Source organism: Burkholderia sp. E168m22, assembly GCF_001319805.1.
Classification (GTDB): domain Bacteria; phylum Pseudomonadota; class Gammaproteobacteria; order Burkholderiales; family Burkholderiaceae; genus Burkholderia; species Burkholderia orbicola.
In genome coordinates this window covers 111,856-169,135 of the sequence record NZ_BBSK01000107.1, presented here as the reverse complement: position 1 = coordinate 169,135, position 57,280 = coordinate 111,856, and the positions used below count along the sequence as shown (strand labels likewise).

Sequence of the window (57,280 nt, the reverse complement as noted above, 5' to 3'; positions counted from 1 at the left end):
TCGGTCGCGATCGTCCCGGGCAGCGGGACGTTCGGCATGGAAGCCGTGGCGCGACAGTTCGCGACGAACGAGAAGTGCCTCGTGATCCGCAACGGCTGGTTCAGCTTTCGCTGGTCGCAGATCTTCGACATGGGCAGCATTCCGTCCGAGACGACGGTGCTGAAGGCGCGCCCGGTGGAAGCGGGCAGGCAAGCGGCCTATGCGCCGGCGCCGATCGATGAAGTGGTCGCCGCGATCAAGGAAAACAAACCCGATCTCGTGTTCGCGCCGCACGTCGAAACCGCGTCCGGGATCATGCTGCCCGATGCGTACCTGCGCGCGGTGGCCGATGCCGTGCATGCGGTCGGCGGCATGTTCGTGCTGGATTGCATCGCGTCCGGCACCGTGTGGGTCGACATGCAGGCGAGCGGCGTCGATATCCTGATCAGTGCGCCGCAAAAGGGCTGGAGCGCGTCGCCGTGTTGCGCGATGGTCATGTTGAGCCCGCTCGCACGCGAGCGTATCGATGCGACGACCAGCACCAGCTTCGCGTGCGATCTGCGCAAGTGGCTGCAGATCATGGAAGCGTACGAGGGCGGCGGGTTCGCGTATCACGCGACGATGCCCACGGACAGCCTCACGACGCTGCGCGACGTGATGAAGGAAACCGACGCATACGGCTTCGACAAGGTGAAGGCGGAACAGCTCGAACTCGGCGAGCGCATTCGTGCGCTGCTGACGGAGAAGGGGTTCAGGAGCGTGGCCGCGAAAGGGTTCGAGGCGCCGGGTGTCGTGGTGAGCTACACGGACGATGACGGGATTCGCACCGGGAAGAAATTCGCCGATGTCGGTTTGCAGATCGCGGCGGGCGTGCCGTTGCAATGCGACGAGCGGGAGGACTTCAAGACGTTCCGGCTCGGGTTGTTCGGTCTCGACAAGCTGCATGATGTCGATGGCGCGGTGAAGCGGTTTGCCGATGCGTTGAACCGGATTGTTTGACGCGGTTTTGCGGAGTGGAGTGTTTGGGTGGCCGCCGCTCAACCGTTGAGCGGCGGCTTTTTAGTCGTTGAAAACGCAACCATTCTGGATCGTGACATGACCGAAGGCGCTCTAACGTTTGCCAGTCAGGCTGAATGGGAAAGCTGGTTGGGGCAGAACGGCGGCACGTCGACCGGAGCATGGCTGCGGCTCGCGAAAAAAGGCGCGGGGCAGCGAACCGTCAGCTATGAAGCGGCGGTGGAAAGCGCCCTCTGCCACGGCTGGATCGATGGCCAGAAGAAGGCCGAGAGCGAGCAATACTGGTTACAACGCTTTACCCCGCGCTCGGCGAAGAGCATCTGGTCCAAAATCAACAAGGACAAGGCCGAAGCGCTGATCGTCGCCGGCAGGATGCGCCGGGCCGGCCTGCGTGAAATCGAGAAGGCCAAACAAGACGGCCGTTGGGAGGCTGCCTATACGTCGGCCAGCAATGCGATCGTGCCGGACGACTTGCAGGCGGCTCTGGACGCCAATCCCAAAGCCGCGAAGTTTTTTGCGACGCTGAACAGCCGTAATCGCTATGCGATCCTGTTCCGGATACAGAACGCCAGGAAGCCTGAAACACGGGCACGCAAAATCGCGGAGTTCATCGACATGCTGAAGCGGGGCGAGACGTTTCATCCGTAGGGCTGTGCTGCCGGCGGCATGCCAGAAGAACCGCGCGGGACCGGGAACAGCTGAACGCGGACAGCTACCGCACCCAGTGACGGAAGCGTTCAATTTTTCGGCGCGCCGAGATCAGTTGTGTCGTGTGTGTGGATTCGGCCATGGAATATGGGCCTTGCGCGCGCCGCTTGGGATTGCAGTGTACGAATAAGAAATTCAATCCGGAGACGGAAGGGCCGAAGACTTGTTTGAACGAGGTCTCCAGGAGGGGCGTCGATCCTTGCGTCAGATGCGCTATGCAGTTGGGATTCTGATGTGACGGAATTGGCTTCATTGGCACGGTGTGGTCAGTTCACGTTGTGCGATTTTATGAATGACTTTGTTTATAAAAATAAAGCGCTCAAGGTATGGTTGGTCGTCGACTTGCATCTACCTGACGAAATTGACAGTTACATTTCATTTAAATGTTAATTTAAATTGATTTGCAGCTAAATCTGTCATTTCGATTAATGGAATAATCAGGAGGGGATGTGATTCATCGAATGCTGTTTGCCGGCGCGATTGTGCTTACAACGGCGATGCCTGCCCATGCGGGAAGTGCCACGGACGTCTCTCCCATCTGCACGACAGTCCGGACCGAACCAACCAGGGACTCGCTATTGAGCCGAAGCAGTTATTGCCAGAAAACGGTTCCGCTCGAATATGTCGCGAAGGACGATCAAAACAATGAAATCGGGCGAGTGGCTATCGACGCCTACGCGTATTCCGACAATCCATCGAATCAGCTCGCATGGCCATTGAAGTTCCGATTTCGCACACGCATCATTTCCGGCAATCCGGGCGGCCTGATGATCAAGCCTATCGTCGAATGCGGTTCGGATTGCACGGTTGCACCCAATGCCGGCGTACCGCTTGCCCTCGGCGGGCTGTCCAACGAAATATCGGTGATGGTCACGCCGAACATGGGATCCAGTAACCCGCTCAGGTTCAGTCCGACTCTCGAGTATCGGGTCGCGAAGTCGGGAGACTCGTTCGATAACGGTGCAAGCGTGAGTCCGTACGCAGGCGTGGGTTATATTCCCGACATTCGATGCGACGTCGCGCTCGTCAAGAGCAACTCGCAAGGATGCGTCTACGAGGACGCACCGGCGGTTCTCCGTACCATCGTCGCCACGAATCCCGACGTCGACGAATCGGCAATCCATATTCGCGAGGCGCAGGCGGCCGGCCGCCCCGGCAAGTTCGTGCCGAAGGGTGACGGCACGATTTTTCCTGATACCTGGGAGTCCAGGCCGCTGACACGCACGCGCGACGCAACGCTTCGGCGGGACAATCGGGATGCATCCAAGAAGCAATGCGTCGCGAAATACGGCTCGGTTAACGGCCAGTGCACGTTCACCGGCGATCCGGACGAAACGCCGACCGATTGCGATTGCGACGAGTATCCGTTTGCGTCGACCGAGCAGGGTGCATCAAGTGACCCGGAAGTATCGGTCAAACGTATCGATGCCAGCGATAATCGACGCGCGGGCGCTTTTCTCGGCAATTTCTATTTGAACCAGCGCGTGCTCGACCAAGAGAAATTCTACGTCGATGTCGGCTCTCAGCAGCCTGCGGCAAAACGTTGAGCCGCAGGGAAGGAAACGCGTGCCGTTGCCGCGGTTCGCGGGTATCTTCGGACCGCGGCACGAAAACATTCACCATATGAGCGATCACGAGAACTTCCCTTTCTGGCTTAACCAGCCCTATGAACGCTGTCGCCGCGTCGTGCCGGGCGCGATGCAATCCGAGACAGTGCCGATCGAGGATGCGCTGACGCGCGTGACGGCGGCCGATGTTTTCGCACCGGAGAATGTCCCGCCCGTTCCGCTCGCTGCGGTCGAAGGCTATGCATTGCGCGCATCCGATACCGTACATGCGACGCATGGTGCACCGGTCGAGCTCGATTTCGAGTTCAGTCGGCGCGCACTGGCTTCGTCGGCGGGCAGTCCGGCGGCTCGCGCAATCCACGCGCAGTGTGCGGTCGATGTCCCTCCGTATTTCCCGCTGCCGGAAAACGCCGACACCGTCGTCCCGAAAGGCGGTCTTGAAGTGACGCATCGCGACGCTCGGTCTTTCCTGCTGCTGCACGCGCCGTTATCCGCCGGGCAACACGTCATCGCTTCCGGCAGCGAATATCGACAAGGCAGCCTGCTCCTGCCCAAGGGCAGCCGGATAACGGCCGAATTGCAGATCGCGCTGACAGCGGCAGGCGTCCGCGATATCGAGGTGACGAAACGGCCGCGCATTGGCGTAGTGATCGTCGGGTATGAGCAGCGCGCTCCCGGCATCGCTCGCGAGCAATGGCAGCGGCCCGATACGAGCGGACCGTATATCCGTGCGGTACTGCAGCGCTGGGGATACAGGGTGTCGTCGATCGAGTACATCGAGCCGCCGGACATGACACTGCCGCCGCTCGAAGTGCAACAGAACGAGTACGCATTCCAGAAGAAGCTCGCCGAGTTCGCGCAACGTTACGACCTGATCGTCGGAGCCGGATTGCCTGCCACGCCGCCCTTCCGGGACATCGGACTGAATGCGCAACGAGTGTATTCGCGCGACGAGGCGACCGTCGAGATCAGACAAACACCGGCTGATCGTTTCAACTTCGGACGCAGTGACGATCGCTCGCCACCGAAGAAGACCACACTCCCGTTCACGCGGCCCGATGGTACGCAAAGCGGGATGACGGTCCTGACGAGCTACGATCAGGCCACGCTGATCAACCTGCCGGGCCACACGAGCGCAGTGGCGATGCTGATGCACGCGATCATGCCGCGTGTGCTCGATTTGCTCGAGCACGCCGCAACGCCCGGGCCGCATTGGGAAACCGGCATCATCGACCACAGCGTCGAGCGCGATGCCCAACTGAACGCGATGCGATGGGGTAACCTGCATCGTGGGGCCGACGGACACGTGGTCGTCCGCCTGCTTCCGCCCGAAGGCGACGGGTTGATCAGCGGTGTCGTGCATGCCGATGTGCTCGCCGCGATCCCGGCTGCGGAATATCCAATGGCTGCAGGTTCCTCCGTGCTGTTCCTGCGTCTCGATCGCGACCTTTCCAGCGAGCCGCCGCGCCAGACGGCGGCGACATCCGCCGAGGGAGCCTCACAATCGCCGCCAGCGGTTGAAACCCGTACGACAACCGTCGATATCGATGACGCACGCCCCATCGACCTTCGCGACACGTGGCAATGGCTCGACGCAGCATTCGCCGCCGATGCGTCACGCCTGCCTGGCGGACTCAACGGACCCGCGTCCGACGACGACATCGCTGCCTTACAGGTCGCGCTGGGTGCGACGCTGCCTGACGCACTCGTCGACAGTCTGCGGATTCACGATGGACAGGCGGCGTTGGGCGAGGCGTTTTCTGGAAGCGATGCGCTGCTGAGTGCCCGCGAGATCCTCGCGCAATGGCGCATCTGGAAAGGTCTCGTGGACGCTGGCGATTTCGGTGACATGACATCGGAACCGGATGCGGGCATCGCCGATGACTGGTACAACCTGAAATGGATTCCGTTTACGCATGACGGCAGCGGTAATCACTTGTGTGTCGACCTCGATCCCGCTGAGGGCGGCGTCGCCGGACAAGTGATTCGGGTCTGGCATGATGATGCGCGGCGCGAGCGTATCGCGAGGAGTTTTCCGGAGTGGCTTGCCGGTATCGCGTCGGCGCGACAATCAAGTTGAGTACCCGTGGAGCGTGTGGTCGTGCCATCTCGTCGATAATCGACGCGTGACGCGATGCGGCGAGATGGCGGCTCAGACTCAACGGAGAAACGAGCGATGGTTTCAAAGAACGTCCGCAGAGCGACGGCAGACGATGTCCCGGTGCTGACACAGATCCGGAACGATGCACATGCCAGAAAAGTCGCGCACGGCGACTACGTGTGGGGCAGGGATGGCGACGGCTTTTCCGAGCGGTGGGTGCGAAACCATGTCGCCGAGAAAGCCGTGTACGTCGTCGAACAGGATGGCGCGCTGGTCGGCACGTTCTCGCTCGACTTCGACGAGGACAGGCACTGGGGGCCGCAAGCGCCGATCGCCGGTTACGTGCATGGGCTTTGCGTGCGGCAAGGTTTCAACGGGCTCGGACTCGGCGGCTTCATGCTCGACTGGTGCGCTCATGAGGTGAGCCGCTTGAACCGGCGTTTGCTTCGACTCGACTGCGGCGCTGAAAACACGAAGCTCTGCGCTTACTACGAGTCGCTGGGCTTTGTCCGCGTCGGATTGAAAACGGACGGTATTGTCTGGTCCCTGTACGAAAAACCTGTCAGTTCGGCCAGCCGGTGATCGCGGCGGTCCGTCTGCAAACGCTGCAAGTGGGCCGCACGATTGACCATCGCGCGTTCGCGAACGTTCGACGTCACTCGACGCCGCGTCACCGTTGCCCTGCTACGCAGGCAACAGCCCCGCTTTACGATAATTGTCGATCAGCGCGTCATAGAGCGAGAGATCGGCGCGACTCCGCGCGATGAGCTGCGCGCCGGCGATGGCCGCGAAGATGGCCCGCGCCCGCTGTTTGCTCTCCCGGGCGCCGACCACGGCCGCCGCGGACAGAGCCTTGCTCAGCCACGCGACATTCACGTCGGCGAAGGCCAGGACTTCTTTCATCACGACTTCCGGCAGATCGTCGGTTTCGGCGGCCATGAAGCTGCAAAGGCACAGGCGGTTGCCGGTCTCGAGCGCCTTGCGGAAGGTATCCGGATAGCGACGCAGGCAATCCAGCGGATCGCGCGAGTTGGCCAGCATGTCGTCCAGCGCCGCCGCTGAATCCTCCCAATAACGCCTCGCTACCGCTGCGCCAAGATCGGCCTTGCTTTCGAAGTGGTGGTAGATGCTCGCGGCCTTGATCCCCACCTCGCTGGCGAGATCCCGATAGTTCAACCCGCCGTAGCCGTGCGTCTGCGCGAGCCTCGTGGCGGCCGCCAAGATTCTTTCTCTCGAGTTCGAGCTCGCGTCGTTCGCCACTGCTTCAGTCTCCGCGCACGGGAAAAGGGTGTTGACACCCCGGATTGTACCTTATATGGTTAACCTAACAAACGTTAGGTAGATTCATGGGCGACGTGTCTTTCACGTCGTCCCACCCCGTGCAACCGACTACGGAGCGCTCCCGCAATGACTTCCAGCAACGTCGATTTCGATGCAGCCCGACTGCCCCCGATGAAGATCCACGATTTCCCGACTGGGCCCTATCCGACCCGCGTGCGTATCGCGCTGGCCGAAAAAGGGCTGCAATCGCGCGTCGAGTTCGTGATGGTCGATCTTTACCAGGGCGAGCACAAAAAGCCCGAGTTCATCGCCGGCAAGAATTATTCGGGTACGTTGCCGGTGCTGGAGCTCGATGATGGCACCTGTATCGCCGAGTGCACGGCCATTACCGAATACCTCGACGCGCTCGATGGCGCGCCCACGCTCACCGGCAGCACGCCCCGCGAGAAGGGCATCATCCACATGATGAGCAAGCGCGCCGAGCTGGAGCTGCTCGATGCCATCAGCGTCTATTTCCATCACGGCACGCCGGGGCTGGGCCCCGACGTCGAGACGTATCAAAACCCGGAGTGGGGGTTCCGCCAACGCGACAAGGCACTGAGGGGCATGCGCTACTTCGATGCCGTTCTGCAAAGCCGGCCGTATGTCGCGGGCGAGGCGTTCTCGATGGCCGACATCACCGTTATCGGCGGTCTGATCTTTGCGATGCTCGTGAAGCTGGCGGTGCCCGAGGAGTGCGAGGCGCTTCGAGCCTGGTACGCGAGAATGCGCCAGCGCGAGAGCGTCAGGAACCAGCCGGTGTTTGCCAACCTGACTTGATCTGGCGCGGCCGCCGGCCGATAACGGGCAGGGGGTTCACGCAGCCCCTGCACGGCGCACATTGAACGGCGCGGGCGTGGCAGGCGATGCTTCGTTGTATGAAGTAATCGCTGTCATACGGCATGAAATCCTATTCCGTTGAGTCGGCCAGAGTGGCGGGCACCGTGGTCTGCACTGAGCCTCGGCCGCCGCCTCGCCCTACACCGATTCCGTCGCGCCGCCCGCCACCGGGCGCAGATGGTGGCGCAACAGCGGCGCGGTGACCGCGGTGGTGAACAGCGCGAAGATCACCAGCATCGTGTAGACGTTCTGCGGCAGGATGCGCAGTTGCAGCCCGATCGACAGGAAGACCAGTTCCATCAGGCCGCGCGCGTTCATCAGCGTGGCGATCACCGTCGCGTCGCCGCTCGTGTGCCCCGTCAGTCGCGCGCCGGCGAACACGCCCAGGTATTTCCCCGCGAAGCCGACCACGATGAAGGCCAGCAGCCAGAGCCATTGCGCATGGGCGGTGACGTCGAAGAACTGCAGGTTCAGGCCCGCGCAGGCGAAGAAGATCGGCATCAGGATGGTATGCAGGAAGCCGCCCAGCAGGCGGTCGAACTGCTCGCGCACGCTCGGTACGTCGCGCAGCAGCATGCCGATCAGCAGCGCGCCGAACGCGCTATGGAAGCCGAGCTGCGAGGTGATCCATCCCGACACCAGCACCGAGGCGACCAGGATCGCCACCGTGTCGCGCGACCAGCCCTGCGCAAGCGAGCGCCCGACCACGCGCAGCAGCACACCCTTGGCCGCGATCACGAGCAGCGCCACGTAGGCGACGAGCAGCACGACGTTCACGCCGAGGGTGCGCCATCCGGCGGCGTTGTGCGACAGGCAGACGAGCAGCGAGAGCGCGCCCCAGCCGAGCAGGTCGCCGACCATCGCCGCCGACAGCGCCGACGCGGCGCCGGCATGCCGCGTGAGATTCAGGTCGGTCACGATGCGCGCCATCACCGGCACGGCCGATACCGACAGCGCCACGCCGCAGAACAACACGAACGGCCAGAACGGCTGCTGCGGCGCCAGGACGTCGTGGGCGAGCCAGCCCACCATCAGCCCCCCGCCGAACGGCAGCAGCATGCCCGGCACGGCGATCAGCACCGGGCCGAGCAGCGCGCGTTGCGCCGGCAGGCGCACGTCGAGACCGATCTCGAACATCAGCAACGCGAGGCCGATCTCGCCGATGCGACTGATCGCCGAGGTGTTGTCGGGCGTGAACAGCTCGTGATAGAGCGACGGCGTGACGACGCCGAGCGCGAGCGGGCCGAGCAGGATGCCGCCGGCGATCTCGCCGATCACCTTGCATTGCCCGAGCCGCTCCGCGATCGCACCGCAGCCGTTACAGACCAGAACGACGAGCGCCACTTGTATCAGCCACATCACGTGTTCCTTGAGCAAGAAGGGAAAAAATCGTTTCGCGACCGTGCGGCCCCGCGGGGCGCGCGGCAGTGGGTTCAGTCGAGCAGCGCTTCCGAATCGACGCTGTCGAAGATGATTTCGCGCACCAGTTCGCTGGCGCCGGCGGCGATCGTGCCGGCGGTCGCGTCGCGATAGAGCCGCGCGACATCGGATTCCGACAGGTAGCCGCGCGCGCCGTGAAATTGCGCGCACAGATGCGCCGCTCGCTTCGCCAGCTCGGTGCTGCGCAGCTTCAGGATCGACGCGTCGCCGCTGCCGAGCCTGCCGCCCACGTATTGCTGCACCAACTGATAAGCGAAATGACGCAGCAGCCGCAATTCGGCGATCAATTCGACCAGTTCGTGACGGATCGTCTGGTTCGCGCTCAGCGGGGCGCCGCGCACCACGCGCTGGCGCACGAAGCGATTCATCAGCCGGATGCTGCATCCCGCGCCGCCGAGCGCGAGCATGCCTGCCACCATGCGCTCGAAGTCGAGGCATCGCATCAGGCAGGTGAACGCCTTGTCGGGCTTGCCGAGCGTGTTCTCGCGCGGCACCGCGACGTCCTCGAAGCGGATGTCGCAGACGTCGGCGCTGCGCCAGCCCAGCAGGTTCAGCGGCGTGCGCGTGACGCCGGGCGCCTCGGCATCAACGACCAGCAGGCTGCAACCGCCCAGTGCGTGGCGCTGCGCGTTGCTGCGGACCAGCGCGACGATTAGCGTGGCCTGCGAGCCGTTCGAGACGAAACGTTTCGTGCCGTTCACGCGCCAGCCGTCGCCGCTCGCCGCGGCGCTGCATTGCAGGTCGCTCAGGTCGCTGCCGGCCTGATCCTCGGTGATGGCGAGCGCCGCCACGGCCGTGCCGTCGCGCATCCTCGCCAGATAGCGCTCGCGCTGTGCGTCGTTGCCGAACCAGGCGAGGTAGGACGCCGCCATGAACGCATGCACGCCGATCGCGGCGCGCACGCCCGCATATCCGAGGCGTCCCAGCTCCTCCAGGAACACCGCGCTGCGCACGAAGCCTTCGCCCGCCAGCGGCAGGTCCAGCCAGCCCTCGGCGGCCAGCGCCGGCCAGATGGCGCGCGGAAGATGGCCGCGCGCCTCGGCGCCCTCGGCTTCGGGCAGCAGGCAGGCCTGCAGGCGCTCGCGCAGCTCGGCCGCGAGGCCGCGATACGACTCGTCCGGATAGGGACTGGACATGGGTAGCCTCGTTACTTCACCGAGACCACGCGATGCGCGGGCAGCACGTCGGTGAAGCGGCCGGTGATCTTGAACACCGCGCTCGGCGTACCGGCCGCCGCCCACAGTTCGTCGAACTGGAGCAGGTCCTCGTCCACCAGCAGCGCAACTTCCTCCCGGTGGCCGAACGGCGGCACGCCGCCAATCGCGAAGCCGGTGGTTTCCTTGACGAAGTCGGCATCGCCCTTGACGATCTGCGCGCCGATCAATTCGGAAATCGCCGCCTCGTTCACGCGGTTCGGCCCGCTGGCGAGCACCACCACCGGCCGGTTGCCGGCCAGCGAGCGAAATACCAGCGACTTGACGATCTGCGCCTTCTGGCAGCCGAGCGTGCGCGCGGCGTCGTCGGCGGTGCGCGTGGAGGCGGGCAGTTCGAGGACTTCCATCTGCAGGCCGCGATCCGCCAGCAGATCCTGGAAATATTGGGCGCGTTTGCTCAGGCTCATGCTTGTCACTCCAGTGTCTGTTTCAGATGTCGATGATCGATCTTGCCGTTGGCCGAGATCGGCAGTTCGTCGCAAAGATGGATTTGTGCCGGCACCATGTACGCGGGCAGGACTTCGGCCAGCGCAGCCCGAATCTGCTCGACCCCGCTGGCTTCGCTCTTGGGCACGACGAACGCCACCAGCCGCTTCTCGATGCCGTTGTCATGCACGGTCACATAGCTGCGCCGCACTTCGGGCCGGTTCTGCAGATGGAACGCGATCTCGCCGAATTCGATCCGGAAGCCGTTGATCTTGACCTGGTCGTCCAGGCGCCCCTTGAACACCAGCACGCCGTCCTCGCGCAGGTAGCCGATATCGCCGGTGTGATAGAGCCGCTCGCGTCGCCCCGCGATCTCGTATTCGACGAAGCGCTCGCGGGTGATCTCCGGCATGCCGAGGTAGCCGGGTGTCAGGCCCGGCCCCGCGACGCAGATCTCGCCGGGCTCGCCGGCGCGGCACAGCGCACCCTGGTCGACGACATAGAGGCGCGTGTTCTGGATCGGCAGGCCGATCGGCAGCATGGTTTCGTCGGGGCCGATCTCGCGCACCGGATACCAGGTCGTGAAGGTCGTGCATTCGGTCGGACCGTAGACGCTGACGATCCGGTCCGCGCCGTAGCGGCGCAGTGCCTCGTTCATGTGGCGCAGCGAGTGGGCCTCGCCGCCGGTCAGCACCGTCTCGACGCTCGCGAGCGTCGCCGGCGCTTCGTCGACGAGCGCGTTGAACAGCGCGGTGGTCAGGAACAGCAGGTTGATCCGGTGGCGCTCGATCAGGTCGCGCAGGCGCGACGCGCGCACGAAGCCGTCTTCGTAGACGACGCACGCGCCGCCATTGAGCAGCGGTCCCCAGATCTCGAAGGTCGCGGCATCGAACGTGACCGGCGCCATCTGCAGCACGCGGCTTTCCGTGTCGAGCCGCGCATAACGCGCGCCGAAGACCAGCCGCGCGACGCTTCGATGCTCGATCGGCACACCCTTGGGCTGGCCGGTGGAGCCCGACGTGAAGTTGATGTAGGCGATCGAGGCCGCCGTCGCACGCCCGTGGGGCGCTTCGCGTCGGCCTTCCTCGCGGAGCGCGTCGACCGACACCGGCAGCGCGCGGCACGCGCCGAGCGCCGCGGGCGCCGGGCCGGCCGCGCCGTACAACGCATGGCGGCAGCCGGTCTGCTCGAGCAGGTGCGCGATGCGCTGGGCGGGCCAGGCCGCGTCGAGCGGCAGGTAGGCCGCGCCGGCCTTGACGATCGCCAGCAAGGCGGCCACCAGATCCACGCCGCGCGGCAGAACCAGCGCGACCACGTCGCCGGGGCGCACGCCCTCGTCGATCAGGCGCCAGGCCAGCGCATTGGCGCAGTCGTCCAGCTCACGATAGGTGCAGGTGCGGCTCGCCGTGATCACGGCTGCCGCGTCCGGCCGGCGCGCCACAACGCGGTCGAACAACTCGCCGATGCTCGCATCGTCAGGGTACGGCACGGACGTCTGGTTGATCCGCTCGTGAAGCGACCATGCGGCTTCATCGCAGCGAAGCGATTTCATCGAACTAGCTCCTCAAACGAGTGGCCATGTGCGCAAGCAGCGGTTCGCGATGGCTATCGAGAAAGAAATGCGCGCCGTCGAACCCGACCAGCTCGCATCCGGATGTAGTGAAGCCGCGCCAGCCGGCCACGCTGGCCTCGCTGTCGATCGGATCGGCGTGGCCGTAGTAGACATGCAGCGGTACGTCGAGCGGCGTGCGGTGCCAGTTGCCCCACAGCTCCGCGAGCCGCATGTCGGCGCGCATGATCGGCAGCATCAGGTTCATCAGCCGTTCATCTTCGAGCACCTCGGTCGGCGTGCCGCCCATGGTGCGCAACGCGGCGCGGAACGCCGGCTCCGGCAGTTCGTGCAGGTAAGGCCGCGCCTGCGGACTGTCGGGGCTGCGGCAACCGCCGATGAACAGCCCCCGGCAGGTGCCCGGCGGCAGCACCGGGCGCATCCGCTGCGCGATCTCGTAGGCGAGACGGCCGCCGAAGCTGTGCCCGAACAGCGCGTGCGGCTCGCCGAGATACGGCGCGAGCGCGCTCGCGCAATCCTCGACGAGCGCGGGCCATTCGCCGTACAGCGGCTCGCGCAGGCGCATGCCGCGGCCGGGCAGGCGCACCGCCACCAGCTCGACATCCGGGGCGAGGTACTCGACCCAGTTGCGGAACAGGTCGGCGCTGCCGCCCGCATAGGCGAAACAGATCAACCGCAGCCGGGGAGCGGCCACGGGGCGCGGAACCAGGCACCACCGTGCCTGGGCCGCGCCGGCTTGCACCTGCGTCACGAGGTGCGCGTTTCGCTGTGTTGCGCGATGTGGCTCGCGATGTCGGACAGGCGGCTCTGCTCGAACAGCGCCTCCGGGGTCAGCGCATCCTCGCCGAAGCGCTCCTCCACGCGCGAAAGCAGCTTGACCGCGGTGATGGAGGTGCCGCCCGCCGCGAAGAAGTCGCTGTCGGCGTTCTCGACCCGCAGGCCCAATGCACCGCAGGCCTCGACCAGCCACGCCTCGATGTCGGTGATATCGTTGCGATTGCTCATGGTGTTTAGTGCTCCTGCCGGGTTAGTTGGCCTGGAAACGGAAGCCGTTGACGTTCTCGGTGACGAAACGGTTGTGACCGAAGGCGTCCTGGCCCGCGACCTGCACGCAGCCGAACTTGTCGAGACTGGCGCTGCCGCCGAATTCTTCCAGCGTGTTGGAATACGGATAGACGCGCACCGAGTTGGGCAGATAGCGCGCGGCGAAGCCCAGCCGCATCTTGTCGGTCAGCCCGCTGTGCGGATGCGACGCGTGCATGAGCGTCGACCAGAAGATGATGAACTGGCCCTGGCGCATGACCATCGACTTGGCCTGGCTCTCGTCCGGGCTCCAGTTCGGGTCCTTCTGCAGCTGCCGGTAGTCGTAGCCGAAGAAGCCGCGGCGCACGCCCTGTTTTTCCCGGTTGTTGATGGCGTCCTCGCGATATTCCATGACCTTCGATTCGTCGTAGTTCATGGTGCGATGCGTGCCGGGAATGAACTGCAGGCAGCCGTTCTCGATGGTGGCGTCGGTAAACGCCGACCAGACCGTGATGGTTCCGCCGAACTGCGCATCCTCCGGCCACACGATCTGCGGGTGCTTGGAGCCGGCCACGTTGGAGAAGTTGTCGGCCTGATGCCAGTCCGTGCCCTCGTCGCCCGGATACTTCGGGAAGAACTCCGAGCGCCAGCACAGTACGTCCGGGCCGAGGATGCTCGCGACCCGGTCGGTGATTTCCGGGCGCGTGATGTGCGAGGCCAGGAAGTCGACATCGAGATGGCGATCGTAATTGGCCAGATTGGTGACGCCTGAAATCGATTTTTCCTGGCTGTAGATGGCCTTTTTGGTGTTCAGCAGCTTGGGGCGCAGCGCCTGAAGGTTGGCTTCCATCTGGTCGCTGGGATAAAGATCGAACGGCCCGATATAGCCGTTGCGATGAAAATCTGCCAATTCTTGCTGGCTCAAAGCAAACCTGGTACTACGTACCTCGATAGTATTGTTCATGGTTATTTTTACGGCCCTCGAAAGATAGAACTGCATTGCTCGACTGCGACATCAAAAAGCGAATATCTTTTATTGTTGTTACGTTTTTGTTTTTAATCCGGGAGTTTGATTCGCGCTGCGGCATGCATGTCGCAAGCCGCAGGCGATACAGCTGCTCAGCCCTGCAGGGCCGGCTTGGCGTGGCTCATGCCGAACTTGATCGGCGCGCCGCGCGGTTTCTTCTGCTCGATTTCCATTTGATCGATAATATCGCGAAATTCGATTTGATGGTCGGCCATTTCGCCCATCAAGAGCGCGATTACCGCGAGGTGGGACGGCACCACACCTTTTTGTGAATAATTGGTGATTGAATTTTCATTCATCTTCACCAGGCTCGCGAATTCCCGTACGGTCAGCCGCGCGCGTTTGAGCTGATCGCGGAATTCGAAATACGTCATTACGGACACAACGGCTCTCCTTCAAAAAGCTCCGGGGTTTTGCCTGAACAAATCCGCCCTGCACGATTTCTCGATTCCGCGATCCCGGGCAACGGCCCGCTTACATCTTCACCTGGTCGAGGAACGTCTTCTTGCCCGCCTTGTAGACGTACAGCGAGATCACGCCATGCGCGAGATCGCCATGCGAATCGAACTGGGTTTCACCGACCACGCCGTGATAGTCGGTCGGCGGCATCTGCGCGAGGATCTTGGCGGGGTCGGTGGATTTCGCCCGCTTCATCGCATCGACGATGATGTACACGGCGTCATAGGCGAACGGCGCGTCGTATTCGACTACCTGTCCGAAGCGCTTCTTGTATTTCGCCTGGAACGCCTCGCCGCCCGGCATCGTCTGGATCGCCGCGCCGGCCTGCGAGCACACCACGTTCTCGGTCGCATCGCCGGCGAGATTGGCCAACGATTCCGTGCAGACGCCATCGCCCGTGAAGACGCGTGCGCGCAGGCCGAGCTGCTTGGCTTGCTTGGCGAACGGGCCGCCGGTCGAATCCGAGCCGCCGTACATGATCGCGTCAGGCGTCTCGCCCTTGATCTTGGTGAGTACCGAGCGGAAGTCGATGGCCTTGTCGCTGGTGGCATCGTGCGACAGCACGGTGATGCCCAGCTCCTTCGCGCGCTTCTCGAATTCGTTTGCCAGGCCCTGGCCGTAGGCGGTCGAATCGTCGACGATCGCCACACGATGGATGTTGCCCAGCTTCTTCGCATAGTTCGCCAGCGCCGGGCCTTGCTGCGCGTCGGTGGCCACGACCCGGAAGGTGGTCTTGAAGCCCTGCTGCGTGTAGACCGGATTGGTCGAGGACGGGGAGATCTGCGTGATGCCGGCTTCGCTGTAGATCTTCGAGGCCGGGATCGACGTACCCGAGTTCAGGTGACCGACCACGGCCACCACCTTGTCGTCGACGAGCTTCTGGGCCACTTGCGTGGCCGTGCGCGGATCGGCTGCGTCATCCTGTGCGTCGAGCTGCAACGTGACGGAATGCCCGCCGATCGTCAGGCCTTTCGCGTTGATTTCCTCCACCGCGAGGCGCGCGCCGTTTTCGTTGTCTTTACCAAGATGCGCGATCCCGCCGGTCAACGGCTCGACGCTGCCGATCTTCACGACTATCGGGTCTGCACTCGCTGCCGTCGCGGCGGCAAGCGCCAACACCGAAAGCGTGGCGTTCAGCGAAAGCTTGAATGCGCTGGATAAATTTGCTCGTTTCAAGTGCGGCTCTCCTGCGAGTGTGGTTGAGAACTTCCCGTCATGGTGCAGGACGACGGCGTGCAACACCGCAAATCGTCTTATGTATCCATATTATGTATTTTGGATACATTGGTAGCATATCGGTGCCAAGATACAATTGGCAAGTCAAAAAAATCAAGCCGGAGGTATGCATTGCGACCCCCAAACACGCTGGTCGCGGAAGCGATTCGCGAGGACATCCTGCGGGGAGAATTGCCGCCTGGAACGCCGCTGATCCAGGAGAACCTCTCGGTCAGATATGGTGTGAGCCGGATCCCGATCCGGGAGGCGCTGGTGCGCCTGGAAGCCGACGGGCTCGCCCGGCAGGAAGGCAAGCGCGGCCTGACGGTGGCGCCGCTGCATGCCACCGAGGCCGAGGACTTGTGGATGATGCGTTCGCGCCTGGAGCCGCTCGCGCTCGAAATGGCGTTTCCGTTCCTGACCAAGAGCGTGCTGGGCGAAGCGGAGGACCTGATCGACAAGGTCGAACACCTCGGCAACGATCCCGCGAAACAGAGCCAGGCGAACTGGCTGTTCCACCGCACGCTTTACGAGAAGGGCAACCGCCGGCGCCTGCTGGTCACGCTCGACGGGCTGCATTTGCAGGCGGAAAGGTACTTGCGGTTCCAGTACGACGTGATGAGCCACAGCCGCGACAGCCGCACCGAGCACATGGCCATCCTCGACGCGCTGCGTGCCCGCGACCTGGAGACGGCCTGCCAGGGCCTCGTGCGGCACATCGAGGACGCCGGGCGCAAGCTGGTCACGGCGTTGCGCAACGTGCCCATCGCGGAGGCGTAGGCTTTCGCCGCATGGGCCTCGCCGACTGAACCGATGCCGGCGATGCCGGTTGGCGGCAGCCGGCGAGATCACTGACAATATGCCGCTGTAAAAAATGAGAGAGGGTGCGGTATGCGCTGGATCGGTAAGACGCTCGCGGTGATCTCGGGCATGGCGGTCGTCGGTATCGCGTGTGTTCAAGCCGCCCCCAGCGAAACCGCATTCCCGCGCTTCACCCAGGCCCAAGGCAAGCTCGATGCCGACGGGCTCCCGCTGTCCGGCGTGAAGCTCTGCGTGCTTCCCGACCATGCGCCGTGCTTCGAGATGCCGCCGACGCTTGTCCCCGGTTCCGCCAAGGAGCTGTATCAGTTCGGTCTGAATCCGCGGTCCGAACGATTGCCGATTGCATCCGGCGGCTCGTGGGTGTTTTTAGCCGGAACGTTTTCAGGCGGCGGCAGCGGCATGCTGGAGCGCGTGGCCGTCCTGCGTGTCGGCGCGAACGGCAAGATCGAGAACCTGATGCCGATCGTCACCGAAACGGAGATGGCCGATCGCGCGATGTGGAACTTGCCGGCGGTGTCGCCGTATCCGCTGTTCGTCCGGGCCGACTATGTGTGGGGCAAGGGCGAGGATCATTTCGGCAAGCACTTCTTCGACGTCGACGCATGGGCGTTCGATCCCGCCGCCAATCAATACGCGAAGCGCTTTTCCTACCGGACGAGCCAGCGCTACGACAGGGGCGAGGGCGCGGACCACGTGCTGAGCGCCGAGCGTGCGGAAATCCTGCGCCGCCTCGCCGCCGCCCGGTAGCGCGTTATCGCTGCGCGTCCCCGTAAGTCTCCTTGCACACCGCGCGTAGCGCGTCGACGAGCAAATCCCGCGCGGGCGACCGCGAATCGGCGGAGCGCGTGAACAGCGCAATGGGCGGCAGCGTCCACACCAGCGAATACGGCACGATCGCCACGCCGGCGATCCGCACCAGTTCCTCCGCGATATCGGCCGGCACGATCGAGACGGCTTCGTCGCTCGACGCGATCATTTCGCCGATCAGCTTCGACGAGTAGCTTTCGACGATCGGCACGGGCGGCGCGATGCCGGCCGACAGGAACAGGTCGGTCACCTGTTCGCGCATCGGCGTATGCGGCGCGCCGAGAATCCAGTCGAGCGCGTGCAGCTTGTGCCAGTCGAGCGGCGTGCGGGCGAGCTTCGCCGCCAGCCGCCGGCTCGCGATCATGCGCGGCTGCTGCTGATACAGCACTTCGAACGAAACCTGCCCGAGATCGATCGCCGACGACGCGCGCCCGATCACAATATCGACACTGTGATCCTTGAGTTGCAGCAGCAGCTGATCGCTGGTGCCTTCGTGAATCGTCACGGTCAGGCGCCGCTCCATGCGCGCCTGCAGCCGCTTCAGCGCGGCCGACAGCATCTGGCCGGAGATGAACGGAATCACGCCGATGTGCAGATGGGCCGCATGCCCGGCGGCAACGGCCTCCATCTCGCGGGCGAGGTGGTCGAGATCCTTGATCATCGCCTTCGCGCGCTCGAGCACGACCGCGCCGAGCGCCGTGGGCCGCATGCCGCGCGACGAGCGCTCGAACAGCGGCGTGCCGAACATGCTCTCCAGTTCGGACAGCGCGTTCGTCACGGCCGGCTGGCTGCTCGCCATGTGCTCGGCGACCCGCGTCAGCGAGCCGTGCTGCTGGATCTGCAGCAACAGCACCAGATGCCGGATCTTCAGACGCGCGCCGAGCCGCCTGACCACGTCGTTTGCATCAAAATTCATTGACTGGTCATGCATTCATCATGAAAAAGTGATGGGCCGATATTAAAACAGAATCATCACGTTATGGCAGATCCCTAGAATCCTCTTCATGGATCGCGCCGGGACTGGCCTGGCGCCCACGCCGAGACCCAGAACATGAAACAGACAGAGACACAGCAGCAGGCCGCGTTCGACTATCACGAGTTTCCGACGCCCGGGAAAATCTCGGTCGTGGCGAGCAAGCCGCTGGTGACCCAGCGCGACCTGGCGCTGGCCTATACGCCCGGCGTGGCGAGCGTGTGCGAGTCGATCGCCGCCGATCCGCTGCAGGCGCACCGCTTCACGAGCCGCGGCAACCTGGTCGGCGTGATCACGAACGGCACCGCCGTGCTCGGTCTCGGCAATATCGGCCCGCTCGCATCGAAGCCGGTCATGGAAGGCAAGGCCGTCCTGTTCAAGAAGTTCGCCGGGATCGACGTGTTCGACATCGAGATCAACGAGACCGACCCGGACAAGCTGGTCGACATCATCGCCGGCCTCGAACCCACGTTCGGCGGCATCAACCTCGAGGACATCAAGGCGCCGGAATGCTTCACCGTCGAGCAGAAGCTGCGCGAACGCATGAAGATTCCCGTCTTCCACGACGATCAGCACGGCACGGCCATTACCGTGTCGGCCGCGTTCATCAACGGGCTGAAGGTCGTCGGGAAGTCCATCAAGGAAGTGAAGGTCGTGACGTCGGGCGCCGGCGCGGCCGCGCTGGCGTGCCTGGACTTGCTGGTCGACCTCGGGCTGCCGGTGGAAAACGTCTGGGTGACCGACATCGAAGGCGTCGTCTATCGCGGCCGTACCACGCTGATGGACCCGGCCAAGTCGCGTTTCGCGCAGGAAACCGACGCGCGCAAGCTTGCCGAAGTGATCGGTGGCGCGGATGTGTTCCTCGGCCTGTCGGTCGGCGGCATCCTTACGGCGGAGATGCTGAAGGCAATGGCGGCGCGCCCGCTGATTCTCGCGCTGGCCAACCCGACGCCGGAAATCTTCCCGGAACTGGCGCATGAGACGCGCGACGACGTCGTGATCGCGACGGGCCGCTCGGACTACCCGAACCAGGTCAACAACGTGCTGTGTTTCCCGTACATTTTCCGCGGCGCGCTCGATGTGGGCGCGACGACGATCACGCGCGAGATGGAAATTGCCGCGGTGCACGCGATCGCGGGGCTGGCCGAGGAAGAGCAGAACGAAGTCGTTGCGGCGGCCTATGGTGCGTACGACGTGTCGTTCGGCGCGCAATACCTGATTCCGAAGCCGTTCGACCCGCGCCTGATCGTGCGGATCGCGCCGGCCGTGGCGAAGGCGGCGATGGAAGGCGGCGTGGCGACGCGTCCGCTCGCGAATCTCGATGCGTACGTCGAGCAGTTGCAGCAATTCGTCTATCACTCGGGCGCGTTCATGAAGCCGCTGTTCGCGACCGCGCGTCAGCTCGTGCGCGACGGCGGCAAGGCGCGGATCGTGTTCACCGAAGGCGAGGACGAACGCGTGCTGCGGGCGGTGCAGGTGATCGTCGACGAGAAGCTTGCGCGGCCGATTCTGGTCGGTCGCCCGGAGGTGCTGCTGGCGCGCATCGAGCGGTTCGGCCTGCGCCTGCGACTCGGTCAGGATGTCGAAGTGACCAATCCGGAATATGACGAGCGCTTCCCGCAGTACTGGACGAAGTATTGGGAACTGCGCTGCCGCGACGGCATTTCGAAGGAAATGGCGCGCGTGGAAATGCGTCGGCGCCTGACGTTGATCGGCGCGATGATGGTGCAGCTCGGCGACGCGGACGGGATGATCTGCGGGACGGTGGGCGAGTATCACAATCACCTGCGGTTCGTGGACGAAGTGATCGGCAAGAAGCCGGGGGCTTCGACTTACGCGGCGATGAACATCCTGTTGCTCGATCAGCGGACGGTCGCGCTGGTGGATACGCACGTGAACGACAACCCCGATGCGGAGCAGATCGCGGAATTCACGATCGCGGCGGCGCGGCAGATGGAATGGCTGAACCTGACGCCGAAGGTGGCGCTGCTGTCGCGGTCGAATTTCGGGTCGGGGAGTGCGGCTTCGGGCGTGAAGATGCGCCGGGCGCTGGAGATCGTGCGCGAGCAGGCGCCGGATATCGAGGCGGATGGCGAGATGCATGGCGACTGTGCGCTCGATGAAGGGCTGCGGGCGAAGCTGCTGCCGATGTCGCCGTTGAAGGGCGCGGCGAATTTGCTGGTTTGTCCGAATGTGGATGCGGGGAATATCGCTTACAACCTGCTCAAGACCGAGGCGGGGAGTAATGTGGCGGTGGGGCCGTTCTTGCTCGGCGTTAATGCTCCCGTGAACATCCTGACTTCGAGCGCGACCGTGCGGCGGATCGTGAATATGGCTGCTTTGACGGTGATCGAGGCGAATCGGGGTGTGACGGGCTGATTGACGTTTGCGAATCGGGCTGACGGTCGATCGTCAGCCCGATTCGGCCATTAGTGCATTGCCAAGGGGACATGTTTGACTGTGCGGTTGGATTGCTGCGCCGGTGCTTGATACATATCTCTGGATGTGGACATGCGTTGCTGTTCCATTCATCGATTGATGGATCGGAGCGAGCGGAATGCACAATGCGATGTTCTGAACTTGGCTCTCGCAGTGGCGGCTATTCGATTTGAGTTAGCGATTTTCGACCGGTAGCCTAGTGCGCAAATCCAGCAGATGAATACTTAGTGAAACGGCATTGGCCATCATCTCCTGAACACGTTCTATTTCAGCTTGGAGTAGTAACATCAGTTCGTCTAGATCGATACGCTGTCCATTGTCGGGATTTTCCCATTTCCTATTTTTCGACAGAGTAATCAATAGGCAACCTGTTCGACTGTTTTCCGGGGCCATGTACTTTTTCACGAGTTGATTGTAGATGGTGTCGCGCAAATCTTTAGCGGACCTTCCGTCTCCAAGTTTTAACTCTATTATTGCTTCATGATCTGATGTGGTTGAGCGTAAACGAATATCTGTCTCCTTCTCATCCGCTGTAACAGCCTCCTGATCGATTTTGTATATCCCGTTAGCAGCATAACTCAGCTCTCGCGCGATTTCCCGGCGCATCACTTTTTCATCTGAGATGCCCGCCCATGCCTCTCTTGGCGAAGTGTCACGCAGCAGAAGGTCGTCGAGATCCGACAAGCGATCTTTCAAAACGGCGAACATCGCTTCGTTCGTCGACGCAGGGGCTTCGCCTGTCTTATCAAGCGAAATTGCCTGCATATCATTAAACGCAATGGAGTCTATCTCTTGTGCCCAATGCTCCTCTGCGACGGAGATAATCCGATCCCTGAAATGCGCGCACAGGGGATCGTTGGACATTTCGAGTTTCGCTGCCCATCCGTCTTCTCCTTTGGCGTCCAATAGTGCTCCGACGACCTCGTTTCGCGCACGCTCGGCATGATCTCGAACGTCGGGCGAGTAGCTACCCTCGTGTGTAGCATCGTCATTTGGCCGAACATGGTGATACGAGAGACGAAGTAGCCGCAAGAGCAAGCTTGGAGTGAAAACCTCGTCTCGCAAGCTAATCGAATCAATGCGGTCTCCGAATAGTACGCTAAACCACGTAACAGCCTCTGAATGCGGTCCCGGCTCGATTGTGCGCAAGCGATTTTCCAGTTCCGCTACCCCAATTTCTGGATCTATCCGTATGACTGTCGCCAACCAGACGAAATTGAATTGAATTGGCAAATCATTCTGCAATCTCTGCCGTGCGATGGAAAAAAGCTGCATGCGCATCTTCTCGTCGCCTCGTTCCAGGATTACACCGATTACCTGGCGTAGTCTTTGGACGGCCGCTGTGCTTTCATGATTGTCAGTCAAACAATCGCCTCGCTCTTCCAACCAAGACATCAGTCGTGGAAGGTAAAGACGGGAAGACTGTGCGTAGCTGATGCTTTGTAGTAGCAGGGATTGAGCCCCCTTTGCTTTGGGGCTCAACTCCCAGGTGAGCTCTTGGCCGATTATGGTGTCTACTGCATGCGAATGGGCGTCGATAAGGCTATCTAGCCATGCGGGTAAGCCATTAATTTCGACGAGCGCAAATCGCGCAGCGAGCCTAGCTTCCTCTTCGGTAAGTTGTCGGGCCCAACCCGGATCCTCCGCTTCGGCATAAATTGCGGCGAGCCCGAGCTGCCACCGAACAAGATACGTGTTGCGTTGGTCTGCTGGTCGCTCGCTTGCACATGTCGGAGACTCTGCGCGCCAGATATTCATCAAGATACGGCGTAAGCGATCTGCTGTTTCCTTGCCGAAATGTTCTTCGATAAGACGTCGATTCCACCCGGACTCTTGACCGGCTGCTCCATCTTGGCTCATCGCTCGCCAAAGATTCCAGGCTGTGTTCCAACTACGTTCATCCGAGAAAGCGCTCTCCGGATTCTGAGAAACCTCGCGCCAGAAAAGGATCCAACTCGCACGGTTTTTTGCTGCCGTTCGGTCACGTTGCCTTTTCCGCTCAATACTCCGCGCCTCCATGCGCTCCAGTTCCTTGTTATTCTTTGGCAGTTTTCTGCGCTCGGCAATTACGTCGAGAAGTTCTGTTTGGTCTGCAACCAGTTGCTCCAGTTCTGAAAGATGGTGCTGCCATTGTCCTTCGTCTGGCGAAAGGCGCAGCGCAGCCTGCAAAACCAAAGCACGGTCAGCCGTCGAACGTTCGGTGTTGGCAAGAGTCATTTTTATCCACGGCAAGTCTCTGGCGACTGTCAATCTAACGCTGCTATCGTGATATATGATTTCTACCAGACGGTTCCACGGATCCGTGATAACGCGAAGCGACTGAATAAGTTTGTCTGTAGCCCAAAACAGCTTCTCATTGTCTTGAGCCTCAAAAAGATTAATATGATTCAGAAGGGCTTTATGGGATTCATCGCTGCTATGCGCTTGATCGTGGAGGCGCGTGGAAAGAACGCACGCATCTAGCCACTGCTCGTCTTTGTTTGTACCTATTCCACGCACACAAACCGATGCAAGTACGTCGCTGAGATTTTCTCGGTTGCTAATCAGGTGCGACCACTCCTTGTGCCAACTGAGTCCGTCAGACACAAGTTCAACCAATCCGTCACGGAGTGACACAAGTTGTGACTGATCGAGTTGGGCGTTCTCAACCAGTCGTGACAACTGCGGGCTCAAGTCGTTGATGTCGCGCTTACCCTGCTTCAACCTCGCCAATGTCTTGCACAGCTGTTCAATGGAGATATCGCGTGGGAACAGTCGAACGATGGCCGCGCGTGCGATCTTATCCGGCCAAGTTTCAACGTCGTTAGCGACGGCGTGAGCGATCTCCGGCAGCCGTGGTTCCTCGAGTGCCACCATCGCGTCGAGCGCGATTGTCCGCTCTGTCGAGTCAGCGTTCGGATCACACGCACATTGGTAAGCCACGTTGGCACATTGGACGAGCTGCCCCGCTTCAATAAGATAGAGCAGTGTCAGTCTCACATCAGGATTCTCGACCCCTTGGCTCCATATTTGGGTAACCTCACTCGCAAGTTCTGGTGATGCAAAGCGATGAATCTGAATATGGGGAACCTGCCGTCCCCGCCAGCCGCCTTTGCCATAACGCTCGACATACGCCCGGAGTGCTTGAATACGCTGCATTGGGGTGAGCGTTTCGGGATCTCCTTCGTTGAGTAAGACAGCGGGATCGTTATCGCGCAATATCTCGAATATTGCGTCGTCCCCGAGCGCAAGCCAGCCGGCGACGGGCCGCTTCGATGGACGGACAATTACCTTGCCCCTGGTCTCCGCAAACAGTAGCCGTTTCAAGGCACGGAGAGGCATTCCCGCCTCGCGAAGCTCGCGAAGGCGTTGCGCTGCTAGATATTCGGCGACGGAGCGATGATGAAAACGCACACGACCATAAGATGCAAAACCAAACAATGGTCTCTCGAGAAGGGCCTTTCGCTCGCTGGGACTCCAGTCAGGAAGAATGATCGAAGGGTTGAGCGCTGCTTCATTGTGGATATCATCAGAGGCAGCGTTGTGTCTCACTGTCAGACGTCGGGTCATAAGCATCGCCAAGGCGAGCCGGCTAGCGCCCACCATCGCTTTTTCCACAGACAGTTCCGCAGGTTCAGGCCGGTCATCTCTGGGTTGCAATTTGATCCGCACATTTGCAGCAACTTGATCGTAATGAGTTCGAATGCGCTTATGCTCACGCCAGTCACAACATAGTTCGATCAGATCTTGTGGGCGTCGTGCAAATTCTTGTGCGTTTCGCCGACGCAAGTCTTCCAATAAGATGTCAGGGTTTGTGACTCCCTGGTCGCACGCAAATTTCACAATTTGCGCATCAGAAAGTGGCATAAGTGCAACTGTCCGCCATTCTGGAGCCTTCTCGGTTTTATTGTTTTTCTGTTCGACCCGCATTGCAATCATCGCAAACTCATCTTCACTCGGTTTCGCAGTGGATGTCGGAGGAATTGGTAGCAAGCTGCGAACGAGATCGCTGTCAAATGCGACAGGGCGTGTCGTGATGACTATTCGAGCGCGCCCCAGGTTGCCAGCGATGCCTTTCTTAAAGCGTTTTAACGCACGTTCAAATGACCCTAGACTCAGTTGTAGTTCGTCTATCGAGTCCAAGAAAAAAGTCGCGACATCCGATTGAGACGAAAGCCAAGTGTTGAGCCGATTCTCTTCTTCATCATCCAGTAGGGTGCGCAGTTCGCTGGTTGCAAGGCTCGCCAGCTCAACAAAAAAGGTAGGCTCCCCAGCCGCCGATAGACGTTGAGCTTGGGCACGACACTCATAGGTCTTGCCGGCCCCGGCCTCCGATATTAGCAACACACGCCACGACTGCAAAAGATCGTTCCACGATAATCCTCGTGACCAACCCAAACTCATCAAGAACGGTTGCTTGTCGGCGTCGGTGATTTTCCCCTCGGGGATATTCTGAAAAATTCGTTCGATCATATGCCACTTAGGTTAGTCGATTGGCGATGCGTATGAGGCCCTGCCGCTTCATGGAATTCGTAGTATTTGTGCCGTTGCCAACATACCCGTCGCATATTTCTGTTCAGCAAAGTGTACTCGCTCGGGCATGCTGATCGCTAATCTCTGTTCGCTGATCTCAAAGGTCGATATTGGACGAGCGCGATGACGCTGGCTGTGGTCGATGGCTATCTCAACGCGATACGGGAGTGTCTTCGCCCCCTCCCGCATCGAAGGCGTCCGCGTGGCGAATTCGCAGGTTTTGCGAGCAAACGGCGTTTGTACGAAGAGGCGCTGTACGGCATTGCACCTGGTACGCCGCCCGACATGTTTTTCACGAATCGGGCAGGGTTGCGCGGCCTCTATCTCGGAGGACACACGACCTTCCCGGCGTGTGGCGCACCCACGGCCATGCTTTCTCAGAAATCCAGGCAGAGAAGCGGCGACGCGGGGCACGCGCGGGAATCCGTGAGCGGCGGGTTGGGTGACCGTGGGCAGCGTCCGAAACCGCGTTGAACTCATGTCTCCTGCTCCTCCCCCCATTTAATGACCAAACCGCAAGACCTAGTGCATAGATATCGTTTGCCGAGCCCTTAATGACTATCGACAATCGTGGCTCGAATTCACCGCCGCGGCGCCAGAAGCGCCTTGGCGGCCGGCACTCGGCGGCTATCCCGGCCGTCCGCGCCCCCCAGCACACGACGACATGTACGCGTTCACGCCCTCATTCCAAAACCCTGCCGGCTCGCCGATCCGCGAGTTGTTCAAGTACCTGTCCGAACCGGGCATGATTTCCTTCGCGGGCGGCTATCCGGCGAGCGACCTGTTCGACGTCGACGGCCTGAACGCGGCCGCCGAACGCGCGTACGCACAGCCCGTCCGCTGCCTGCAATACGGCCCGACCGACGGCCTCGCCGAACTGAAGCAGCAACTGATCGCGCTGATGGCGCGTCGCGGCGTCGCCTGCGCGCCCGCCGAACTGCTCGTCACGACCGGTTCGCAGCAGGGCCTCGACCTGCTGCTGCGCGTGATGGTGTCGCCCGGCGACGTCGTGCTGACCGAACAGCCGGCATACCCGGCCACGCTGCAGGCGATGCGGTTGCAACAGGCGCGCATCGTGACGATTCCCGTCGACGGCGAAGGCCTCGACGTCGATCGCCTCGCAGCGCAACTCGCGTCCGGCGCGATCGCGCAGCCGAAGCTGCTCTACACGGTTCCGACCTTCGCGAACCCCACGGGCGCGACGCTCACGCGCGAACGCCGGCTGAAGCTGCTGCGTCTCGCGGTGCAATACCGTTTCCTGATCGTCGAGGACGATCCGTACGGCGACCTGCGTTTCGCGGGCGAAGCCGTGCCGTCGATGCTCGCGCTGGCCGGTGAAGTGGACGGCGCGCGCGACTGGCTCGTGCATTTCGCGAGCCTGTCGAAGATCGTCGCGCCGGGGCTGCGCGTGGGCTGGACGATCGCGCCGGCCGAGATCACGCGGCGCTGCGTGATCGCGAAGCAGACGGTCGATCTGTGCAGCACGCCGTGGACGCAGGCCACCGCCGCCGAATATCTGGCCGACGGCGCGCTCGAACGTCATCTGCCGCGCATCACGGCCGCGTACCGGCGTAAGTGCGACGCGATGTGCGACGCGCTGCGCGACGGCTTCGGCGATGCGATCGAATTCCATCGTCCCGAAGGCGGGATGTTCGTGTGGGCGCGGCTCGGCGCGGTATCGTCGGATGTGCTGCTGCAACAGGCGATCGCGAACAAGATCGTGTTCGTCCCCGGCAAGGCGTTCTTCGCGGACAACGTCGACGCGGCGTCGCTGCGCCTGTCGTTCGCCGCGCCGGACATCGATGCGATCCGGGAAGGCGTCGCGCGCCTCGTGCGCGCATATGGTGCGGCGCTGGCCGCGTGAGGAGACATCGACATGACCATCACCGTCAACGAAACGGCATCGCCGGGCGCAGCCTCGGGCGCCGGCGACACGCGGCCGGCGAAGCATCGCTCGTCGCAGATCAGCGCCGGGCCGCAGTATGTGGCCGACGTGCTCGGCCGCTTCGGCGCGGAGCCGGCACCCGATGCTGGCGATGCGGCGCCGGTCGTGCTCGGCTACAACTGACCGGCACAACGGCGGCGACGCATCCCATGCGAGCCGTCGCCGAAACAAACGGGTAAGCTGGCGCGATCGAAATACCGACGATCGCCGCCGCCCCATGTCCGACTCGACCACCGACTCGATCTCCGAATCGCTTGCGCAAACCTACGACCGCCTGTGGTCCTGCCTCGAATCCGGCGTCAACGTGCAGCGCTCGCCGTTCACGATGCTGCAGGCGGCGACGCTCGGCCTCGATGGTGCGCCGAAGGTTCGGACGATCGTGTTGCGCCAGGTGAATCGCGTCGGGCGCGTGCTGTCGTTTCATACCGATGCACGTTCGGCGAAGGTCGCGGAGTTGCGTCGCGATCCGCGTCTCTCGATCGTCGCCAACGATCTCGACGCGCTCGTGCAGATTCGTGCGGAAGGCGTTGCGTCGATCTGCGACGACGAAGCGCAACGGCGCGCGATCTGGGAAGCGAGCCGTCCGCATACGCTGCTGCTGTATCGCGCGCCGCTGCCGCCCGGCACGCCGGTCGTGTCGCCGGAAGCCGCGCATCTCGACAGCACCGCACCCACCGCCGACGGCTACGAAAACTTCTGCCTGATCCACATGACGGTCACGCGCATCGACTGGCTCGAACTCGCGCGCGCCGGCCATCGTCGCGCGGTATTCGATCTGAACGAACGCGGCTACGAAGCCCGCTGGATCGCCCCCTGACGCGGGTCCAGCGCACCCGATCCGCTCAAGGCCGCCCGTCCGACGCGGCCTGGATCATCCACTCGCGCATCACCGCGATCGCATCGTCGTCGCGGCGCTCGGCCGGATACACGAGATAGAACCCCATTGACAGCGGAAACGCGAAGTCGAACGGCTTGCACAGCCGTCCGGCGGCGATGTCGCGCTCGACGAGCGGCTCGGTCGCGAGCGCGATGCCCTGGCCGGCAACGGCCGCATCGATCGCGAGCGACGTCTGGTTGAAGCGCAGCCCCTTGTGCGGATCGACGTCGACCGGTGCTGGCATTGCCGCGAGGAATTCGGGCCACAGGTCATGCGCATCGTGCAGCAGCACCTGCCCGGCGAGCGCGCGTGGCGCAGCCGGCGGGCTCAGCACCGACGGGCTGCACACCGCGCACACGTCGAGCGGGAACAGCGCATGGGTGGCGAGATGCTTGCCGAACGGCGGCTTGCCGTAGCGGATCGCGAGATCGACGCCATCGTGGCGGAACGTCGCGATCTGCGGATCGGCGATCACGCGCACGTCGTAGTCGGGGTGTGCTTCGGTGAACTGCGCGAGCCGCGGGATCAGCCACTTCGACGCGAACGACGGCGTCGTGCTGATCGTCAGCGCCGCGCGCCGCTTGACGAGCTTGTCGGTGGCGTCGGCGATCGCATGCAGCGCGCGCTGCACGTCGGAGAAATACGCGGCGCCGTCATGCGTGAGCGCGAGGCCGCGCGGCAGGCGTTCGAACAGCTTCAGGCCGAGCACGTCCTCGAGGTGGCGCACCTGCTGCGCGACGGCGCCCTGCGTGACGCCGATCTCGTCGGCGGCGGCGCGGAAATTGAGGTGCCGCGCGGACACTTCGAACGCGCGAAGCGCATTCAGCGGCGGCAGGCGGGAAGGGCGTGGCGGCATCGTCAGGCTGTAGAAAAACTATCGGCTGGCGGCAGAAATACTGGTTCGACAGCGGGAATCGATGCGCCTACATTACCACCATGGCGCGCCGAATGGCGGCTGCGCGGCGGCAGAATCGGAACGAGGAGCGGATCGTGACTGTAGAAAAAGTGGCGTTGATCACGGCGGCGGGCAAGGGCATGGGCGCGGCGATCGCGCGCGAACTGGCGGCGACGGGCTATCGCGTCGCGCTGATGTCGCTGTCGGGCAGCGCGGTGGCGCTTGGCGAGGAACTGGGCGGTTTCGGCATCAAGGGCTCGGTGACGGAAGAAGCCGACATCGACAAGCTCGTGCAGGAAACGATCGCGCGCTATGGGCGCATCGATGCGGTCGTGAACAACACCGGCCATCCGCCGAAGGGCGAGTTGCTGGCGATCACCGACGACAACTGGCACGCGGGGCTCGACCTGATCCTGCTGAACGTGGTGCGCGTGATGCGCCGCGTGACGTCGATCTTCCAGAAGCAGGGCGGCGGCGCGGTGGTGAACATCTCGAGCTTCGCGGCGGACGCGCCGGAGCAGCCGATGCCCGTGTCGTCGGCGCTGCGCGCGGCGTTGAGCGCATGGACGCGCCTCTACGCGGAACGCTATGCGGCCGAGAACATCCGGATGAACGCGGTGCTGCCGGGCTTCATCGACAGCTGGCCGGAAACGCCGGAGATCGTCGCGCGCATTCCGGCCGGGCGCTTCGGCAAGACCGGCGAGATCGCGAAGACGGTTGCGTTCCTGCTGTCGGACGGCGCGGGCTATATCACCGGGCAGAACATTCGCGTCGACGGCGCGATCGTCAAGGCGCTCTGAGCGCCGCACCGGCGAGCGGCCGCGCAAGCGTGTTCGCTCACCTCGCAGCAGCTACAAACGCGTACAAATCAGACAAATCCGGGATACATCAGACCTTTCGAATAGGCGACGCCGCGTGACGAGGGCGCGCCTGATTGAAAGCCTGGGCGGGATCCCGCGCGCGGCATGTTCACTTTCCACTTCACGAAAGGAGATGCCGAACGATGTCTTCCACACCGTTTTCCCCGATGCGTCGCCACCTGCTGGCCACTTCCGTGGCCGCCGGGGTGTCGGCGATGCTGCCCACCGCGCTGCATGCGGCCACCGGCGCGAGCGGCATACGCCCGTTCACCGCACACATTCCCGATGAAGCCGTGGCCGACCTGCGCCGTCGCATTGCCGCGACGCGCTGGCCGGGCCGTGAGACCGTCGCCGACGAATCGCAGGGCGTGCGGCTCGCGCGCATGCAGGCGCTGCTGCGCTACTGGGGCACCGACTACGACTGGCGCAAGGGCGAGGCGCGCCTGAACGGTTTCCCGATGTTCATCACGGAAATCGACGGGCTCGACATTCATTTCATTCACGTGCGGTCGCGGCACGAGAACGCGATGCCGATGATCATGACGCACGGCTGGCCCGGTTCGATCTTCGAGCTGCTGAAGGCGATCGGTCCGCTGACCGACCCGACCGCGCACGGCGCGAGCGCGGACGATGCGTTCCACGTCGTCGTGCCGTCGCTGCCGGGCTTCGGCTTCTCGGGCCGGCCAACGAAGACCGGCTGGGGCTCCGACCACATCGCGCGAGCGTGGGGCGAGCTGATGGCGCGGCTCGGCTATACGCGTTTCGTGTCGCAGGGCGGCGACTGCGGCTCGGTGATCTCGCACCGGATGGCGATGCAGCACGTGCAAGGTCTGGCCGGCATTCACGTGAACATGCCGGCGACGGTGCCGCCGGAGATCGCGACGCTGCTCGCGACCGATGCGCCCGCGCCGGCGTCGCTGTCGCCGAAGGAGAAGGCCGCGTACGAGAAGCTCGCGACGTTCTATCGCGACAACTGCGGCTACTCGGCGATGATGGTCACGCGGCCGCAGACGGTCGGTTATGCGCTGGCGGATTCGCCGTCCGGGCAGGCTGCGTGGATGTACGACAAGATTTCGCAATGGACTTATAGCGGAGGAGTACCGGAACGCTCGATTCCGCGCGACGAGATCCTCGACGACATTTCGTTGTACTGGCTGACGAACACCGCGACGTCGGCTGCGCAGATCTACTGGGAGGATCACTCGAACAACTTCAACGCGGTGGATATCTCGTTGCCGGCGGCGATCACGGTGTTTCCGGGCGAGATTTATCAGGCGCCACGCAGTTGGGCCGAGCGGAGTTATCACAACCTGATCTACTTCAACGAAGTCGACAAGGGCGGGCACTTCGCGGCATGGGAAGAGCCTGAACTGTTTGCGCGTGAAGTGCGTGCCGGGTTCCGGTCGTTGCGGCGCGTGTAAGCAGGGTTGTGCGACGAATGCGGGCCGGCTGTTGCGCGGCTCGCGTTCGTTTTCAGGTCACCGCCTGCAACGCCTGCGCAAACCGCTTGTCCGCCAGATACGCGACGTTGAAGCGGCAATACTTCGACGGACGATCGGCCTGCGGCGAGAACACCGCCCCGGGCGCGAGGATCACGCCGCGCTCCAGCAGCGCCTGCGCGAGCAACATCGAATCCGGCCAGCCGGGCAGTGCGGCCCACAGATACAGGTTCTGCTCGCACGGCCGATAGACCTCCGCGCCGAGACGGCCGAGCGCATCGAGCGCGGTGCCGGTCGCGCGCCGCAGCTTCTCCTGCAGATGATTCGTATGCCTGAGAAAATGGCCATCGCTGACGATCGCATCGAGCGTGCGTTCGCAGTATTCCGAGCTGCTGACGTGCGTCAGCATCTTCACGTCGGCGAGATCGCTGGCAAGCGCCGCATTGCACGCGAGAAACCCGACACGCAGCGCGGCCGACACCGATTTCGAAAAACTGCCGATATAGATGGTGCGGCGCAACTGGTCGAGCGTCGCGATGCGCGTGAGCGAGCGCGGCCGCAGGTCGGCCAGCGCATCGTCCTCGACGATGATCAGGTCGTGCGCGTCGGCGAGTTGCAGGATACGGTGCGCCTTGGCCGCGCTCGTATCGGTTGCGGTCGGGTTGTGGCCGACCGATTGCGTGAAGAACAGCTTCGGCCGGTACGCGGCGATGTGCTCGGCCAGCTTCGTGACGTCGGGGCCGTCGATCTCGCGCGGCACGCCGACGATGTTTGCGCCGCTCAGTTTCAACTTGCCGAACAGCGGGTAGTAGCCGGGATCGTCGACGAGCACGGTGTCGCCGGGGCGCACGAAATAGCGCAGCACGAGGTCCATCGCCTGGTTCGCGCCGTGCGTGAGCACGATCTGCGCGGGCGGCGCCTCGATCTCGTAGCCGGCGAGCTTCTGCTGCAGCGACTGGCGCAGCGGCAGGTAGCCGAAGCGGCTGCCGTAGCGGAACAGCGACGCGGCGCTCGTGCGCATGATGCGCTGCTGGTACTGGTTCAGCCGCGTTTCCTCGAGCCACTCGATCGGCGGGAAGCCTTCGCCGAGATTGAGCACGTCGGGCTTCGCGTGCAGTTGCTCGCGCATCAGCCACACGATGTCCATCGCGCGGTCGAGCGAGCTCGGCTCGTCGAGCTCGGGCGCGGCCGCCGCGCGTCGCGTGACGAAGAAGCCCGAGCCGCGGCGCGGCTCGATCAGGCCGTCGGCCGCGAGCATCTCGAACGCGCTGATCACGGTGTTCTTCGAGCAGCCGGATGCCTCAGCGTATTCCCTGATCGACGGCAGTTTCGTGCCGGCCGCCAACACCCCTTCCTCGATCTGTCTGGCGAGATTGTCTGCCATCGCGCCAGACAGGCTGGCTTTTGCACGCTGTTTCATCGGAATCTTCCGTCGGACCGGCCCACTGTAATGGGTACGGTTGAGTGACTGTCTGCGCCGTCTGTACCTTTTCAATGGGTACAGCGTGACTATTATTCGGCTGTCCGCCGCCCGCCGCAAGCACCGACGGGCGACATCGCCACCCGCAACAGTCAACCCATCATGCCGATCGATTCCGCCTTGCCGAACTTCCGCTCGCTGACGCCCGAGCAACGCCTGTCCCACTTGTCCCGTGCCGTCGGGCTCGACGATGCCGAGCACGCGCTGCTCGCCCAACCGGGCGCGCTGCCGCTCGATACCGCGAACGGGATGATCGAGAACGTGATCGGCACGTTCGAGCTGCCGATGGCGGTGGCCGGCTACTTCCGGATCAACGATCGGGACGTGATCGTGCCGATGGCCGTCGAGGAGCCGTCGATCGTGGCGGCCGCCTCGTACATGGCGAAGCTTTCCCGCGCGGCGGGCGGCTTCCGCACGTCGAGCAGCGGTCCGCTGATGCGTGCGCAGGTTCAGGTGATCGGCGTCGACGATCCGTATGGCGCGCGGCTCGCGATCCTGCGTCATGCGGCCGAACTGATCGCGCTCGCGAACAGCCGCGACAAGGTGCTGGTCGGCCTCGGCGGCGGCTGCCGCGACATCGAGGTTCATGTGTTTCCCGACACGCCGCGCGGCGCGATGATCGTCGCGCACCTGATCGTCGACGTGCGCGACGCGATGGGCGCGAACACGGTCAACACGATGGCCGAAACCGTCGCGACGCGCATCGAGGCGATTACCGGCGGCCAGGTACGGTTGCGGATACTGTCCAACCTCGCCGACCTGCGGTTGGCGCGCGCAGAGGTACGGTACTCGGCCGCGACGCTCGCGACCGACGATTACGCCGGCGAAGCGGTGATCGACCGCGTGATCGACGCATACGTGTTCGCGGCGACCGATCCGTACCGCGCGGCGACCCACAACAAGGGCATCATGAACGGCATCGATCCGGTGGTGGTCGCGACCGGCAACGACTGGCGCGCGGTCGAGGCCGGCGCGCATGCGTACGCGAGCCGCAGCGGCCGCTATACGTCGCTGACGACGTGGGAGAAGGCCGCGAACGGCGACCTCGTCGGCACGATCGAGATGCCGATGCCGGTCGGGCTCGTCGGCGGCGCGACGAAGACGCACCCGCTCGCGCGCCTCGCATTGAAGATCATGAACGTGACGTCCGCGCAGGAACTCGGCGAAATTGCGGTCGCGGTCGGGCTTGCGCAGAATCTCGGGGCGCTGCGCGCGCTCGCGACCGAAGGGATCCAGCGCGGCCACATGGCGCTGCATGCGCGCAACATCGCCGTCGCGGCCGGCGCGACCGGCGCCGACATCGACCGGATCGCGCAGCGGATGGTCGCGGCGAAGGACGTGCGTGCCGATTTCGCCGTCGAGCTGCTCGCGGGCCGCAGCGGCGGCTGACGCGCGGCTGCGCGCCGCGTGATCGACGCGGTGTGCAGTCCGCGCCGCGCCGGCATGGCCGGCGACATATCAAACCAGGAGGAGACACATGGAACAGACCGGTTCAAGCGCCGTCGCACCCGCGCCGCATCGCACCCGGCCGTTGGCCGGCGCCGATGCGGCGGCCACGACGCTCGTCGAGGTATGGGGCGACACGGTGGCGACGAAGCATCTCGCGTGGTCGGTGCTGCTCGGCATCGCGATCAGCCTCGGCGCGTTCGAGATCGGCCGCATCGCGCTCGCATCGTTCGTGCACGACGCGGCGATCGCACGCGCTTATGCGATGCTGATCGGCCTCGGCGGCTGCCTGCTGGCTGGCACGATCTGCGCGGTGCTGTTCAAGCCGAAGCGCACGGTGATCGAACATGCGGCGGGCAGCGCCGAGCGCGACGACGCCTTGCGGCAACTCGCCGAAGCATCGGGCGGACTCGGCGCGACGAGCGACCTGTCGGCCAGCGCGCGCGCCGAGATGGAGGAACTCGGGCTGCTCGACCTGTTCGCGTCGTACGACGCGTCGACCGGGCGCGCACGCGCGGGAGGCCGCTGATGGATGCACTGCTGCAGGCGTTGCCGGCCGCGTTCGCGATGGGGCTGCTCGGCGCGATCGTGTTCTCCGGCATCGGGCTGATCTCCGGCACCGACGAAACGACGACGATCGCGCCGCTCACGTTGCTCGTCGCGCTGCTCGGCGTGCCACCGGCCGGCGTGTTCACGTTTTTTCTCGCGGGCGCGGTGGCCAAGCACATCACGCATGCGATCCCGACCGCGCTGCTCGGCATTCCCGGCGACACGATGGCCGCGCCGCTGCTGCAACAGGCGACGCTGCTGCGCGCGCTCGGCGTGCCGCACATCGCGCTGCGCAAGATGATCTCCGGCGCGATCGTCGCCGCGTTCGTCGCGCTGCCCCTCGCGGTGCTGTTCGCGTCGTTGCTCGCGCCGTTCGGCGCGGCGATCGCGAAGGCCGCGCCGTGGGTGTTCCTCGCGGCGGCCGTCGGCATCGCATACTGCTCGGCGGGGCGTTGGGCGTCGGTGCTGCTGCTGGTGCCGTTCGTGATGCTGGTGGTCGGGCTGCAGGCGCTCACGGGTCATTACGGCGTGAAGCTGAGCGTCAGCTACTTCCTCGGGATCGCGATCGGCCCGCTGGTGGCCGACCTGTTCTCGATCCTGTCGCCGGCCGAGCGGCGGCGCATGCGCCGCGACGGGCCGTCGACGTTCGTGCTCGCGCCCGACGTGAAAAGCTGGCGCGGCTATTTCCCCAATCCGCTGAAGGTGCTCGACCGCGAGCAGGTCGCGTGGACGGTCGGCACGGCCGCCGTGTCGAGCGCGACGTTCGTGTTCAGCCCGGTCGCGATGACGGTGCTGATGGGCGAGATCGTCGGCGCGCGCGTGCGTCATGCGTATCAGCGCCTGACGACCGTGATCGCCGCCCGTAACGGCGTGACCGAGGCCACCTATATCGCCGAGGCACTGATTCCGCTGATCGCGTTCGGGCTGCCGCTGAGCCCGGTGGCGGCCGGCCCGGCCGCGCCGCTGTTCAATGCGCCGCCGCGCTTCACGGTCGACGCGGCGAGCGGGCAGATCCACAACCTCCATACGCTGATGAGCTGGCCCGAGTTCCTCGGCTACGGGCTGCTGTCGATCGTGCTGGCCGCGCTGATCGCGTATCCGCTCGCGATGCACCACGCGCACCGCGCGGCATCGTTCGTCGCGCGCAAGCTGAGCCACGAAGCGATCATCGCGACCTTCGCGGGGCTGATCGTCGTGATCGGCGTGTGGGAAGGGCAACTGCTCGGGCTCGCCGTGATCGTGACGATCGGCCTGTTCGGCGGGATGCTGTCGCGCCTGTTCGCGTTCAACACCGGCGTGCAGTTCATGGGCTATTACGTCGCGGTGCTCAGCGTGCCCGCGATCGCCAGGCTGTTCTGACTCGCCGGCGCACGGGGCCGCGAGTGCCGCGCGACCGTGCCGAAGCGTCGTTTTCCCGCGATTTTTGAATCGCAGTGTGTCGTGTTCGCACACGGATACGTTGAGATACAAAGCGTCCGGACGGTTCGGATATAAAACCGGTGAAGCGATTCACACGGCGGCGCGGTGCCATGCGCTGCCGCTGCGAATGGCGAGAACCGATTGCCCGCACGTGCCGCGGGCCCTTTCCTTAGCGATCGACAATGGAGAACGAGTCATGCCTGATACCGTGAACACCCGCCGCCGCCTGATCCTGGGCTCGACGCTGGCGAGCCTGAGCCTCGCCGACCTCGGCTTCAGCGCACTCGCGCAGGCGCAGTCGGCGCCCGATGCATCCGCGGCGAAGCGCCCGGCCGGCGTCGCGTCGCTGGGCACGATCCACCAGATCGACGCGGGCGTGCTCAACGTCGGGTATGCGGATCTCGGCCCGAAGAACGGCCCCGTCGTGTTCCTGCTGCATGGCTGGCCGTACGACATCTACAGCTACGCGGACGTCGCGCCGCTGCTCGTCGCGGCCGGCTATCGCGTGATCGTGCCGTATCTGCGCGGCTACGGCTCGACGACGTTCCGCTCGGCCGACACGGTACGCAACGGCCAGCAGGCGGTGACGGCCATCGACATCGTCGCGCTGATGGACGCGCTGAAGATCGACCGAGCGGTGTTCGGCGGCTACGACTGGGGCGCGCGCACGGCCGACGTCATCGCGGCGCTGTGGCCGCAGCGCGTGAAGGCGCTGGTGTCGGTGAGCGGCTACCTGATCGGCAGCCAGGCGGCGAACGCCAAGCCGTTGCCGCCGCAGGCCGAATTCCAGTGGTGGTATCAGTTCTATTTCACGACGGAGCGCGGCGAACTCGGCTACGCGCAGAACCGCGAGGCGTTCAACAAGCTGATCTGGCAACTCGCGTCGCCGAAGTGGCAGTTCTCCGACGAAACCTATGCGCGCTCGGCCGCATCGTTCCGGAATCCAGATCATGTGGCCGTCGTGATCCACAACTATCGCTGGCGTCTCGGGCTCGCGAAGGGCGAAGCGCAATACGACGACATCGAGCGGCGTCTCGCGGCGGCGCCTGCGATCACCGTGCCGACGATCACGATGGAAGGCGACGCGAACGGCGCGCCGCATCCGGAGCCGGCCGCGTACGCGAAGAAGTTCACCGGCAAGTATCAGCACCGGACCATCACCGGCGGCATCGGCCACAACCTGCCGCAGGAAGCGCCGCAGGCTTTCGCCGATGCGGTCCTGCAAGTGGAGCATCTGTGATGCGGGCCCGTGTAGGGCTGGGGCCGCACGGTGTGCGTCGTGCGCTCGTCGCGGGTGTGCTGCTGGCCGGCGCGTGGTCGGCGAGCGGTCCGGCCGCGTTCGCGGAACAGCCGAAACCGGCCGCGGCCGCGTCGCCGATCTACGGCGTGACGATTCCGCCCGGCTACCGGAAGTGGGAGATGGTCGCGCCGGCCGAAGAGGCCGCCCCGCTCGACGAGCTGCGCGTGGTGCTCGGCAACCCGGTCGCGATCCGCGCGCTCGAACAGGCGACGCTGCCGTTTCCGGACGGCACGATCCTCGTGAAGCTCGCGTACAAGCGCAAGCAGTCCGACGAGTTCGCGCCCGCGACGGTGCCCGGCCAGGCGACGACCGTGCAGGTGATGGTGAAGGATTCACGCCGTTACGCAGCGACGGGCGGCTGGGGATTCGGGCGCTTCGTCAACGGCGTGCCGGCCGACATCGGCCAGCATCAGACGTGCTTTGCGTGCCATCAGGCGCGGGTAAAGAACCACGACTACGTGTTCACGCGGCTCGCGCCGTGACGTGACACGGCGGTGTGAAGGCGAAGGAAAGGCGTGCCCCGCGAGGCACGCCTTTTTTCGTGGTGCGTAGCGCGAGGCGAAACGAATCCCCTCGTCAAACGGGTTTGTATCGCTCTGTATCTGCGGCCGGTCCTGAAAAACTGGCATGCAGAAAGCCCGGTTTCGGAAACATGCCGGATACGTGCGCGGGTTCTACTGTCGACATGCAGCAAACGTTCGGCGCCAGACGTTCGCACCGGATGCCTAAGTGATCGACCACCCAACTTCGTTCAAGGAGAAATCTCATGAAAGCCGCTCGAATCCTCGCCGTTGCCGTTCTCGCCGTCGCACCCGCACTGTCGTTCGCCGATACCGGCCACGGCCTCACGCGTGCCGAAGTGCGCGCCGACCTCATCCGTCTCGAGAAGGCCGGCTACAACCCGGCCGGCAGCGAAGCGCATTACCCGGACGACATCGCCGCCGCAGAGCATGCCGTCGCGGCTGCCGAGCAGGTCGCGCGTTCCGACCAGAACGGCCCGTCGAAGTCGCAAGACGACAACGTGGCCGATGCGTCGACGCCGGCCGGCCATCGCGATGCCGCGCAGCCGCGTGCCGCACGCAACGCCGCCGACGACCTGTACGCGCATTCGTGATCTCGTGTCGCGCCTGCCGCATGCAGGCGCGGCCGCTCAGACAGCACTTCACTTCAATGACACGATAAAGAAAGGAGCATGACGATGGCCGGTTTGATGAAACGCGCTCTGGTATCCGCCGCGATGATCGGCGGACTGTTCGGCGCGGTCGCGGCGCAGGCCGCGCCGAAGGAAGACCTGAAGGGCACCAACGTCGTGCTCGTGCATGGCGCGTTCGCCGACGGGTCGAGCTGGAACCGCGTGATTCCGCTGCTCGAGGCGCGTGGCCTGCACGTGGTGTCGGTGCAGAATCCGCTGAGCTCGCTCGCCGACGATGCGGCCGCGACGAAGCGCACGATCGACGAACAGAAGGGGCCGGTCGTGCTGGTCGGCCATTCGTGGGCCGGCGTCGTGATCAGCGATGCGGGCAACGACGACAAGGTGAAGTCGCTCGTATACGTCGCGGCGTTCGCGCCCGACAACGGCCAGTCGATCGCGGACGTCACGCAGGGGTTGCCGGCGCCGTCATGGGCGGGTGAGCTGCGCAAGGACGCGGGCGGTTTCGCGCGGCTGTCGGACAAGGCGATCGCGCAGGATTTCGCGCCGGATCTGCCGCCCGCGCAGCAGCGTCTCGTTGCCGCGACCCAAGGGCCGTGGTATGGCGGGTGCATCTCGGAGAAGATCACGCAGGCCGCGTGGCATGCGAAGCCGTCGACGTTCGTGGTCGCGACGCAGGACCGGATGATCGATCCGGCGCTGCAGGAAGCGATGGCGAAGCGGATCGGCGCGACGGTCACGCGCGTGAATTCCAGCCACGTCGCGATGCTGAGCCAGCCGAAGGCCGTGGCCGACGCGATCATTGCCGCCGCCGAGCGCGCGAAGCAGGATACGCAGTGAGCGAATGCGGCGCCGCGCTGTCGTGAGGCGGTGCGGCGCCGCGCGTGATCGTGATGTCTTTTCACCAGGAGAAGTCATGACCGAACTCTGGCAACTGTCGGCAACCGAGCTCGCGAAACGCGTGCGGCAGCGCGACGTATCGGCGCGCGAAGTGGCGGACGCGGTGCTCGATCGTCTCGATGCCGTGAATCCGGCGATCAACGCGGTGGTCGAACATCGTCCCGACGACGTGCGGCGGCAGGCCGACGAAGTCGATCGTGCGATCGCGCGCGGCGACGATCCGGGGCCGCTCGCGGGCGTCCCCGTCACCGTGAAGATCAACGTCGATCAGGCCGGCTTTGCGACGACCAACGGCACCCGCCTGCAGCGCGACCTGATCGCGCGTGCCGACAGCCCGGTGGTCGCGAACATCCGGAAGGCTGGCGGGGTGTTGCTCGGCCGCACCAATTCCCCGACGTTCGCACTGCGCTGGTTCACGTCGAATCGCGTGCATGGTCACACGCGCAATCCGCGCAATCCGTCGCTGACGCCGGGCGGATCGAGCGGCGGCGCGGCGGCGGCGGTGGCGGCCGGGATCGGCCCGCTCGCGGTCGGCACCGACATCGGCGGCTCGGTGCGCTACCCGGCCTATGCGTGCGGCGTGCACGGGATCCGGCCGTCGCTCGGCCGCGTGCCGGCGTTCAATGCATCGTCGCCGGAGCGGGCGATCGGCGCGCAACTGATGTCGGCGGCCGGGCCGATCGCGCGCACGATCGACGATCTCTCGCTCGCGCTGCGGGCGTTCTCCGCGCCGGACCCGCGCGATCCGTGGCACGCCGCGGTGCCGTTCGACGGGCGCGAGGTGCCGAAGCGCGCGGCGCTGTGCGTGCGTCCGCGCGGCCTGGAGGTCGTGCCCGAAGTCGAGGCTGCGTTGCGCGATGCCGCGCGTCGGCTCGTCGATGCGGGCTGGACCGTCGACGAGATCGACGATACGCCGCCGATGCGCGAGGCTGCGCTGCTGCAGGAACAGCTGTGGCTCGGCGATGGTTTCGACGCGCTGGCGAATGCCGCGGAGCAAGACGGCGATCCGGGCGCGGCTGCGGTGATCGCCGCCGTGCGCAGCAAGGTGCGCGATCTGCCGGCGGATGTGATCAGCCGTGCGCTGGTTCGACGCACGACGTTGACGCGGCAATGGCGGCTGTTTCTAGATGAATATCCGGTGCTGTTGCTGCCCGTTTCATCGGAACTGCCGTTTCCCGACGATCTCGACCGGCAAGGGCCGGAAGGGTTCGATCGCGTGTGGGAAGCGCAGCTCACGTTGCGCGCGCTACCCGCGATGGGACTGCCGGGGCTGGCGGTCACGACGTCGCTCGTGAACGGCGTGCCGGTGGGCGTGCAGGTGGTCGCGACGCATCATCGCGAGGATCTGTGTTTGCTTGCGGGGCGCGATATCGAGGCGCGTGGGGTGCCGGTTGTGCCGGTCGACCCGGTGGTATGACATCCTGAAGAACCCATGCATCGGCGAGGCTCGGTGGCTTCGCCGGCGCATTTCGGATTCCATGACGACGCGCCGAATGCCGCGCTGATCGTTCTTCCCCTTCCTTTCAAACCCCTTCGATACACGCCATCGAACGGCCCTCGTCCTCCCTTTCCAACCCACCATCAACCGCGCACCAATAGCGCGCGTCTGCTATTGCATTCCCCGCGGCGCTGATTAGGAAATGAATTTTTATTGGTTCTGCTTCCCCGGCCGCACTCGCATAGTGGCGTTGACGGCTATAGACAGCACGCAAGCTGCAACAGCCGCATTCCCGGTGTCTTTGTTCATACGAATCTGAGAATACAAGGAAGTGTCATGACGGTTGAACTGGAAGAACGAACCGCTGCGCAGCAGGCGCTCGAAGACGCGCGCGCGGCGGCCCTGGCGGCTGGCAAGCCCTACGCGGGCGGCGTTGCGCCGGAAACCGCGTGGGCGTTGTTTTCGGCGGGCGACGCCGTGCTGGTGGACGTGCGCACGGCTGAGGAACGGAAATTCGTCGGCTACGTGCCGGAGTCGCTGCACGTGCCGTGGGCGACCGGCACGAGCCTGACGCGCAACCCGCGCTTCGTGCGCGAACTGGAAGCGAAGACCGGCAAGGACGCGGTCGTGTTGCTGTTGTGCCGCAGCGGCAACCGCTCGGCGCAGGCGGCCGAGGCCGCGGCGAAGGGCGGTTTCACGCAGGTTTTCAATGTGCTCGAAGGCTTCGAGGGCGACCTCGACGAGCGGCAGCATCGCGGCGGCCAAAACGGCTGGCGCTTCCGCGGCCTGCCTTGGGCGCAGGATTGATTCACGGCGGTTACGGGGAGAAAGCAGCATGGCCGCATTCGATATCGACGACATCGTTCAATCGCTGCAGACGGTGCGTCGCGCATGGCGCGAAAAGCAGCGGCGTTCGCTCGAACCCGGCGGGCGTGATTTGCCGGCGCGCGAAGCGCTCGCGCAGATCGTCGGCGCACTGAAAGGCGTGCTGTTCCCGATGCGGCTCGGGCCGCCCGACCTGCGGCAGGAAAGCGAGAACTTCCACGTGGCCCACGCGCTCGACGCGGCGCTGAATGCGTTGCTCACGCAGGTGACGCTCGAATTGCGCTACGCGGCGCGTCACCGCAATGCCGACGGGCCGGCAGACAACCTCGACGAAGTCGCGTCGAAGGCCGTGCAGGCGTTCGCCGCGCGCTTGCCGGAGATTCGCCGGCTGCTCGACAGCGACGTGCTGGCGGCATTCCACGGCGATCCGGCGGCCGGCAGCGTCGATGAGGTGCTGCTGTGCTATCCGGGCATCCTCGCGATGATTCATCACCGGCTCGCGCACGAACTGTACGGGCTCGGCCTGCCGCTGCTCGCGCGGATCATCGCCGAGCAGGCGCATGCGGAAACGGGCATCGACATTCATCCGGGCGCGCGCATCGGCGCGGGCTTCTTCATCGACCACGGCACGGGCGTCGTGATCGGCGAGACGGCGATCATCGGCGAGCGCGTGCGCGTGTATCAGGCCGTCACGCTCGGCGCGAAGCGCTTCCCGCGCGATGCGGCCGGCCATCTGGAGAAGGGGCTCGCGCGCCATCCGATCGTCGAGGACGACGTGGTGATCTATGCGGGCGCAACGATCCTCGGCCGCGTGACGATCGGGCGCGGCGCGGTGATCGGCGGCAACGTGTGGCTCACGCAGGACGTGCCGGCCGGCGAAAACGTCACGCAGGCCGTGCTGCGCAGCGAAGCGAACGCCGCGCCGCGCACGGCGGCGCGCGTCGCCTAGGAGGCGCGATGAGCGACCTCATCCATCACTTCGGCGCCACCGTGCGCAAGCTGCGCGAAGCGCGCACGTGGTCGCAGGAGCAACTGGCCGAGCATGCCGGGCTGAACCGCTCGTACGTCGGCGAGATCGAGCGCGGCGAGGCGATCGCGTCGATCGTCACGGCCGACAAGATCGCGCGCGCGTTCGACGTGTCGATCTCGACGCTGCTGCCGGGCGCGTACGTCACCTGAGGTCGCGCCGCATCGTTTCCCCTTTCGGGGGCATGACCTGACGGCTATAGCATGTTGAGCCGGTAGGGGCGTGCTTCCGATAATCACCCAGCGTCATAAGCAATCCCGTTTTTCATCTTAAGAACCCGGAGCCACACATGTCGACCGTTGCAAGCGGCACGGCTGCGCTGAGCGATCACGCCGCCCGCCAACTAGCGAACGCTACCAAGACCGTCCCCCAGCTTTCCACGATCACGCCGCGCTGGCTGACCCATCTGCTGCAATGGGTGCCGGTCGAGGCCGGCATCTATCGCCTGAACCAGGTGAAGAACCCGGAAGCCGTGCGCGCCGCGTGCACGCAGCTCGAGGACGAAAGCGTGCTGCCGCAGACGTTCGTGCCGTACGAGGAACAGCCGCGCGAGTACTTCCTGAACGCGGTGAGCACGGTGCTCGACGTGCATACGCGGATCTCCGATCTTTACAGCAGTCCTCATGACCAGATCAAGGAACAGCTGCGCCTGACGATCGAGACGATCAAGGAGCTGCAGGAAAGCCAGCTGATCAACAACCCCGACTACGGGCTGCTCGCGAACGTGACCGACGAACAGCGGATCTTCCCGCTGACGGGCGCGCCGACGCCGGACGATCTCGACGAGCTGCTGACGAAGGTGTGGAAGGAGCCGGCGTTTTTCCTCACGCACCCGCTCGCGATCGCCGCGTTCGGCCGCGAATGCACGCGGCGCGGCGTGCCGCCGCCGACGGTCAGCCTGTTCGGCTCGCAATTCCTCACGTGGCGCGGCATTCCGCTGATTCCGTCGGACAAGGTGCCGGTCGCGGACGGCAAGACCAAGATCCTGCTGCTGCGCGTCGGCGACAAGCGTCAGGGTGTCGTCGGCCTGTATCAGCCGGGCGTCGCGGGCGAGCAGGGGCCGGGCCTGTCGGTGCGCTTCATGGGGATCAACAACCAGGCGATCGCGTCGTACCTGATCTCGCTGTATTGCTCGCTCGCGGTCCATTCGCCGGATGCGCTGGCTGTCCTCGATGACGTCGAAATCGCCAAGTTCCATGACTATCCCGACACCTACCGTTAATCCCGGCTTGGCCGGCGGCGACGCGCACGCGTTGCCGCATGCGCCGCTGCCGGCCGGCTTGCCCGACCCGGCGACGCTCGCGCGGCTCGCGTCCGAGTTCTTCGCGACGCCGCCCGGGCAGGCCACCGCGCCCGGGTTGTCGGCGGGCAGCGGCGCGGTCGGCGGCGTGCCGTCGGCCTTGCCCGCGGCGGCGCCGATTCTCGCGTCGGTGAGCAACCCGGTGCCGGGCGGTTCGCCGCTCGCGGGCCCGGGCGGGGCGGGCACCGGCGTACCGGGGCTCGCGCTGCCGCAAGGCAAGGTACCGGGCGCGAACCTCGCGCCGTCCGCGCCGACGCACGTGCTGTCGCTCGGCAACCGCGCACCCGCGCTCGCGCCGCATGCGGCCGCGCAGAACGGGTTGCCCGACAACGTCGTATCGATCGCGCCCGCGCTGGAGCCGCGCGTCGGCGGCGCGGCGCTCGGCGTGCCGCAGGTGAATGCGCCGGCGCCGGAAGGCGCGGCGAAGGCGTCGCCGTACTACTTCACCGACGGTTCGCTGCAGGGCTGGCAGGGGACGCCGCAGGACATCGTCGTGCCGTCGAACGGCCTCGCGTCGCCGGAAGCGTTCGGGTTGCCGGGCGACGACGCGCTGCGCGCGCTGCTCGCCGTGCAGCGCGACGTGCGGGTGTCGCATGCATCGGGCGCATCGGGCGCCGACGTGCCGCGTTATTTCATCGACGACTCGCACGCAGCCGAGCCGCAAGGCCAGCTGTATCGCGGCGCTCATCCGCCGTTCGACGTGAACGCGATCCGCCGGGATTTCCCGATCCTGCAGGAGCGCGTGAACGGCAAGCAGCTCGTCTGGTTCGACAACGCGGCGACGACGCACAAGCCGCAGGCCGTGATCGACCGCCTCGCGTACTTCTATGCACACGAGAACTCGAACATCCACCGCGCGGCGCACGCACTGGCCGGCCGCGCGACGGATGCGTACGAGCATGCACGGGAAACGGTGCAGCGCTTCATCGGCGCATCGTCGCCCGACGAGATCGTGTTCGTGCGCGGCACGACCGAGGCGATCAACCTGATCGCGAAGACGTGGGGCGTGCAGAACGTCGGCGAAGGCGACGAGATCGTCGTGTCGCATCTCGAGCATCACGCGAACATCGTGCCGTGGCAGCAGCTTGCCGCGCTCAAGGGCGCGAAGCTGCGCGTGATTCCGGTCGACGATTCGGGGCAGGTACTGCTCGACGAATACCGGAAGCTGCTCAACGATCGCACGAAGATCGTGTCGGTCACGCAGGTGTCGAACGCGCTCGGCACGGTCGTGCCGGTGAAGGAGATCGTCGAGCTTGCGCATCGCGCGGGCGCGAAGGTGCTGGTCGACGGTGCGCAGTCGATCTCGCACATGCGTGTCGACGTGCAGGCGCTCGATGCGGATTTCTTCGTGTTCTCCGGGCACAAGATCTACGGGCCGACCGGGATCGGCGTGGTGTACGGCAAGCGCGCGATCCTCGACGACATGCCGCCGTGGCAGGGTGGCGGCAACATGATCGCGGACGTGACGTTCGAGCGCACGGTGTTCCAGCCGCCGCCGAACCGTTTCGAAGCCGGCACCGGCAACATCGCGGATGCGGTGGGGCTCGGCGCGGCGCTCGACTACGTGAACCGTGTCGGCATCGAGAACATCGCGCGCTACGAGCACGATCTGCTCGCGTATGCGACGAGCGTGCTCGCGCCGGTGCCGGGCGTGCGGCTCGTCGGTACCGCGCGCGACAAGGCGAGCGTGCTGTCGTTCGTGCTGAAGGGCTATGAAACCGAGGAAGTCGGGCAGGCGCTGAACGAAGAGGGCATCGCGGTGCGCTCGGGGCATCACTGCGCGCAGCCGATCTTGCGGCGGTTCGGGCTCGAAGCCACGGTGCGGCCGTCGCTCGCGTTCTACAACACGTGCGATGAAGTCGATGCGCTGGTGAGTGTCGTCAGGAGACTGGCGGCGCGGCGCTGACGTTGTCGTTGTGCTGATTTGATGTTGCCCGCTTGCGGCGGCCTTTGCGGGCCGCCGCAAGCGTTTTGACGTTACGCGCTCAGAAACGCACGACCGGCTTCTGCTCGACACTGAACCCGTCACGCAGCACGCACGCCGAATCGGCGAAGTAGCGGCGGATCTCCGACAGCAGATCGGTGTTGCCGCGTCGGCAGAACACGACCCCCGATCCCTCCTCCGTCAACAGCTCGTCGATCAGCGATTCGGGTTGCCCGATATCGGCGAGATGGACATTCTGCACGCCGTGTGCGAGCGCATCGAGCGCGTCCCGTACGCACGGCGCCGCGTCGGCGGCCGGATGCTCGGCGAGCCATTGCTCCAGCTCCGTGATGCCGTACAGCCCGGCGAGCTCGCCAAGTTCGTGCAGCAACCCTTTGTCGACCATCATCACCAACGAGACGGCGCACGTGCGTTGCGCGAGCAGGCTGCCGAGCCGTTCAGGGCGCAGCAGGCAGTCGCGACCCGCGTCGTCCGGTGCGACCGGCATCACGACGGGCACCAGTCCGTTGTCGAGCAACGCGTTCAACGCGGTGACGTCGAACCGCGCGACCATGCTCGTGTTCGCGCTGTCGGGTACGGCGCTGGCGACGAGCAGGCCGCCGTCGTGACCGTCGATGCCGATTGCCCGCGCGCCGTGGCTGCCGATCAGGCGCGCGAGTTCATGGTTGATGCCGGTCATGGCGGCGTGCACGGTGTGCATCGATTGCGTACCGGACGTGGACGGCGCGCTCTGGACGACGATCGGACGGATGCCGGTGAGCGCGAGCAGCGCGACATCCTGCGCGAAGGCCGAGCGCGTGTGGACGTCGCTGGCGGCACCACCGTCGACGATGACGACGGTCTGTCCGTGCAGCGCCTGCATGAATGGCAGTGAGCGGGCCAAGCCGGCCACGCGTCGAGTGGGAGTGTCAGGGTCTGGGAACATTGGCGTTCGAAAGGATGAAGGGGATACCTGTCGTTGCGCGACGCTCGATCAAACAGTGCGTTGCATGAGTCGGCGAATCTCGTCGGGCGTTTGTGCGTCGCGTGACGCTTGCCGGATCGCGCGTTCGCTGAACCATCGCGCGGCGTCGGCGAGCAGTTCGAGGTGTGCACGGTCGTCCGCGTGCGGCAGCACCAGCACGACGAATTCGCGCACGGGCTTGCGGTCGGGCGCGTTGAACGTGAACGGGTATCGCGCGCGGACGAACAGCGCGACAGCCGAACCGATCCCGTCGACGCGCGCATGCGGAATCGCGACGCCCTGGCCGAGGCCGGTCGAGCCGAGTTGTTCGCGCTTGATCAGTTCGGCCCGGATCCGTTCCGCGGATACGCCGCTGTCGCGTGCGACATGGTGAGCGACGAGGTCGAACAACTGGATCGCACTTTCCACCGGTACGTCGAGCAGGATATTGTCCGGCGGACAGGCGTCGGCGAGCGCGGTCGCGAACGGCGTGCCACCGCGTTGCTGAGGGCGGTCGGATTGGCCGTCGACGGCGGCCTGATGCGTTTGCATGCGGATCTCTCCGTGTCGGGATGACAGGGGAATCCTAGACAAACCCGCGTAAAGACGGTGTCAGATACGCGGGGGCCGGGCATTAAAATCTCGTATCGAGCGCCGATGCCGCCGCGCGCGATACGGACGCCCTCAGGTTCCCGACAGCACGAACGGCAGCGTCGTCAGCAGAAACACTGAAATGCCGACGACCGGCGCGCCGAATGCGATTGCCGCGAACGCCATGATGGCGCTCGCCAGCACGAGCGTTCTCGACACCCGGCGGTGTCGGCCGTGCGCCGTCGTCCGGTCCTCGCGCAGAGCATGGGTTCGCGCGCCGATCACGTGTTTCCAGAACGTCAAGCCCAGCATCATTCCATTGCTCCTGTATGAAAGACGATCGAGACGGGGCGCGCGCGGCTTCGGAAGCGAGAATCCCCGTGAATAAAATCAGTGATGCAAAATAAATGGATCGGATCGGCAGACCGATGTCGTGCCGTTACGCGGAACGTGTCGCACGCATTGCGATGTGCGATGCGGGACGACCGAATCGACGTCGTGTTCAAGCATGCACGGGAAGGACCACGGCGCGCACCGTCCGCCTGTCGGCGGGACGGTGGCTCGGGAAGGAGACGCAGGCGTCCGGCCTGTCAGGCGGAGAAGCAACCCGGAGGACGAGGACTTCGGATGCGCATGGCGCGTGCTCGGTAGTGGATGGCGAATCCATTCTAGCGAACGGATGCGCGGGCGCAAGTAAAAAGGTCGTAAAGGTGCGTGAATCCGGTTACGCACGCGCCGGAGACGGGGGGCGTCGGGCCGGTATGGCCGGTGAGCGTTCGAGACGGACGAGTACGCCGCGAATCAACGTCCGGCCAGCATCCGCCCACCCACTGCCATCAGCAACAGTCCGGCGGCCGTATCGAGCGCGGCCTTGCGCCGGACCAGCAACCGGCGCACCGACGGACGCGACGCGAGCAGCGCCATCGTGCAATACCACGCAGCCGGGGTCGCGACCGACAGCACGACGACCGACAGATCGAGCCACGCCGGCGCATGGGCCGGCGCCCTCAGCGCGAAGATACTGCCGTAGAATGCGACGGACTTCGGGTTCGTCATGCTGGCGACGTAGCCTTTTCTCGCCGCGCGCCAGCCGGACGTCGCGGCCGGCGCGGCAATCGGCCCGCCGGCAATCGTATTGCGTCGCGCCAAAGTACACAACGCGTGACGACTTCCATCGCCACGCGTTGCACGATCCTACTCAACCGCACGCACGCCGGCGAACCGGCGCGCACGCTGCTGCGTCGTCAGAAATCGAACCCCGGCCCGCCCGCACCCGGGCCGCCCGGTGCGGCGGCCGGCGCCGCATCCTTCGGCGCTTCGTACACGGTCGCATCGGTCGTCAGCAGCAGCCCGGCCACCGACGCCGCGTTCTGCAGCGCGGTGCGCGTGACCTTGGTCGGATCGAGCACGCCCGATTCGACGAGATCGCCGTACTCGCCCGTCTGCGCGTTGTAGCCGAAATTGCCCGTGCCTTCCGCGACCTTCGCGACGACGACGCTCGCTTCCTCGCCCGCATTGGTGACGATCTGGCGCAGCGGTTCCTCGAGCGCGCGCAGCACGATCTTGATGCCCGCGTCCTGATCGGCGTTCGCACCCTTCAGTTCGCGGATCGCCTGCCGCACGCGAATCAGTGCGACGCCGCCGCCCGGCACGATGCCTTCCTCGACGGCCGCGCGCGTGGCGTGCAGCGCGTCGTCGACGCGGTCCTTCTTCTCCTTCACCTCGATTTCGGTCGCGCCGCCGACCTTGATCACCGCCACGCCGCCCGCGAGCTTCGCGACGCGTTCCTGCAGCTTCTCGCGATCGTAGTCGGACGTGGCCTCTTCGATCTGCACGCGGATCTGCTTCACGCGCGCTTCGATGTTCTTCGCATCGCCCGCGCCGTCGATCACCGTGGTGTTTTCCTTGCCGACCTCGATGCGCTTCGCCTGGCCCAGTTCGGCCAGCGTGGTCTTCTCGAGCGTCAGGCCCGTTTCCTCGGCGATCACCTGGCCGCCGGTGAGGATCGCGATGTCCTCGAGCAGCGCCTTGCGGCGATCGCCGAAGCCCGGCGCCTTGACCGCGACCGTCTTCAGGATGCCGCGGATGTTGTTCACGACGAGTGTCGCGAGCGCTTCGCCTTCGACGTCTTCCGCGATGATCAGCAGCGGCCGGCCCGACTTGGCGACCTGTTCGAGCACCGGCAGCAAGTCGCGGATGTTCGAGATCTTCTTGTCGTGCAGCAGGATGTACGGGCTTTCGATCTCGGCGATCTGCTTGTCCGGATTGTTGATGAAATACGGCGACAGGTAGCCGCGATCGAATTGCAGCCCTTCGACGACGTCGAGCTCGTCGGCGAGCGACTTGCCGTCCTCGACCGTGATCACGCCTTCCTTGCCGACGCGGTCGATCGCTTCCGCGATGCGCTGGCCGATCGACTCCTCGCCGTTCGCGGAGATCGTCGCGACCTGCGCGATTTCCTTGCTCGTGGTGGTCGGCTTGCTGATCTTCTTCAATTCCTCGACGGCCGACGCGACGGCCTTGTCGATGCCGCGCTTCAGGTCGAGCGGATTGAGCCCGGCCGCCACGTATTTCTGGCCTTCACGGACGATCGCCTGCGCGAGCACGGTGGCCGTGGTCGTGCCGTCGCCGGCTGCGTCGCTGGTGCGCGACGCGACTTCCTTCACGAGTTGCGCGCCGATGTTCTGCAGCTTGTCCGCGAGTTCGATTTCCTTCGCGACCGACACGCCGTCCTTCGTGACGACGGGCGCGCCGAAGCTGCGTTCGAGCACGACGTTGCGGCCTTTCGGGCCGAGCGTGACCTTCACCGCGTTCGCGAGGATGTTCACGCCTTCGGTCAGCTTCGACCGTGCGATGTCGCTGAAAAGAATTTCCTTGGCTGCCATGATTGCGCTCCGTTATTGATTGACGACCGCGACGATGTCTTCTTCGCGCAGCACGAGAAACTCGTTGCCGTCCACCTTGACGGCTTGCCCCGCGTACTTGCCGAACAGCACGCGTTCGCCGACCTGCAGATCGGGCACGATGCGCTGGCCGTCCGTGTCCTTGCGGCCGGGGCCGACGGCGATCACTTCGCCCTGGTCGGGCTTTTCGGCGGCGCTGTCGGGGATCACGATGCCCGACGCGGTGGTGGTTTCCTGATCGAGTCGCTTCACGATCACGCGATCGTGCAAGGGGCGTAGGCTCATTTTTTCGTCCTGTCCTGTTCTGTCGAAATTGGCTGGCACTCTTTAACAGAGAGTGCTGACGAGTATAAAAATGCGCGGCGGCGCGATCCAATAACGGATTTGCACAAGCATTCGCGCCGTCGTGCAAAGCGGGTGGGCCCGTTATTGCGACACGGCGGGCTGCGGGACCGGCGAACAGACCGGGCGGATCGTCTCGCCGGCCAGCACGCGCTTCACGAACGGAATCGAATCGGCGAGCGACGCGTTCACGGTGCCGTTGTGCTCGCGGCCCGCATACAGGTGTGCCTCGACCGTCGTGCCGGCCGCGCAGGCGTCCCTGGCGAGCGCGAGTTCGAGCGGCGCGAGCCCGTCGTCCGCGCCCGCGCCGATGAAAACGGGCGTCGCGATCTTCAGCGTCGGGTACTTCAGGTAGTCGTCCCACCATGCCTTCAGCCGCGCATCGCCGCCCGGCTTCACGGTGTTCGCGTGCGTGAGCTGCGCGAGCGCCGCATCGTCCTCGAGCGATGCGAGGCAACTGATGCGCGACTGTTCGAGAATCGGCAGTGCGGTATCGGTCAGCACTTCGTCGGCGCGCAGCGACGGGTCGATCTGCTGCGCAGACAGCACCGAGTAGAACTGATATGCGAGCGTCGGATCGACGCGTTCGGGATCGCGCCGGTAGGCCGTCTCGAACTTCGGCAGCGATGCGAGCGTGGCGCGCGACGCGTTGTAGATCGTGCCGGTCGCGACGGTCGCGCGGATCGCCAGTTCGGGCGCATAGACCGGCGCATAGCCGGCCGCCGCGATCACGGCCGAGCCTCCTTGCGACTGGCCGACCAGCACGACCTCGTTCGCGAGGCCCGGCACGCCGGCGAGCACCGCGCGCACGCTGTCGAGCAGCGTGTAGCTGTTCGAGCGGTTGTTGAGCTGCGGATTCGGGCCGGGCGTGCCGAGCCCCTGATAGTCGGTGGCGACCACCGCGAACCCTTGCTGAAGCCACGCGCTCAGGTAGCGCACGTCGCGATACGAGCGGCCGAACCATGACGGCGCGCAGATGTCGGCCATCCCGAACGTGCCGTGCGCCCACGCGACGATCGGCCAGCCGCCGGCCGGCGGCGTGCCGCGCGGCAGGAACAGCGCGCCCGACACCGCGATCGGCGTGCGGCCGCCGACGCCGTCGGTCGACGCGTACAGGATGCGCAATTGCCGCGCGGCACTCGCGAGCCCGAGCGTCGCGGGCAGCGCTTCGGTGCGCAGCAGCGCGCCGGGCGTGGCCGGAACGTCGCGGTCCCACGTGTAGAACGCGGATACGCGGCCGTCGCCTTGTAGCGGGTCCGGGGCGGGGACACGGCCCGGCGACGCCGCGAGCGAAACGACGGAAGACACGGCGAGTGCCGATACGAGCAGCGTGCGCGCGGCGATGCCGCGCAGGGAAAGAAGCGTCATGGCTGGATGAAGGTCGGTGAGAGCGGATACGCCGGATAAGGCCGGCGCGGGCCGAGTGCGATGCAAGTTTCGAACCAGCGGGGTCGTTGCGTACGCAACGCGCGGTATGGCGGAGCGATGGATCGATGCCGCGCGCATCGTCCACACGCACTGACTGCGTGTCGTGCAGCAATCCCGGCCGGCAGGTTGTTGCTTGCGCAACAGATGCGTAGGCGCAGGCTGCACGCCGCAAGTCGGGCATCGCGTTCCAGCGCCGCGTCAGCCGGCCCTCGAGATGCCCATCGCCGCGCTGGCACGATTGCTGCTGATTCGTCGACCGTGCGTCGCGGCGTTGCGACGCGAGCCCATCCGTTCAACCGATCAAGGAACCTTCCTCATGTCCGTCACCCAAGCCATCGACAGCGGCGAACTCGTGGCATTCGTCGAGCGCGCCACGCGCGAATTCGCGCAGGCCGAGCGCGTGCTGAAGGAAACGCGCACGCTCAGCGCCACCAACACGTTCCAGGCGTTTCAGCGCGTGCCGGGCACGGAGCTCGTCGTCGCGCTGTCGGCGCCGAGCCCGTGGGCCGCATCGCGGGAGATCCAGCCGGTCGTCGTGACGCTCGACGGCGACGTGCTGCACGGCGACGCGCGCGCGGGCGGCAACGGCCCGCGCTACGCGGGCGTATTCCGCGAGGTGCCGGAAGTCGACGTGGTGATTCATGTCCACGGCCCGTATCTCGGCGCATGGGCGAGCGCGCATCGTCCGCTGCCGATCCGTTACGCGCCGGCCGCGCGCTACACGCGGGCACGCGAAATCCCCGTCTACGTCGATCGCCGCCCCGGCGAGCCGCGCTTCATCGTCGACACGATCCGGCGCGATCCCGACGTGCCGGCGATCATCGAGGCGAACGGCGGCGCGACGTTCTGGGGCAAGTCGATCCTCGACGTGTCGAAGTACATCCTGATCCTCGAGGAAGCCGCGTACTTCCAGGCGCTCGCGGAACCGCTCGGCGGCTCGCTCGAATTCGGGCCGGGCGCGCTCGAACAGCAATGGAAGATGACCGGCCTCGCATGATGCCGCGCGGCGGCCGGCGCAATCCGGCCGCCGTCATACCGATAGCTCGATGAATTGGTTCGTGGCCGGCGTGCGCCTTGCTATCGTCGAACCTTCCCCGTTCAACACGCCGGTCGTGCCATGGCCATCTTCAGCTTGCCGGACCCGACTTCGCACGCGATCACGATTCGCGCGAAGGCACTGACGTTCGACGATCCCAAATCGCGGGTGCTGCTCGAACGCATCCAGCTCGTCGCACCGAGCGATGCGACGGTGCTCGTCACCGGCGAGAGCGGCACGGGCAAGGAGCTGATCGCGCGCCTCGTGCATTCGCTGAGCGAGCGTCACGACGGGCCGTTCGTCGCGGTCAACTGCGGGGCTTTTTCGGAAACGCTGATCGAAAGCGAGCTGTTCGGCCACGAGCGCGGCGCGTTCACCGGCGCGATCAACAGCCAGCCCGGCTGGTTCGAATCCGCGAATCGCGGCACGCTGTTTCTCGATGAAGTGGGCGACCTGCCGCTGTCCGCGCAGGTCAAGCTGCTGCGTGTGCTGCAGGAGCGCGAGGTGACGCCGGTCGGCTCGCGCAAGACCGTGAAGATCGACGTGCGGCTCGTCGCGGCGACCAACGTCAATCTCGAAGCCGCGGTGCGCGCGGGCAATTTCCGCGAGGATCTGTACTACCGGCTCAACGTCGTGAAGCTGAGCCTGCTGCCGCTGCGCGAGCGGCCCGGCGACATCGCGCCGCTGATCGAACACTTCATCGACACCTACGCGAAGCGGCTGCGCGTGGCCGCGCCGACGCTGACCGACGCTGCGCGCGCGCGGCTGCATGCGCATGCATGGCCCGGCAACATCCGCGAACTGGAGAACGTGATTCACCACGCGGTGCTGATCTGCGCAGGCGGCGCGATCGACGTCGGCGACCTGCAATTCTCCGCGCTGTCACTCGCACCTGACCCGGCCGACGCACCAGGTGCGACCGCCGCGCCGCCGCGCCGCGCGCGCGACGTGGCCGAAGCGACCGACGCGCTGCGCCACGCGGTGATCGAACTGCTGGATCTCGGCACGCCGGCGCTGTGGCAGCACATCGAGGACACCGTGTACCGCAGCGTGTTCGACTACAGCGAGCACAACCAGCTGCGGATGTCGCGCCTGCTCGACCAGTCGCGCAACATCGTGCGTGCCCGGCTCGCGCAGCTCGGCATCCTGAAGCCGCGCGACGCGGGCGACGGCGGCGACGCCGACACCGGCGCGCGGCTGCGCCGTCAGGCGTGATCGCGCCAGCGCAGCGCGCGCTGGGCGATCCGCTCGCATAACGTACTCATGCCGACGGCCAACGCCGTCACGCCGAGCACGCACACCAGCAGCACGTCGGCGCGCGCGCCGGCCTGCGCGTTCTGCATCAGGCTGCCGACGCCGGCGCCCGTATTGAACAGCAGCTCGCTGCTGGTCGCGGTGATCCACGCGAACGGCACGGCCTGCAGCACGCCCGCGAACAGGTCGGGCAACGCGCCGGGGATCAGCACGTCGCGCCACAGGCCGATGCGGGTCAGGCGATACGACTGCGCGAGTTCGACGTAGCGCGGATCGACGCGGCGCAATCCGTCGAAGCTGGCGGTGGTCATCGGGTAGAACGCGGCCAGCGCGATGATGAACACCTTCGCGAATTCGCCGGTGCCGGCCCACAGGCTCAGCAGCGGAATCAGCCCGAGCAGCGGTACGTAGCGCAGCGCCTGGAACGCCGGTTCGCCGAGCTTGCGTGCGAGCGTCGAGCGCGCCATCGCCGCGCCGAACACGAGCCCGAACGCGACGCCGAAGCCGAGCCCGAGCGTCGTGCGGCGCAGGCTCGCGCCGAGATCGGTCGTGAGTTCGCCGCTGCGCGCAAGTTCGACGAGCGCGGCGCCGACCTGCTGCAGCGGCACGAACGCATATTGATGGGCCGCGTCGCCGGACGAGGCGGTTTGCCAGGCGGCCAGCAGCAGCGCCGGTACGACGAGGCCGCGCGCGCGGCGGCGCAGCGGGGCGAGCGAGGCAACGCGGGTAACGAAGGTCATGCCGAAGCGGTTCCGGTCAGGGTCAGCGCGCGGGCGTCAGCCAGCGCAGCGCATAACGTTGGACGAGTGCGATCGAGCGGTCGAGCGCGAAGCCGATCAGCCCGATTACCGCGACGTCGACGAGTACCACGTCGAGCCGCAGCATCTGCCGGGCGAGTTCCATCATCTGGCCGATGCCGCTGTCCGCGCTGAGCAGCTCGACCGCGACGAGCGCGAGCCACGCACGCGCGAGCGCGATCCGCACGCCGGTGAGCAGCGGCGGCAGCGCGGCCGGCAGCAGCACGTCGCGCAGCAGCGCGAAGCGGCCGAGCCCGTAGTGGCGCGCCATCTCGACGAGATCGCGCGGCGCGTCGTGCACGCCCGTGTACGCGGCCAGCGCGACCGGGAAGAACACGGCCTTGCCGACCACGACGAGCTTCAACGGTTCGTCGACGCCGATCAGCAGGATCAGCAGCGGAATCAATGTGAGCGTGGGCAATTGCCGCAACAGGTCGAAGGTCGGCCGCAGGTAGTCGGCGAACAGCCGGCTGCGTGCGAGCAGGATGCCGAATGCGGCGCCGCTGGTCGCGCCGATCGCGAAACCGAGCACGAGGCGGTGCAGCGTGATCGACAGGTTGTCGCGCAGTTCGCCGGTGTCGAGCAGCGTGCGCAGCGTCGCCGCGAGGCGCTCGGGCGGCACGACGAGCTGCGGCGGAAACCAGCGCTGCGCGCTCGCGAGCCACCACAGCGCGGCGAATGCGACGGGCGTGATCCACCACAGCGCGTGGTGGCCGAGCCGCGCGACGCCCGGCAGGCGAACCGCCGCGCGCAAGCCGTTCGGCGCGAGGGCGCGCGTCGCCATCAGCGGCTCGCGACGCGCGGGGCGTCGGCGCGCCAGTAGCCGTCGAGGCCGAGCTGCTTGAGCGCGGTCGACACGAAGGTCGGCGCGAGCAGCGCGTTCACGTCGACCGGAGCGGACGTCAGCCCGGCCTGGCGGCTGTACGCGACGACATCGCGGTAATGGCCGGTCAACGCCGGCGTGAAGAGCGGCGTCCATTGCTCCTTCCACGGCGTCGCTTCGTCCGCGTATTCGCGGCGCACGACGCTTTCCGGCTGGCCGGACGCGCTCAGGATCTTCACGTACGCGTCGCGGTTCTGCGGCTGCGAGATCCAGTGCGCGGCCCGGACGTAGGCCGTCGCGACGATCTGCGTGATGTCGGGGTAGCGCCGCACGAAATCGTCGGACGCCCACAGTTCCGCGCGCATCTTCCAGTCGTCGGGCGCGTTCTTGGTCGACCAGATGATCTTGCCGACGTTCTTGTCGACGAGCGAATACGCGTCGGACAGCGTGAAGAAGCCGTCGACGCGGCCGGCCGCGACGGCCGCCGCGCCGGCCTGCGGATCGAGGTTATAGATCCTGAAGTCGGACAGCTTCAGCCCGTTCTCGGCGAGCAGCTTGCTGAACGGCACTTCCCACGGCCGGCCGCGATTGAGGGCGATGCGCTTGCCCTTGAGGTCGACGATCGACTTCGCGCTCGAGCCGGCCGGCACGACCAGATACGTGTTGCTGCCGACGCCGCCCGGCACGATCAGGCGCGTGTGCGTGCCCGACGCGTTGACGACCACCGACGGCAGGTCGCCGTAGCCGGCGAAATCGATGCTGCCGTTCGTGAATGCCTCGTTGACGAGCGTGCCGACCGCGGCGGTCGACACCGGCACCCATTGCAGCGTCACGTGTCGCGCGGCGAGCGCTTTTTCGAGCGACTTGTCGGCGTCGATCAGCGCGGATGCGCCCGCGTATTGCGTCTT

The 57,280-nt window shown here is 65.1% G+C and carries 52 protein-coding genes and 1 pseudogene (2 of these 53 running past the window's edge); 29 read left to right on the top strand and 24 right to left on the bottom strand.

The window, feature by feature from the left end:
- The 5 genes from AP428_RS24735 to AP428_RS24715 form a co-directional block, all read left to right on the top strand.
- Positions 1-978 carry the 3' portion of an aminotransferase class V-fold PLP-dependent enzyme gene (locus tag AP428_RS24735; RefSeq protein ID WP_011694521.1) on the top strand. It extends 150 nt beyond the left edge of the window, so the window shows 978 of its 1,128 coding nt (coding positions 151-1,128); its start codon lies off the left edge, out of view; its stop codon occupies positions 976-978.
- Positions 979-1,074: 96 nt separating this feature from the next.
- Positions 1,075-1,644, top strand: a complete 570-nt coding sequence (locus AP428_RS24730; RefSeq protein ID WP_041489661.1) for a YdeI family protein — start codon at positions 1,075-1,077, stop codon at positions 1,642-1,644.
- A 509-nt stretch (positions 1,645-2,153) separates the two neighbouring features.
- Complete coding sequence (locus AP428_RS24725; RefSeq protein ID WP_227745915.1) at positions 2,154-3,251, top strand: NucA/NucB deoxyribonuclease domain-containing protein; 1,098 nt, start codon at positions 2,154-2,156, stop codon at positions 3,249-3,251.
- Positions 3,217-5,352, top strand: coding sequence for an SMI1/KNR4 family protein (locus AP428_RS24720; protein ID WP_227745916.1), 2,136 nt, complete (start codon positions 3,217-3,219; stop codon positions 5,350-5,352). Before AP428_RS24725 ends, AP428_RS24720 begins: the two co-directional genes overlap by 35 nt.
- A gap of 96 nt (positions 5,353-5,448) precedes the next feature.
- On the top strand, positions 5,449-5,955 hold the full coding sequence (locus AP428_RS24715; RefSeq protein WP_011694525.1) for a GNAT family N-acetyltransferase: 507 nt from the start codon (positions 5,449-5,451) through the stop codon (positions 5,953-5,955).
- 102 nt (positions 5,956-6,057) lie between these two features.
- Here the strand turns inward: AP428_RS24715 and AP428_RS24710 are convergent, their stop codons facing one another.
- Entirely contained in the window at positions 6,058-6,633 is a 576-nt protein-coding gene (locus AP428_RS24710; protein WP_011694526.1) for a TetR/AcrR family transcriptional regulator, read from the bottom strand.
- Positions 6,634-6,780: 147 nt separating this feature from the next.
- On the opposite strand from AP428_RS24710, the gene AP428_RS24705 reads away from it, so the two are divergent.
- A complete protein-coding gene (locus tag AP428_RS24705) occupies positions 6,781-7,473 on the top strand; it encodes a glutathione S-transferase (protein ID WP_011694527.1) in 693 nt (230 codons plus the stop codon).
- A gap of 198 nt (positions 7,474-7,671) precedes the next feature.
- Here AP428_RS24705 and AP428_RS24700 read toward each other — a convergent pair whose 3' ends face one another.
- The 9 genes from AP428_RS24700 to AP428_RS24660 all read right to left on the bottom strand — a co-directional run bounded on the left by AP428_RS24700 (position 7,672) and on the right by AP428_RS24660 (position 15,829).
- Positions 7,672-8,892 carry a cation:proton antiporter gene (locus AP428_RS24700; RefSeq protein WP_011694528.1) on the bottom strand — a complete coding sequence of 407 codons (1,221 nt, stop codon included), beginning with the start codon at positions 8,890-8,892 and terminating at the stop codon, positions 7,672-7,674.
- Between the two features lie 74 nt (positions 8,893-8,966).
- On the bottom strand, positions 8,967-10,109 hold the full coding sequence (locus AP428_RS24695) for an acyl-CoA dehydrogenase family protein (RefSeq protein WP_011694529.1): 1,143 nt from the start codon (positions 10,107-10,109) through the stop codon (positions 8,967-8,969).
- Positions 10,110-10,120: 11 nt separating this feature from the next.
- Positions 10,121-10,594, bottom strand: coding sequence for a YbaK/EbsC family protein (locus AP428_RS24690; protein WP_011694530.1), 474 nt, complete (start codon positions 10,592-10,594; stop codon positions 10,121-10,123).
- Between the two features lie 5 nt (positions 10,595-10,599).
- On the bottom strand, positions 10,600-12,165 hold the full coding sequence (locus AP428_RS24685) for an amino acid adenylation domain-containing protein (RefSeq protein ID WP_011694531.1): 1,566 nt from the start codon (positions 12,163-12,165) through the stop codon (positions 10,600-10,602).
- 4 nt (positions 12,166-12,169) lie between these two features.
- Positions 12,170-12,934 (bottom strand): thioesterase II family protein, encoded by a 765-nt coding sequence (locus tag AP428_RS24680; protein WP_231691704.1) that lies wholly within the window; start codon positions 12,932-12,934, stop codon positions 12,170-12,172.
- On the bottom strand, positions 12,931-13,188 hold the full coding sequence (locus tag AP428_RS24675) for a phosphopantetheine-binding protein (protein WP_011694533.1): 258 nt from the start codon (positions 13,186-13,188) through the stop codon (positions 12,931-12,933). Before AP428_RS24675 ends, AP428_RS24680 begins: the two co-directional genes overlap by 4 nt.
- A 22-nt stretch (positions 13,189-13,210) precedes the next feature.
- Positions 13,211-14,170: a chlorinating enzyme gene (locus tag AP428_RS24670; protein ID WP_041489632.1), complete on the bottom strand. Its 960-nt coding sequence runs from the start codon at positions 14,168-14,170 to the stop codon at positions 13,211-13,213.
- A gap of 155 nt (positions 14,171-14,325) precedes the next feature.
- On the bottom strand, positions 14,326-14,607 hold the full coding sequence (locus AP428_RS24665) for a hypothetical protein (protein WP_011694535.1): 282 nt from the start codon (positions 14,605-14,607) through the stop codon (positions 14,326-14,328).
- Between the two features lie 100 nt (positions 14,608-14,707).
- The gene (locus tag AP428_RS24660; RefSeq protein WP_227745930.1) at positions 14,708-15,829 is read right to left on the bottom strand and encodes a branched-chain amino acid ABC transporter substrate-binding protein; all 1,122 of its coding nucleotides are present in this window, start codon (positions 15,827-15,829) and stop codon (positions 14,708-14,710) included.
- 210 nt (positions 15,830-16,039) lie between these two features.
- On the opposite strand from AP428_RS24660, the gene AP428_RS24655 reads away from it, so the two are divergent.
- Both AP428_RS24655 and AP428_RS24650 read left to right on the top strand, forming a co-directional pair.
- Positions 16,040-16,687 (top strand): GntR family transcriptional regulator, encoded by a 648-nt coding sequence (locus AP428_RS24655; protein ID WP_011694537.1) that lies wholly within the window; start codon positions 16,040-16,042, stop codon positions 16,685-16,687.
- 111 nt (positions 16,688-16,798) lie between these two features.
- Positions 16,799-17,476, top strand: a complete 678-nt coding sequence (locus AP428_RS24650) for a hypothetical protein (protein ID WP_011694538.1) — start codon at positions 16,799-16,801, stop codon at positions 17,474-17,476.
- 4 nt (positions 17,477-17,480) lie between these two features.
- Here AP428_RS24650 and AP428_RS24645 read toward each other — a convergent pair whose 3' ends face one another.
- Positions 17,481-18,452, bottom strand: a complete 972-nt coding sequence (locus AP428_RS24645) for a LysR substrate-binding domain-containing protein (protein ID WP_006495747.1) — start codon at positions 18,450-18,452, stop codon at positions 17,481-17,483.
- Positions 18,453-18,587: 135 nt separating this feature from the next.
- On the opposite strand from AP428_RS24645, the gene AP428_RS24640 reads away from it, so the two are divergent.
- On the top strand, positions 18,588-20,888 hold the full coding sequence (locus AP428_RS24640; protein WP_011694539.1) for an NADP-dependent malic enzyme: 2,301 nt from the start codon (positions 18,588-18,590) through the stop codon (positions 20,886-20,888).
- 234 nt (positions 20,889-21,122) lie between these two features.
- On the opposite strand, the gene AP428_RS24635 is transcribed toward AP428_RS24640, so the two are convergent.
- On the bottom strand, positions 21,123-25,400 hold the full coding sequence (locus tag AP428_RS24635; protein ID WP_011694540.1) for an NACHT domain-containing NTPase: 4,278 nt from the start codon (positions 25,398-25,400) through the stop codon (positions 21,123-21,125).
- 724 nt (positions 25,401-26,124) lie between these two features.
- Between AP428_RS24635 and AP428_RS24630 the strand changes: the two genes are divergently transcribed.
- From AP428_RS24630 to AP428_RS24620, 3 genes are all read left to right on the top strand, one after another.
- Positions 26,125-27,324, top strand: coding sequence for a PLP-dependent aminotransferase family protein (locus AP428_RS24630; protein ID WP_011694541.1), 1,200 nt, complete (start codon positions 26,125-26,127; stop codon positions 27,322-27,324).
- 12 nt (positions 27,325-27,336) lie between these two features.
- The gene (locus AP428_RS24625; protein ID WP_011694542.1) at positions 27,337-27,528 is read left to right on the top strand and encodes a hypothetical protein; all 192 of its coding nucleotides are present in this window, start codon (positions 27,337-27,339) and stop codon (positions 27,526-27,528) included.
- A gap of 94 nt (positions 27,529-27,622) precedes the next feature.
- Complete coding sequence (locus AP428_RS24620; protein ID WP_011694543.1) at positions 27,623-28,222, top strand: pyridoxamine 5'-phosphate oxidase family protein; 600 nt, start codon at positions 27,623-27,625, stop codon at positions 28,220-28,222.
- A 25-nt stretch (positions 28,223-28,247) separates the two neighbouring features.
- On the opposite strand, the gene gcvA is transcribed toward AP428_RS24620, so the two are convergent.
- Positions 28,248-29,138: a transcriptional regulator GcvA gene (gcvA, locus tag AP428_RS24615; RefSeq protein WP_011694544.1), complete on the bottom strand. Its 891-nt coding sequence runs from the start codon at positions 29,136-29,138 to the stop codon at positions 28,248-28,250.
- A gap of 134 nt (positions 29,139-29,272) precedes the next feature.
- Between gcvA and AP428_RS24610 the strand changes: the two genes are divergently transcribed.
- Positions 29,273-29,977, top strand: a complete 705-nt coding sequence (locus tag AP428_RS24610; RefSeq protein WP_041489663.1) for an SDR family oxidoreductase — start codon at positions 29,273-29,275, stop codon at positions 29,975-29,977.
- A gap of 203 nt (positions 29,978-30,180) precedes the next feature.
- Positions 30,181-31,458 carry an epoxide hydrolase family protein gene (locus AP428_RS24605; RefSeq protein ID WP_011694546.1) on the top strand — a complete coding sequence of 426 codons (1,278 nt, stop codon included), beginning with the start codon at positions 30,181-30,183 and terminating at the stop codon, positions 31,456-31,458.
- Positions 31,459-31,510: 52 nt separating this feature from the next.
- On the opposite strand, the gene AP428_RS24600 is transcribed toward AP428_RS24605, so the two are convergent.
- Positions 31,511-32,896, bottom strand: coding sequence for a PLP-dependent aminotransferase family protein (locus tag AP428_RS24600; RefSeq protein WP_011694547.1), 1,386 nt, complete (start codon positions 32,894-32,896; stop codon positions 31,511-31,513).
- Between the two features lie 162 nt (positions 32,897-33,058).
- Between AP428_RS24600 and AP428_RS24595 the strand changes: the two genes are divergently transcribed.
- From AP428_RS24595 to AP428_RS24535, 13 genes are all read left to right on the top strand, one after another.
- A complete protein-coding gene (locus AP428_RS24595; RefSeq protein WP_011694548.1) occupies positions 33,059-34,345 on the top strand; it encodes a hydroxymethylglutaryl-CoA reductase, degradative in 1,287 nt (428 codons plus the stop codon).
- Positions 34,346-34,433: 88 nt separating this feature from the next.
- Complete coding sequence (locus tag AP428_RS24590; protein WP_011694549.1) at positions 34,434-34,931, top strand: hypothetical protein; 498 nt, start codon at positions 34,434-34,436, stop codon at positions 34,929-34,931.
- Positions 34,931-36,310 (top strand): tripartite tricarboxylate transporter permease, encoded by a 1,380-nt coding sequence (locus tag AP428_RS24585; RefSeq protein ID WP_011694550.1) that lies wholly within the window; start codon positions 34,931-34,933, stop codon positions 36,308-36,310. Before AP428_RS24590 ends, AP428_RS24585 begins: the two co-directional genes overlap by 1 nt.
- A gap of 256 nt (positions 36,311-36,566) precedes the next feature.
- Positions 36,567-37,610 carry an alpha/beta fold hydrolase gene (locus AP428_RS24580; RefSeq protein ID WP_011694551.1) on the top strand — a complete coding sequence of 348 codons (1,044 nt, stop codon included), beginning with the start codon at positions 36,567-36,569 and terminating at the stop codon, positions 37,608-37,610.
- Complete coding sequence (locus AP428_RS24575; protein WP_011694552.1) at positions 37,610-38,152, top strand: cytochrome P460 family protein; 543 nt, start codon at positions 37,610-37,612, stop codon at positions 38,150-38,152. Before AP428_RS24580 ends, AP428_RS24575 begins: the two co-directional genes overlap by 1 nt.
- Before the next feature lie 284 nt (positions 38,153-38,436).
- Entirely contained in the window at positions 38,437-38,784 is a 348-nt protein-coding gene (locus AP428_RS24570; RefSeq protein WP_011694553.1) for a DUF4148 domain-containing protein, read from the top strand.
- An 84-nt stretch (positions 38,785-38,868) separates the two neighbouring features.
- Positions 38,869-39,660, top strand: a complete 792-nt coding sequence (locus AP428_RS24565; protein WP_011694554.1) for an alpha/beta fold hydrolase — start codon at positions 38,869-38,871, stop codon at positions 39,658-39,660.
- A gap of 76 nt (positions 39,661-39,736) precedes the next feature.
- Complete coding sequence (locus AP428_RS24560) at positions 39,737-41,137, top strand: amidase family protein (RefSeq protein ID WP_011694555.1); 1,401 nt, start codon at positions 39,737-39,739, stop codon at positions 41,135-41,137.
- 357 nt (positions 41,138-41,494) lie between these two features.
- The gene (locus AP428_RS24555) at positions 41,495-41,965 is read left to right on the top strand and encodes a rhodanese-like domain-containing protein (RefSeq protein WP_011694556.1); all 471 of its coding nucleotides are present in this window, start codon (positions 41,495-41,497) and stop codon (positions 41,963-41,965) included.
- 28 nt (positions 41,966-41,993) lie between these two features.
- Positions 41,994-42,932 carry a serine O-acetyltransferase EpsC gene (epsC, locus tag AP428_RS24550; protein WP_011694557.1) on the top strand — a complete coding sequence of 313 codons (939 nt, stop codon included), beginning with the start codon at positions 41,994-41,996 and terminating at the stop codon, positions 42,930-42,932.
- 8 nt (positions 42,933-42,940) lie between these two features.
- Positions 42,941-43,162 carry a helix-turn-helix domain-containing protein gene (locus AP428_RS24545; protein WP_006484517.1) on the top strand — a complete coding sequence of 74 codons (222 nt, stop codon included), beginning with the start codon at positions 42,941-42,943 and terminating at the stop codon, positions 43,160-43,162.
- Between the two features lie 137 nt (positions 43,163-43,299).
- Positions 43,300-44,232 carry a family 2A encapsulin nanocompartment shell protein gene (locus tag AP428_RS24540; protein WP_006479760.1) on the top strand — a complete coding sequence of 311 codons (933 nt, stop codon included), beginning with the start codon at positions 43,300-43,302 and terminating at the stop codon, positions 44,230-44,232.
- Positions 44,207-46,216, top strand: coding sequence for a family 2A encapsulin nanocompartment cargo protein cysteine desulfurase (locus tag AP428_RS24535; protein WP_041489633.1), 2,010 nt, complete (start codon positions 44,207-44,209; stop codon positions 46,214-46,216). The genes AP428_RS24540 and AP428_RS24535 overlap by 26 nt, the downstream gene beginning before the upstream one ends.
- Before the next feature lie 79 nt (positions 46,217-46,295).
- On the opposite strand, the gene AP428_RS24530 is transcribed toward AP428_RS24535, so the two are convergent.
- From AP428_RS24530 to AP428_RS24500, 7 genes and pseudogenes are all read right to left on the bottom strand, one after another.
- The gene (locus tag AP428_RS24530) at positions 46,296-47,180 is read right to left on the bottom strand and encodes an acetylglutamate kinase (RefSeq protein WP_011694559.1); all 885 of its coding nucleotides are present in this window, start codon (positions 47,178-47,180) and stop codon (positions 46,296-46,298) included.
- 48 nt (positions 47,181-47,228) lie between these two features.
- Entirely contained in the window at positions 47,229-47,750 is a 522-nt protein-coding gene (locus AP428_RS24525) for a PTS sugar transporter subunit IIA (protein ID WP_011694560.1), read from the bottom strand.
- A gap of 132 nt (positions 47,751-47,882) precedes the next feature.
- On the bottom strand, positions 47,883-48,104 hold the full coding sequence (locus tag AP428_RS24520; RefSeq protein ID WP_011694561.1) for a hypothetical protein: 222 nt from the start codon (positions 48,102-48,104) through the stop codon (positions 47,883-47,885).
- 486 nt (positions 48,105-48,590) lie between these two features.
- A pseudogene (locus AP428_RS24515) lies at positions 48,591-48,908 on the bottom strand (LysE family translocator); the annotation flags it as partial.
- Between the two features lie 125 nt (positions 48,909-49,033).
- Entirely contained in the window at positions 49,034-50,674 is a 1,641-nt protein-coding gene (groL, locus tag AP428_RS24510; protein ID WP_011694563.1) for a chaperonin GroEL, read from the bottom strand.
- Between the two features lie 12 nt (positions 50,675-50,686).
- The gene (locus AP428_RS24505; RefSeq protein WP_011694564.1) at positions 50,687-50,977 is read right to left on the bottom strand and encodes a co-chaperone GroES; all 291 of its coding nucleotides are present in this window, start codon (positions 50,975-50,977) and stop codon (positions 50,687-50,689) included.
- Positions 50,978-51,118: 141 nt separating this feature from the next.
- Positions 51,119-52,402, bottom strand: coding sequence for an alpha/beta fold hydrolase (locus tag AP428_RS24500; protein ID WP_011694565.1), 1,284 nt, complete (start codon positions 52,400-52,402; stop codon positions 51,119-51,121).
- Positions 52,403-52,778: 376 nt separating this feature from the next.
- Here AP428_RS24500 and AP428_RS24495 point away from each other — a divergent pair, with 376 nt between their 5' ends.
- Together AP428_RS24495 and AP428_RS24490 are read left to right on the top strand one after the other, a co-directional pair.
- Complete coding sequence (locus AP428_RS24495) at positions 52,779-53,459, top strand: class II aldolase/adducin family protein (RefSeq protein WP_011694566.1); 681 nt, start codon at positions 52,779-52,781, stop codon at positions 53,457-53,459.
- A gap of 120 nt (positions 53,460-53,579) precedes the next feature.
- Complete coding sequence (locus AP428_RS24490; RefSeq protein ID WP_011694567.1) at positions 53,580-54,713, top strand: sigma-54-dependent Fis family transcriptional regulator; 1,134 nt, start codon at positions 53,580-53,582, stop codon at positions 54,711-54,713.
- On the opposite strand, the gene AP428_RS24485 is transcribed toward AP428_RS24490, so the two are convergent.
- The 3 genes in view from AP428_RS24485 to AP428_RS24475 are tightly spaced (at most 22 nt apart) and all read right to left on the bottom strand, a layout consistent with a single transcriptional unit that may run on beyond the window.
- The gene (locus AP428_RS24485; RefSeq protein ID WP_011694568.1) at positions 54,704-55,492 is read right to left on the bottom strand and encodes an ABC transporter permease; all 789 of its coding nucleotides are present in this window, start codon (positions 55,490-55,492) and stop codon (positions 54,704-54,706) included. The two genes, AP428_RS24490 and AP428_RS24485, sit on opposite strands and share 10 nt — an antisense overlap.
- A 22-nt stretch (positions 55,493-55,514) precedes the next feature.
- Positions 55,515-56,333, bottom strand: a complete 819-nt coding sequence (locus tag AP428_RS24480; protein ID WP_011694569.1) for an ABC transporter permease — start codon at positions 56,331-56,333, stop codon at positions 55,515-55,517.
- On the bottom strand, positions 56,333-57,280 hold the 3' portion of the coding sequence (locus AP428_RS24475; RefSeq protein WP_011694570.1) for a PhnD/SsuA/transferrin family substrate-binding protein. The gene runs 159 nt beyond the window's last position; only the last 948 of its 1,107 coding nucleotides appear in the window; its start codon lies off the right edge, out of view; its stop codon occupies positions 56,333-56,335. The genes AP428_RS24480 and AP428_RS24475 overlap by 1 nt, the downstream gene beginning before the upstream one ends.

Coding starts and splice junctions, on each gene's coding strand:
- AP428_RS24730 (WP_041489661.1), top strand. CDS start 1,075: ATGACCGAAGGCGCTCTAACGTTTGCCAGTCAGGCTGAATGGGAAAGC.
- AP428_RS24720 (WP_227745916.1), top strand. CDS start 3,217: ATGTCGGCTCTCAGCAGCCTGCGGCAAAACGTTGAGCCGCAGGGAAGG.
- AP428_RS24715 (WP_011694525.1), top strand. CDS start 5,449: ATGGTTTCAAAGAACGTCCGCAGAGCGACGGCAGACGATGTCCCGGTG.
- AP428_RS24705 (WP_011694527.1), top strand. CDS start 6,781: ATGACTTCCAGCAACGTCGATTTCGATGCAGCCCGACTGCCCCCGATG.
- AP428_RS24700 (WP_011694528.1), bottom strand. CDS start 8,892: ATGTGGCTGATACAAGTGGCGCTCGTCGTTCTGGTCTGTAACGGCTGC.
- AP428_RS24695 (WP_011694529.1), bottom strand. CDS start 10,109: ATGTCCAGTCCCTATCCGGACGAGTCGTATCGCGGCCTCGCGGCCGAG.
- AP428_RS24690 (WP_011694530.1), bottom strand. CDS start 10,594: ATGAGCCTGAGCAAACGCGCCCAATATTTCCAGGATCTGCTGGCGGAT.
- AP428_RS24685 (WP_011694531.1), bottom strand. CDS start 12,165: ATGAAATCGCTTCGCTGCGATGAAGCCGCATGGTCGCTTCACGAGCGG.
- AP428_RS24675 (WP_011694533.1), bottom strand. CDS start 13,188: ATGAGCAATCGCAACGATATCACCGACATCGAGGCGTGGCTGGTCGAG.
- AP428_RS24670 (WP_041489632.1), bottom strand. CDS start 14,170: ATGAACAATACTATCGAGGTACGTAGTACCAGGTTTGCTTTGAGCCAG.
- AP428_RS24665 (WP_011694535.1), bottom strand. CDS start 14,607: ATGACGTATTTCGAATTCCGCGATCAGCTCAAACGCGCGCGGCTGACC.
- AP428_RS24650 (WP_011694538.1), top strand. CDS start 16,799: ATGCGCTGGATCGGTAAGACGCTCGCGGTGATCTCGGGCATGGCGGTC.
- AP428_RS24645 (WP_006495747.1), bottom strand. CDS start 18,452: ATGAATTTTGATGCAAACGACGTGGTCAGGCGGCTCGGCGCGCGTCTG.
- AP428_RS24640 (WP_011694539.1), top strand. CDS start 18,588: ATGAAACAGACAGAGACACAGCAGCAGGCCGCGTTCGACTATCACGAG.
- AP428_RS24635 (WP_011694540.1), bottom strand. CDS start 25,400: ATGATCGAACGAATTTTTCAGAATATCCCCGAGGGGAAAATCACCGAC.
- AP428_RS24630 (WP_011694541.1), top strand. CDS start 26,125: ATGTACGCGTTCACGCCCTCATTCCAAAACCCTGCCGGCTCGCCGATC.
- AP428_RS24625 (WP_011694542.1), top strand. CDS start 27,337: ATGACCATCACCGTCAACGAAACGGCATCGCCGGGCGCAGCCTCGGGC.
- AP428_RS24620 (WP_011694543.1), top strand. CDS start 27,623: ATGTCCGACTCGACCACCGACTCGATCTCCGAATCGCTTGCGCAAACC.
- gcvA (WP_011694544.1), bottom strand. CDS start 29,138: ATGCCGCCACGCCCTTCCCGCCTGCCGCCGCTGAATGCGCTTCGCGCG.
- AP428_RS24605 (WP_011694546.1), top strand. CDS start 30,181: ATGTCTTCCACACCGTTTTCCCCGATGCGTCGCCACCTGCTGGCCACT.
- AP428_RS24600 (WP_011694547.1), bottom strand. CDS start 32,896: ATGAAACAGCGTGCAAAAGCCAGCCTGTCTGGCGCGATGGCAGACAAT.
- AP428_RS24595 (WP_011694548.1), top strand. CDS start 33,059: ATGCCGATCGATTCCGCCTTGCCGAACTTCCGCTCGCTGACGCCCGAG.
- AP428_RS24590 (WP_011694549.1), top strand. CDS start 34,434: ATGGAACAGACCGGTTCAAGCGCCGTCGCACCCGCGCCGCATCGCACC.
- AP428_RS24585 (WP_011694550.1), top strand. CDS start 34,931: ATGGATGCACTGCTGCAGGCGTTGCCGGCCGCGTTCGCGATGGGGCTG.
- AP428_RS24580 (WP_011694551.1), top strand. CDS start 36,567: ATGCCTGATACCGTGAACACCCGCCGCCGCCTGATCCTGGGCTCGACG.
- AP428_RS24575 (WP_011694552.1), top strand. CDS start 37,610: ATGCGGGCCCGTGTAGGGCTGGGGCCGCACGGTGTGCGTCGTGCGCTC.
- AP428_RS24570 (WP_011694553.1), top strand. CDS start 38,437: ATGAAAGCCGCTCGAATCCTCGCCGTTGCCGTTCTCGCCGTCGCACCC.
- AP428_RS24565 (WP_011694554.1), top strand. CDS start 38,869: ATGGCCGGTTTGATGAAACGCGCTCTGGTATCCGCCGCGATGATCGGC.
- AP428_RS24560 (WP_011694555.1), top strand. CDS start 39,737: ATGACCGAACTCTGGCAACTGTCGGCAACCGAGCTCGCGAAACGCGTG.
- AP428_RS24555 (WP_011694556.1), top strand. CDS start 41,495: ATGACGGTTGAACTGGAAGAACGAACCGCTGCGCAGCAGGCGCTCGAA.
- epsC (WP_011694557.1), top strand. CDS start 41,994: ATGGCCGCATTCGATATCGACGACATCGTTCAATCGCTGCAGACGGTG.
- AP428_RS24545 (WP_006484517.1), top strand. CDS start 42,941: ATGAGCGACCTCATCCATCACTTCGGCGCCACCGTGCGCAAGCTGCGC.
- AP428_RS24540 (WP_006479760.1), top strand. CDS start 43,300: ATGTCGACCGTTGCAAGCGGCACGGCTGCGCTGAGCGATCACGCCGCC.
- AP428_RS24535 (WP_041489633.1), top strand. CDS start 44,207: ATGACTATCCCGACACCTACCGTTAATCCCGGCTTGGCCGGCGGCGAC.
- AP428_RS24530 (WP_011694559.1), bottom strand. CDS start 47,180: ATGTTCCCAGACCCTGACACTCCCACTCGACGCGTGGCCGGCTTGGCC.
- AP428_RS24525 (WP_011694560.1), bottom strand. CDS start 47,750: ATGCAAACGCATCAGGCCGCCGTCGACGGCCAATCCGACCGCCCTCAG.
- AP428_RS24520 (WP_011694561.1), bottom strand. CDS start 48,104: ATGATGCTGGGCTTGACGTTCTGGAAACACGTGATCGGCGCGCGAACC.
- groL (WP_011694563.1), bottom strand. CDS start 50,674: ATGGCAGCCAAGGAAATTCTTTTCAGCGACATCGCACGGTCGAAGCTG.
- AP428_RS24505 (WP_011694564.1), bottom strand. CDS start 50,977: ATGAGCCTACGCCCCTTGCACGATCGCGTGATCGTGAAGCGACTCGAT.
- AP428_RS24500 (WP_011694565.1), bottom strand. CDS start 52,402: ATGACGCTTCTTTCCCTGCGCGGCATCGCCGCGCGCACGCTGCTCGTA.
- AP428_RS24495 (WP_011694566.1), top strand. CDS start 52,779: ATGTCCGTCACCCAAGCCATCGACAGCGGCGAACTCGTGGCATTCGTC.
- AP428_RS24490 (WP_011694567.1), top strand. CDS start 53,580: ATGGCCATCTTCAGCTTGCCGGACCCGACTTCGCACGCGATCACGATT.
- AP428_RS24485 (WP_011694568.1), bottom strand. CDS start 55,492: ATGACCTTCGTTACCCGCGTTGCCTCGCTCGCCCCGCTGCGCCGCCGC.
- AP428_RS24480 (WP_011694569.1), bottom strand. CDS start 56,333: ATGGCGACGCGCGCCCTCGCGCCGAACGGCTTGCGCGCGGCGGTTCGC.